The following is a 57,671-nucleotide window of genomic DNA, read 5'->3' as shown; positions in this document are numbered from 1 at the left end:
CCCTGTCGCCTGGCTCCCCGACGGAAACGCCTTCTACTACGTACGCTTCCGTCAGGTACGACGCCACCGCCTCAACGACGCCGGCGACACCACGATCCTCGAGGGCGAAGCGTCGTACGGGCTCGAAATCAGCGCCGACGGTCGTTGGCTCACCATCTCAGCGGCGCGTGGCACCACGAACGACCTCTGGCTCGCCGACCTCAGCACCAACGAACCTCCCAAACCCGTCGAGCAAGACGCGCTGACGGTGATGACAGTCGCACCTGATGGTCGCCTGTACGTCGTCACCACCAAGGACGCACCCACCGGCCGTCTCTGCATCGGTGACCCCACCAGCCCAAGCGTCTGGCACGACTTCGTCACCCCCACCAAACCCCTCACCGGATTCGCGATTCTGGACGACGCGATCCTGCTGGCGACGACCAGTGAGATCGCGATCCACGACCGCGAGACCGGCCGCCGCACGGGCGACGTACCGCTGCCAGGCCTCGGCTCCATCGGCACCATCACCACCCACGGAAGCCAAGCCTGGTTCACCTACACCGACAGCGTCACCCCATCGGCCGTCTACTGCTACGACGACACCACCGGCCGTACGACGCTCTGGTCGGAAGCGCCGGGCCCGAAAGCCGAAGCAGAAACGCACCAGCTCACTTGCAACCCCGAGCTCCACCTCACCGCGATCGCCAAACCAGGAACTGGACCACGCCCGACGATCCTCTACGGGTACGGCGGTTTCGGCCAGGATCTCACCCCGACATACTCGGCGTTCGCCCTCGCCTGGGTCGAAGCCGGCGGGGTGTTCGTCACCGCGCACCTGCCCCGGCGAGACCGGAAGCAGCAGGTCATCGACGACTTCATCGGCGCGGCCGAGCACCTCACCGCAGAGGGCTGGACCACCCCGGCTCAACTCGCGCTCTGCGGTGAGTCGAACGGCGGCCTGCTCGTCGCCGCGGCACTGACCCAGCGGCCGGAACTCTTCGCCGCCGCGGTCTGCTCGGCGCCGCTCACCGACATGACCCGCTACGAGCTGTCCGGCCTCGGCCCACGGTGGACCGAGGAGTTCGGCTCGGCCAAGAATGCAGATGATTTCGACCACCTCCTGTCCTACTCGCCGTACCACCGGGTGACCGAAGGCGTGAAGTACCCCGCCGTGCTGTTCACAGTCTTCGGCAACGACACCCGCGTGGACCCCTTGCACGCAAGGAAGATGTGCGCCGCCCTGCAGCACGCGACCGGTAGAGAGCGTCCCGTGCTCATCAGACTGGACCCGGACGCGGGTCACGCCGCCGGATCCGCCAGCCAGGGAATCGGTCTCGCCGCGGACATGCTCGCCTTCCTGGCCGAGCAGACAACATGATCACCTTCAAAACCGTGGTCAAGCGTGGACGCGCCTGGCTGCCGCTCATCGGCCTCAACTCGCTGATCGCCAGCGGCGTGACACTCGCCCTGCCGACGATCCTCGGCCGCTCGGTCGACTCCATCGTCGCTGACGACGGCTACACGAAATGGCTGATCGCCGCCGCGGCCCTGATCGCGCTTGGCGTCATGGCGAACCTCGTCGACGCCTTCGCGGGCGCCGCCTGCGTCGCCGACACCACAGCCTGGTTGCGGCATCGCCTGGTCAAGCAGGTTGTCCACAGCGGCCCTGAGGGCACGCGCGATTTCGAGACCGGCGACCTCGTCACCCGCGTCTCCGCCAACGCAACCGACGCCGCCCAAGCCGGTCCAGCTGCCGTCACCGCGATTGCCGCGATCGCGCCACCCATCGGAAGCCTGGTCCTGCTCGCGTTCATCGATCCCTGGCTCGCCGCGGCGTTCTTCGGCGGCGTGCTGCTCGTGATCGCCGTCCTGTGGACCTTCGCCCGCCGGACCGCCGACGTCAGCCTCGCGTACCAGGAGACCCAGGGCCGCATCGCTTCGCTGCTGTCCGAGTCACTCACCGGCATCCGGACCATCGCCGCCGCCGGTACGACGACCCGCGAGGAGCGCCGCATCCTCGGTCTCCTCCCCGAGCTGCACAAGCACGGCATGGTCACCTGGCGCATCCTGGCTCGCTCCGGAGCTCAGGCCGCGATCGTCGGTCCGCTCGTCCTGGTCGCCGTACTGGCTGTCGGAGGTCTCCAACTCGTCGACCACCGGATCACCGCGGGCGAGTGGTTCGCTGCTTCCCAGTACGCCGTCATCGGCGCCGGCCTGGGCAGTCTGACCGGTGTCATCGGCGGGCTCGCCCGCGCCAAGGCCGGTGTGCATCGGGCGGCCGAGGTGCTGAAGGTCCCGACAGTCGCGCACGGGACGCTGAGTCTTCCGACCGGTCCAGGGCGCCTGACCTTCGATAGCGTCAGTGTCGAGACCAACGGGAATGTCCTGCTGGACAACGTGAATCTCGACCTACCCGGCGGTGCGACCGTCGCGGTGGTCGGTCCGAGTGGTGCCGGGAAGTCGGTGCTCGCCGCCGTCGCAGCGAGGTTGCGTGACCCGTCGACCGGGCAGGTGACGCTGGACGGCGTACCGCTGCAGGCGATCAATCGTCATGCGCTCCGGAGCGCGGTCGGGTGCGCGTTCGAACGTCCGCAGCTGGTCGGCCGGACCATCGGCGACGCGATCGAGCCGGACGCCGTCAGCCCGATCCGCACCCTCGCGGCGGCGCGCGCGACCCACGCGCACGACTTCGTCAGCCGCCTGCCCGACGGGTACTTCACTTCCTTGCGCAAGGCACCAATGTCCGGTGGTGAACGGCAACGACTCGGCCTCGCCCGGGCCTGGTCGGCGAACCGCCTGCTGGTGCTGGACGACGCGACCTCGAGCCTCGACACCGCGACCGAGATGCAGATCAGCCGCACTCTCACCGAGGACCGGCACCGCCGGACCCGCCTGATCGTCACCCACCGCCCTGCCACCGCCGCCCGCGCCGATCTCGTCATCTGGCTCGACCGCGGCCGAGTCCGCGCCGTCGCCCCACATGCCGACCTCTGGCGCAACGACTCCTACCGCGAGATCTTCGGATGAAGCGAGAACTCGCGTACGGCGCCCAGGCGCTGAAGAAGCGTGCGTCGATCAAGCTGGTCGCGTGGTCGGTCCCGGAGATCCTGCCGACCGCGGTCTACGGCATCGCGGTCGCCCACGCGACCGACAACTTCCTCGCCGGACACGCCTGGCAAGGCATCGCCTGGCTCGGCGGTCTCGTGGCCACCGCCTGCCTCGGCGCCGCCGGCGCCCGCCAGGTCTACGGCCGCCTCGGCGAGCTCGTCGAGCCAGTTCGAGATGATCTCGTACGACGCGTGGTCGCCGGAGCCCTGCGCACCGGTGACGACAGCGCCGTCGCCCGGCTGAACCGGCAGGTGGAGATCGTGCGCGACACCTTCGCCGGCCTGGTCCTGGTGATCCGCAGTTTCGCCGTGACGTTGTTCGGCGTACTGGCTGGTCTGTTGTCGCTTGCGCCGTTGGTCGCGGCGTTCGTCGTACCGCCGTTCATCGTCGGGTTCGCGTTGTCCCTGGCGGTGTTGGGGATGGCGGCGGATCGGGTCCGGGCGTCGTTGCAGGCGGATGAGGAGCTCGCGGCGTCGGCCGGGATGGTGTTCGGTGGCGTGCGGGACATCACCGCGAGCGGAACCGAGGAGTTCGCCTCCCGGCTGGTCGGTGAGCCGATCGAGGCGCATGCGTCGGCGGAGCGCGCCTTGGCCAAGGTAGCCGCGCTGAGGACGTTGTGTTTCGCCGTCGGAGGATGGTTGCCGTTGCTGATCCTGCTCGCGACCGGACCGTGGCTGGTCGGGCGCGGCGTGAGCACAGGCACGCTGCTCGGCGGGCTCACGTACGTGCTGATCGGTCTGCAACCGGCGCTCAACACAGTGATGAGCGCCCTGGGCGACAGCGGTCTGCGGTATGTGATCACGCTCGGGCGAATCCTCGACACCTCAGCTCCGGTCGACCGGCCGCGACGGAGCGTCGCACAGGGGTACCAGGTCCGCATGCAGGGGCTGACCTTTTCGTACGGGCCTCACGCCGAACCAGTCCTGGACAACCTCGAACTGATGATCCCCGAAGGCGAACATCTGGCGATCGTCGGGCCGAGTGGGATCGGGAAGTCGACACTCGCCGGGCTGATCTGCGGCATGCTCAGCCCCACCCGGGGCCGGCTCCTATTAGGTGGGGCAAATCCGGCTGAGGTGCCGACGGAGACGCGGGTTCTGATTCCTCAGGAGGCGTATGTTTTCAGCGGGACAGTGCTCGACAACCTCACCTATTTGTTGCCCGAAGCGACCGATCCCACCGACGCGATCGAGGCTGTCGGCGCCGGTGCGCTGATCGCGCAGATCGGTGGGCTGGCGGCGATGGTCAAGCCGGGTGAGTTGTCGGCCGGCGAACGCCAGCTGATCGCGCTCGTACGCGCGTACATCTCGCCAGCGCCGCTCGTCGTACTCGACGAAGCGACCTGTTTCCTGGATCCGGAGGCCGAACGTCGAGCCGAAGAGGCGTTCGCCCGCCGGGGCGGGACGCTCATCGTCATCGCCCACCGCGTCAGCTCGGCGCGCCGGGCCAAACGCATCCTCGTCCTCGACGGCAACAAAGCGGCCCTCGGCGCGCACGCAACCTTGATGCGCACCTCCCGCCTGTATCGAGAACTCCAAGGCCACTGGACACCAGAGGTACGCCGTCAGATCCAGCCGGCGTCTTGAGCCTTTCGAATCGCCTCGATCCGGCTGCGCGCTCCTGTCTTGGCGAGCGCGCGGGAGAGATAGTTGCGGACCGTCCCAGTGCTCAAACTCAACGTGCGCGCGATCTCCTGCGCTGTCGCCCCCGTAGTGACATGACGAAGTACCTCGCACTCGCGATCCGTCAGCGGATTGTCGCCCGCCTTCAACGCAGCCACAGCAAGCCGTACGTCGACCACCGGCAAGCCCTTCGCCACGTCGCGGATCGCCTGCACCAGCTGGTCCGTCGTCGAATCCGTCGCGATCAGCCCGATCCGCGGCGCCTGCTTGACCAGCGACAGACTCGTCGCCGCGATCGCCTCATGGTCGATCATCACCAGCACGCCACGGCCGGTGAGCTTCCGGCACAACTCCTCGATCCGGATCCGGCCCGGTAGCTGGGCATCCAGCAGTACGACGTGCGGCCGCCGCCCTGCCACCTGCAGGACGTCCTCCGAGCGGTCCAGCTCGGCCACCACGTCAAGATCGTTCTCTCTTGCCAGCACCGCTGCCAGTGCACCACGCACCAACGTGCCGCGGTGGCCGAGAGCCACTCGGATCACGTCTTCGCCCCCAGTCGCCTTCCGTCGCCTCATCCCGGGCCCCCGCCCGCGACGAAAACCAGCTGCCGGACGGCGGTGCCCGTGCTTCGATCAACGAGTGAACTCCCCGGATGACACGCACGAATCCCGCCGCTGCCCCGGTTGCCACGCCGACCTGCCCCGCTCGGACTGGCCGGGCGAGACGAAATACAACGCGTCACCGGAGTGCCTCGAGGTCGCGGGACAGCTGCTCGGCTACGAGATCGAGCACGCCGTCGAGCTCGGCTATCTGCACCAGCTCCGCATCGACGCGTACGGCGCCCAGCACGTCAGCCCGCAGCAGCCACCGATCGGTCCGGTGTTCGCACTGAACGGCCTCTACATGTACCTCGAGCGCGGCTCCGGCAACCTCGACGTCCGCACCGCCCACAGCATCATGGCCAACTCGTACGACGACTGGCCGGTGCTGACGCCACCGTCGACCGTCGGCCGGTTGACGGCGTACGACGTACTGAACGCGGGCTCGGTGCAGGACGTCGAAGCCGCGCTCATCACCTGGGCCGATCAGGTCTGGCAGTCGTGGCCCGCGGCCGACCAGGAGCTGATCCGCAAACTCACCATCGCCCTCGTCCCACCCCGCCACTTCCGCCGCTGAAACCCATCGGTTTCCCCACCTTGAGAGCCCACCAACCACAAAACCGCTCCCGAAACGGCCGGTGGCTTCTCAAGGTCGGCCGAGGCGGGGACGGTGGCTCGGCTACTCCGGGGGGCGCGGGTGTGAACGAAGGCGTTTGAAACGCGTGTCACGGCGGGAAACCGTTCTGTTGTTGGGCTTTCGCTACGTCAAGGAGCCGAAAAAAACCGGGGCAGATTCGCGGATTGGCCTTGCGCTTCCCGCCAGGGTCGCCCAGGATGACTCAGGTCACGTCGTTACCGTGGCGTGACCATTCGGAAGCTGTCCTGTGACCTGCCCGGATGCCCCTCCCTGCACGGGGGGCCTGGTGAGTTTCACCATGCCCAAGCTCACAAGGAGTTGCACTACTGATGTCCAAAGCCCGACATGCGCGCCCCCGGCGAAGTACCCGCCGGGTGGTTCGGACCCTCTCCATTGCCGGCCTCGGGGCCGGTATCACCGCCGCCGGCGCCGGTGCGGCGTTCGCGACCGACTACACGGTCAAGGCCGGCGACACCCTCTCCGAAATCGCCCAGGCCAACGGTGCCGACTGGCATCACCTGGCGAAGATCAACAACCTGGACAACCCCGATCTGATCCTGATCGGGCAGACCCTGACGCTCGACGGTGTGGAGAAGGCCACCGCTCCGCGCCCGCGGACGACCTCGAAGAAGGTCGAGACGAAGAAGGTGCGGAAGACCGAGCGCAAGGTGCGGACCAGCCGGTCCGAGGACCGTCCCGCGACGAGCGTGAGCATGAGCGCCGCCTGGCGGAAGGTCGCCCAGTGCGAGTCCAGCGGGAACCCACGCGCGGTCAACCCGGCCGGGTACTACGGCCTGTTCCAGTTCGACCTGCAGACGTGGCGCAGCGTCGGCGGCAGCGGCAATCCGGCGAAGGCGTCGGCGGCCGAGCAGCTGATGCGCGCGAAGAAGCTGTACGCCCAGCGCGGCGCTTCGCCCTGGCCGGTCTGCGGCCGCTACCTCCGCTGACACCCTCTCCAACCGGTCGGGCGGGCGGCAGACCGTCCACCCGGCCGGCCCCTCATCGCTGCAGCTCCTCATCACTGCAGCCCCCGATTAGCTGACGTTTGGCGCCTCCCACCCCTCGTGGCGGGTTAGTGCGCTACTCATCCGTGATCGCGACGGGTGGGAGGCACCAGACGTCAGCTGCGGGTGAGCACCAGCATCTCGTTGGCGCCCGCCTGGAACTCGTACGGCACCTTGCGGACCTCCCAGGTGACGCCTTCCAGGGAGTCGAGCACGGACGGCAGGAAGGAGACCGGCTCGCCGGTTCCTTGCACCACCAGCGGGAAGATGCGGACTTCCGCGCTGCTGACCCGGATCAGCTCACGCAGCGCCGCGACATGCCAGGCCTCGTCGAACTGATCGGCCCAGGTGAACAGCAGGTGCGAGCACAGCACCAGCTCGAATCGCCTGTCCTCGAACGGCAGCTCCGGGAGCGCGCCCGCGACGTACCGCTCCGGCGCCGCGGCGATGTCCTGCAGGAACCGGTCCGCCGCCTCCACCCGCAGCTCGTCCCGGCGCTCCGGTGTCCCGTACCAGTGCCAGACGAAGCTCCCCTGATTCTGGTCGACGATCCCGCTCCCGGCCGGCAGACTCCGCCGTACGGTGTCGACGAGCTCGGACTGACCCAGCTCGTACGCCGGGTCGACGGCGACCGCGTCGACGCCACGCTCGGCGGCTTCGGCAGTGAAGCTCGAACCGCCCGCGGAGCAGTCGAGCACGGATTCGGGGAGTTGGGTCAGGTCGAACATCGCTTCGTACTCGACGTACGAGCGAGAGGTCACCAGCACGGTCTTACCCTTCGACGATTGTCTTCCGGTACAGGCGGTTGTCGAGGAAGGTAGCCCCGGCCGCCAGAGCCAGGAACAGTACCGCGACGAGCAGACAATTCAGCAACACCCTCGGATAGCCGTGCTCGGTGACGTCGACGAACGGATACGGATAGAAGCCGACGAACGCGCCGCGGATCAGCGTGAACACCAGCCACAACAGCGGGAACACGATCGACCACGCGACGATCCGCGGATTCGTCTGGCCCCGCGGCCCGAACAACAACCAGCCCAGTACGCCGGCCACCGGCGTGGCCGTGTGCAGCAGGAAGTTCGCCACCGCCGCCCAGCCGGACAGATCGTCCAGCGGCGCGAGCACCAGGTGATAGACGATCCCGGTCACCGCGATACAGAGCACGCCGTTCAGCCGCAAGGTCCGGAACAACGTGCTCTGCCGGCGCTCCGGCTGCAACGCCAGCAGCAACGTCGTCGCGCCGAGCAGCAGATTCGACTGAATCGTGAAGAACGCGAACACGTTCAGCACCCGCTCCGGGTTGTCCTTGAAGAACCCTTCGTTCCCGTTCGCCGTGACGAACAACTGCACCACGACGCCGACAGCCACCAGCAACGCGGTAGCTCCAGCCCACGACCGCCCCGTCATCGTCATGCCCGCAATGTACGACGCACACACCGCCGCGCCGGGGAACTCCCGACGACTTTGTGCACGGGATCCGTACGGCGCCGGCCAGAAAGTACGGATCCCGTGCACAAAGTGGGTCAGGCCGGGGCCTTCTCCTGGTCGTCGGACTTGGCGGTGAAGGAGACGATGGCGTCGATGCCGAGGACGAGGGTCCACGTGCCGGCCGGGCCGAGCAGAGCGTCGTACCCATGACCGGAGAGCAGGCCGAGGACGAGCATCAGACCAACGCCGATGACGTAGGCCAGCAGGTGGCGGTACCAGCCGGCGCGTTCGCGACTGGCGCTCTTCGGCGGCTTGACCGGGCGAGGTGCGCCGGCGAACCAATGCGCGGCCCAGTTGTCCGCCCACTTCAGGGTCTGGTGACCGAACGCGACGCTGACACCGACGAAGATCGCGGCCAGTGAGTGCTTGAACGACGGCTCGGCACCGCGGCGGATGTCGATCACGCTGGCGACCAGCAGCACGACGTCGACCAGCGGAAGGCTCGCGAGCAGAACCATGCCGACGCGCCGCAGCCGAAGCACGTAGCGCATCACCATCCCGGCGGCGAGCAGGACCCAGAAGCCGATCTCACACGCGGCGATCACAGCGAGCAGCACAGCGGTTCACCCTCCCCTTGGACTCCCCCGCCCCGAGCGGAGCAAGGGATGCTTTTATTAAGTACAACTGTGTTAGCAAAGATCTTAGCACGGCTGTGCTAAAAAGGTCCTGTGCCGAAGATCGTCGACCACGACACCCGCCGCGAGGAGATCGCCGAAGCGCTCTGGCGGGTCGTCCGCCGGGACGGGATCCGCGCCGCCTCGGTCCGGACCATCGCGGCGGAAGCCGGCTGGTCAGCCGGGGCCGTCCGCTACTACTTCCCCGATCAAGCCGGCTTGCTGAGCTTCGCGATGGACCTGGTCTCCCGCCGAGTCACCGAGCGCGTCAGTGCACTCCAGCCGAAGGGTGACCCGGCCAGCGTCGTACTGCGGTATCTGGAGCAGGTGATCCCGCTGGACGACGAGCGGCGGGCTGAGTTCGACGTCTGGCTGGCGTTCATGGCGCAGGCACAGGCCGAGACCGGCGCCGGCGAACTGCACGCGCACGTCGACAAGGTGCACGACGACCTGCGTCACCTGTGCGAGTCATTGCTGCAATCGCTGAAACTCCAGGACGACCTCGATCTCCGGCGCGAAAGCGAACGTTTGCATGCCTTGGTGGACGGGCTTTCCTTGCATGCCGCGATCCAGCCCGAACGGACGACGGCGACCCGGATCCGGCATATCCTGCGCCACCATCTCGAGGCTTTGCTGGCCTGAAACCCCTTACAAATGAGGGTTTTCGGATCGACATGCTGACGACCTGACCAAAGACTTGCTGCACGTGGCACGATCACAACCATGGAGTCGGAGGGGGTGATCGTCGTCAGTGGAATCATGGCGGCGGGGAAATCAACGGTGTCGCAGTTACTGGCCGAACGATTTCAGTACGGCGTCCATCTTCGGGGCGATGTTTTCCGGCGCATGATCGTCAGCGGCCAGGCCTCGATGGCGACCGACAGCGGCGAAGCGCAGCGCCAACTCCAGTTGCGTTACCGGCTCGCTTGTCAGGCCGCCGACGGATATGCGCAGGCCGGTTTCACCGTGGTTCTGCAGGATGTCGTGATCGGTGAGCTACTGCGCGAATTCCTGGACGGAATTCGGACCCGGCCGCGCTATCTCGTCGTACTGACGCCGCGACCCGAGGTGATCTCCAGCCGGCTCGGCGGTGCGCATCAGCTGGTGGACGAGCTCGACTACGAGTTGCACGCATTCAGTCCGCGCCGCGGTCTGTGGCTGGACAACTCGGATCTTTCCGCCGGCGAAACCGTCGACGCGATTCTCGGCCGACTCGACGAAGCACACTATGACTAGGAGCTACCCGGGGGTAGTTTGGCTTGATGGCGACCAGTGTGCGGCGGACCTCGTGCAATCTGTGTGAAGCGATCTGCGGTGTGCTCGTGACGGTCGAGGACGGCCGGGTCACGGACATCCGCGGCGACGAGTCGGATCCACTCTCTCGCGGTCACATCTGCCCGAAGGCAGTCGCGCTCCGCGACCTCCAGGACGACCCGGACCGGTTGACCACGCCAGTACGACGTACGCCGGACGGCTGGCAGGAGATCGGCTGGGACGGGGCGTACGACCTCGTGGTCGGCAAGCTGACCGAGGTCCAGCGGGAGCACGGCCGGAACTCCGTCGGCGTCTACCTCGGCAACCCGAACGTGCACAGCCTCGGCGCTCTCACGCACATGCCGACGATGGTGAAGCAGCTTCGTACCAGGAACCGCTTCAGTGCCACCTCGATCGACCAGCTTCCGCACATGCTCGCGTCGTACCTGCTCTACGGACACCAGCTGATGGTCGCGGTGCCCGACATCGACCGGACGTCGTACTTGCTGATGCTCGGTGCGAACCCGCTCGCCTCGAACGGGAGCATGATGACCGCGCCCGGTTTCGGCCGGCGCCTCAAGGAGCTGCAGAAGCGCGGCGGCCGAGTCGTCCTCATCGACCCGCGCCGGACCGAGACCGCGGCTGTCGCCGACGAGCACCACTTCGTCCGTCCCGGTACGGACGCGGCCTTCCTGCTCGCGCTGATCCACCAAGTGATTGCCGACGGCCATGCGTGCCCAGCGCCGTACGTCGATGGGCTGCCGGCAGTCGAGGCGGCGGTCGAGGATTGGACTCCGGAACGCGCGGCCGGCATCACTGGGATCGACGCGGCCGTCATCCGCCAGATCGCGCACGACTTCGCGACGGCCGATCGTGCGGCCTGTTACGGGCGGGTCGGCGTGTCGACGCAGCAGTTCGGCGCGGTGTGCCAGTGGGCGATCCAGGTGCTCAACATCATCACCGGCAATCTCGACCGGCCCGGCGGGACGATGTTCCCGCGGCCAGCCGTGAACGCACTGCTCGGCCTCGGGCGGGGGCACGTTGGTGTGTGGAAGAGCCGAGTCCGCGGGCTGCCGGAGTTCGGCGGTGAGCTGCCGGTGTCGACGATGGCCGAGGAGATCCTGACGCCCGGCGCGGACCGGATCCGCGCGATGGTGACGATCGCCGGCAACCCGGTGCTGTCGACGCCGAACGGCCGCAAGCTCGACGAAGCCCTGGACACGCTGGACTTCATGGTCGCCATCGACCCCTACATCAACGAGACCACCCGGCACGCGGACGTGATCCTGCCGCCCGCACCGCCGCTCGAGCGCGACCACTACGACGTGATCTTCCACCAGCTCGCCGTACGCAACACCTCTCGCTGGAATGACGCCGTACTGCCGAAACCCCCGCAGGCGCGGCATGACTGGGAGATCTTCCGCGATCTCGGCATCCGCTTGCTGCGCGGTACGCCGATGAGCCGCCGGAAGGCGATCGCCGCGGCCCGGCTGCGGATGTCGCCGCGCCGGATCGTCGACCTCGGCCTGCGGATCGGGCCGTACCGGCTGTCGCTGCGGAAGCTGCGCAAGTCGCCGGGCGGGATCGACCTCGGGCCGCTGCAGCCGGCGTTGCCGCAGGCTCTGCATCGCAAGAACAAGCGGATCGACCTTGCTCAGCGGATGATCCTGGACGACCTGCCCCGGCTGGAGTCGCTTGCCACCGGCAACGACGGCGAGCTGCTGCTGATCGGTCGACGGCACCTGCGCAACAACAACTCCTGGATGCACAACTCGGCCCGGTTGGTGAAGGGCAAGCCGCGGCACCAGCTGCTGATGAACCCGGACGACCTGGCCAAACGCGACCTCACCGACGGCCAGCTGGTCAACGTCAGCTCGGCCGCCGGCACGGTCGCGGTAGAGGTTGCCGCAAGCAACGACATGATGCCCGGCGTGGTCAGCCTTCCCCACGGCTTCGGTCACAACCGCCCCGGCGCCCAGCTGACCATCGCCAACCAGGTCGCCGGCCCAAGCGCCAACGACATCACAGATGCGGACCTCACCGACACCGTGGCCGGCACCGCCGCAGTCAACGGCGTACCGGTCACTGTCACCGCCGGCTGACCCCCCTCGGTCCATTTCAGGGGAGCAGCACCCACGGCGGGCCGGTTGGCTGGACGCGTTCGCGGGGTGCGGTGCATGGGTGGATGCGCTCCGCTGGTTCCAGCCGCGGCGGCGCCCCGCCTTGTGCACCGTTCGACCACGACACGCCGCCGCGCGACGGTTGAGGGGTGCACAAGGTCACCACCGGAAGGGGGTGAGTTGACGGGTTATCCGTTCAAATGGATGGGTGGTGGTGGGCCTGAGCTTTCGCGGATGATGAGGAGCGGGGTCGCACAACCTGAATGTCCAGGTTGAGCCGCCGGCTCGCCGCGGCGAACGCCTGGTCCCGGATCCACACCTGGCCGTGGTCCGGCGGTCCGGCCACGCGTGCGACGACGCGGTGGCCGAGCGACGCGACATGCTCGACCGCGGCGTTCATCGCCGACGTACCGTCGCTCCAGACGCACGCCGTGCCGTCGGCCAGCTGCCGGATCGCCGACCAGCACGGCCGGCAGACCCAGCTTGCGCAGCAACGGGATCCGCGGATCATCGACCCGCAGGTCGACCACGATCACGCCGTCGACCCGGCGCTCCGCGGCCCATTTCCGGTATGTCGACAGTTCCTCGGCGAGATCCGATACGACCTGCAGGGCCAGTGCGTACGACCTGCCTGCCAGCACGGACTCCACGCCACCGACAAAGCCCATGTAGAACGGTTCCTCGGTCAAGGTCTTCGCGGTCCTGGCGAGGACGAGCCCGAACGTCTCGCTGCGCGCGGCGGACAACGCGCGGGCGGCCCGGTTCGACACCCACTCGAGTTCCTCGGCGACTCTCAGGACCCGCGCGCGGGTGGCCTCGGAGACCCCCGGCTGGTTGTTCAGCGCGTACGACACCGCGCCTTTGGAGACGCCTGCCCGACGGGCGATCTCCTTGATGGTGACTCGGGGCACGACGGCCTCCTTCGGTTGCCGCGTCCGGGGCGAGCCGCACGCGACTAGGGCGGCCGGACCGCTGACGGTCGGTCCGGAATCCTTCAGTGTGCACCCGGGCTTCTACACCGTGTCATCACCCAAGCGCGGAGAGTGATCGTTTGATCAATCCACCTGCCCATGTGACCGCCCAGTGGTTGGGCGAAGGGTGGTGTGGGGAGGCGTCGGTGGGATACGGTTGCCGTCGTTACTTAACCGGTTCGGCAATCAGGTCGGTGCGGGTCCCAAGGGCAGCGGGCGAAGCGCCGCCGACGAGGAGAAACCATGGTCGCAGTGGACAACCTGTCCCTCCAGTTGTACACGGTCCGGTCCAAGCTCGAAGAGGACTTCGACGCCACCCTGGCACGTATCGCGGAGATCGGCTACACGAAGGTCGAGCCCTTCGGCGTCACCAACTTCGCGGACCAACTGGCCGAGGCGCTGCCCAAGTACGGACTGTCGGCACCCACCACCCACGCCGGCCTGCTCCGCGACGAGAGCGGCCCGATCTACGCCGCGGCGAAGCGGCTCGGCATCACGACCGTCATCGACCCGTACGTCGACCCCGCGCGGTGGAACGCGATCGACGACATCAAGGCCACCGCCGACGCGCTGAACAAGGCCGCGATCGAGGCCGCCGACCACGGCATCACGGTCGGCTACCACAACCACCACTTCGAGCTCGAGTCGAAGGTGGACGGCGTCCACGCGCTCGAGATCCTGGTCGACAACCTGTCCGACGAGGTGATCCTCGAGGTGGACACCTACTGGGCGGCCGTCGGCGGCGCCGACGTACCGGCCCTGCTGGGCAAGCTCGGCGACCGGGTGAAGGCGATCCACGTCAAGGACGGCGACGGCACGCTGGACAACAAGGCCCAGGTGGCGGTCGGCGACGGCAGCATCGCGGTCCGGGACATCCTGGCCGCGGTCCCGAACGCGCTGCGGGTGGTCGAGCTGGACGACTTCAGCGGCGAGATCTTCGACGCGGTCGAGGGCAGCTACAAGTTCCTGACCGGAGAGGGTGCGCCTGCATGAGCGCTGTCGGAGTTGGTGTCATCGGCGCCGGAGTGATCTCCGACGCGTACATCAAGAGCATGCAGAGCTTCCCGGATCTGAAGGTGGTTGCCATCGGCGACCTTCGGCCGGAAGCCGCCAAGGACAAGGCCGAGCAGTACGGCATCGAGACCCACGGCGGCCCCGAGGCGGTGCTGAACCACCCGGACGTGGAGATCGTGGTCAACCTGACCATCCCGATCGCGCACGTAGAGGTGGCTCTGGCCGCCATTGCCGCCGGCAAGCATGTGTGGAGCGAGAAGCCGTTCTCGCTCGACCAGGAGAGCGGCCTGAAGCTGCTGGCCACCGCGCAGGACGCCGGTCTGCGGCTGGGCTGTGCGCCGGACACCATCCTGGGTCCGGGTCTGCAGGAGTCGCGCCGGATCATCGAGCGGGGTGACATCGGGCAGCCGCTGACCGCGCTGACCCTGATGCAGTCCCCCGGCCCGGAGTCCTGGCACCCGAATCCGGCGTTCCTGTTCCAGGAGGGTGCGGGACCGCTGTGGGACATCGGCCCGTACTACCTGACTACGCTGGTCCAGCTGTTCGGGCCGGTCGCGGCGGTGGCCGGACTTGGCTCGAAGTCGCGGGAGAAGCGCACGATCGGATCCGGTCCGCTGGCGGGCACCGACTTCGATGTGACCGTGCCGACCCACGTCAGCGCGATCGCGCGGTTCGAGTCGGGGCAGTCGTCGCAGAGCATCTTCAGCTTCGACTCGCCGCTGCCGCGGGCCGGGTTCGTCGAGATCACCGGCTCCGAGGCGACGCTCGCCGTACCGGATCCGAACCGGTTCGACGGTGAGATCAAGATCCGCCGTCGCGACGGTGAGGACTGGGAGACGGTCGCGACCACCGAGGCGACGGCCGAGCGTGGCACCGGCGTGCTGGACATGGCGCGAGCGATCCGGGAGAACCGGCCGCACCGGGCCACCGGGGCGCTGGCGTTCCACATCGTCGACGTGATGGCGTCCATCACCGAGTCGATCGACACCGGCGCTTTCGTCGACGTCAACAGCACGGTCGAGGTCGCGGCGATCCTGCCGGACGACTGGGACGTCAACGCGGCCACGCTCTGACCTCTGTATTACCGGATCCCCGGCGGACCGTGTCCGCCGGGGAATTCCGTGGCTTTGGCTTGGTCGAACTTAACCGGTCTAGTTGAACTTGGAGTCGCTGTGAACACAGTCCCGCTGACCACTGAGGGCGGCGTCGCCTGGACCGTGCGCGCGATCGACGGCCCGGTGCCGGACGGCATCAGCACGCCCGTCGCGGCCACCGTGCCGGGTGAGGTGCACACCGATCTGCTCGCGGCCGGGGTGATCCCGGATCCGTTCGACGGCGACAACGAGTCGAAGCTGGCATGGATCGGCCGGACCAGCTGGAGCTACCGGACGTCGTTCGACTGGGTTGCGGACGGCAACGACATTCAGGAACTGGTTGCCGACGGCCTCGACACGGTCGCTACCGTGACGCTCAACGGCCGCGAGCTCGGCACGACGCAGAACCAGCACCGGTCGTACCGGTTCCTCATCGGCGACGTGCTGGTTGCCGGGCGCAACGAGCTGGTGATCGACTTCGCCGGGCCGGTCGCCTCGGCTGAGCAGATCGAGGCCGAGGCCGGTGGCTGGCCGCACACGAACCATCACCCGTACAACGCGCTGCGCAAGATGGCCAGCAACTTCGGCTGGGACTGGGGGCCGGACGTCGCCACGGTCGGCATCTGGCAGCCGATCCGGATCGAGTCGTGGTCCGGCGTGTGGATCTCCTCAGTTCGCCCGCTGGCCTCGGTCGAGGGGGACCGCGGCGTACTGAATACGCACGTCGACCTGGCCTGGGCCGGCGGATCCACCGAGGACGCGACGATCACGGTCGAGGTCGGTGGAACCACGACGGAACTGACCGTTGCCGCCGGCACCTCGACGGCGACCATCACTTCAGCAGTCGAAGGCGCTCAAGTTTGGTGGCCGCGCGGCCATGGTGAGCAGAACTTGTACGACGTCACCGTGTCGGTCGGCCAGGACACGTGGCACGGCCGGGTCGGATTCCGGAACGTCAGCCTGGACGTTGCCCCGGACAACCATGGTTCGCCGTTCGTGATCTCGGTGAACGGCAAGCCGATCTATGTGCGTGGCGCGAACTGGATCCCGGACGACGCCTTCGTCACGCGGTTGAGCAGGACGACGTACGAGACGAGCATCCAGGACGCGGTCGACGCGGGGATGAACCTGCTGCGCGTCTGGGGTGGCGGGATCTACGAGAGTGACGATTTCTACGACATCTGCGACGAGCAGGGGATCCTGGTGTGGCAGGACTTCCTGTTCGCGTGTGCGGCGTACTCGGAGGACGAGCCGCTGCGCGGTGAGGTCGAGGCCGAGGCGCGGCAGGCGATCACGCGGCTGAGCAAGCACGCGAGCCTCGCGCTGTGGAACGGCAACAACGAGAACATCTGGGGCTACGTCGAGTGGGGCTGGCGGGTGCCGCTGGCCGGTCGCGCGTGGGGTGAGGGCTACTACTTCGACCTGCTCCCGGCGCTCGTGGCCGAGCTCGACCCGCGAACGCCGTACTCGCCGGGAAGCCCTTACTCGTACGACCACTTCATTCACCCGAACGACGAGCGCACCGGCACCATGCACATCTGGGATGTGTGGAACCAGGTGGACTACACGACGTACCGGAAGTACAAGCCGCGGTTCGCGTCGGAGTTCGGGTTCCAGGGGCCGCCGGCCTGGTCGACGCTGACCTCGGTGGTGCACGACGAGCCGCTCGACCCGTACGGCGAGCAGATGCTCGTGCACCAGAAGGCGTTCGAGGGCAACCTCAAGCTCGAACGCGGTCTTGGTGAGCATCTGCCGAAGTGGAAGAACGACCGGGGCGGTGGGGCGGGGAACGCAGCAAACATGGCTGACTGGCACTGGACGACTCAGCTGAACCAGGCTCGCGCGATCGTCTTTGGCATCGAGCACTTCCGGAGCCTGTTCCCGTTGAACACGGGTGCGATCGTCTGGCAGCTGAACGACAACTGGCCGGTCGTCTCCTGGGCCGCGGTCGACGGTCACGGGATTCGCAAGCCGCTGTGGTACGCGTTGAAGCGCGTGTACGCCGAACGCCTGCTCACCGTGCAGCCACGAGAGGACGAGCTGGTCGTTGCTACCCACAACGACACGGACGTCCTCTGGTCGACCGAGGTCACGGTGAAGCGGCGGTCGACGCGCGCTGGTGGTGACGTCATCGCCCAGGAGACCTTCGCGCTGGAAGTCGCGCCGCGATCGGCCGTCCTCAGCTCACTCCCCGGGTCAGTCGCCAAGCCGACCGACCCGACCCGTGAGTACCTCGAGGTGCGCGGCGCCGACGGCAGCTCGACGTACTGGTACTTTGCCGAGGACACGGAGCTACACCTGGAGGGCAACGCCTACGCCGCGTCGGTCACCAAGACGGACGACGGGTACGACGTCACGGTCACAGCGTCAGCACTGGCGAAGGATCTGGCGCTCTTCCCGGACCGCCTGGATCCCGCTGCCCGAGTCGACTCCGGCCTGGTCACGTTGTCCGCCGGCGAGTCCCACACCTTCCACGTCACCGGCGGCACCGCGCCGACAAGCGTCGGCATTCCAGTCCTACGTTCGGCCAACGACCTGGTGAACTGATCAGATCCGGATCGCGAGCCAGATAGCGGCGATCAACGATGAGAGCGTGGCGGCCAAGCACATCAGTGCTACCACGAGGCTGTGAAGCAATCTGAGACATGACTGATCCATCGCTTCGGTGTTGCGGTTGCGGTTGTAGATCCTGATCGTGAGCAGACCGACGAGGACCTGGGACAGCAGCCCGATCGCGAGAACGACCAACCGCGCTGCCCATCGGCTACCGCCGTCCAGCAGGCCGTTCAGTGCGACGAACTCCCCCAGCACACCGAGCCCGATGGAGAGGATGTGGAAGAGCCGGACCCACTCCCCGGCGATGTCATAAGACCGAGGAGAGTCGTCCCTTTCGCCGAACGACTGATCCCAGACCGCGATGGCGAGCAGGAGGGCGGGGATGATCTGGGCGGTGGTGGCCCAGAAGTCGGTGGTGATGGTCACGGGAATCGATCCTGGCCGGGGTGAGGGTCAGATGATCCGTTGGCGGGGCATACTGGGCGATTGTGCGTCTTCGACGTGGGAAGTGCGCGGCGGTGGCCGTGGTGGTGCTGCTCAGTGGGTGTGCTGACACAGAGTCTTCGACCGGAGTGGTGAGCGCCAGTACGCCGCCAACCGTGAGCGCCAGTACGCCGCCCAGCGCGAGTGCGGATACGCCGACTACCGGCAGCGCCAGTACGCCGGCCACCGCGACCCCCAGAGCTCAGCTCATGCCGTTGGTGCAGCACGGGCCTCGGGACAAGCCGCGGGTGGCGTTGACTTTTGATGCTGACCTGACGGCGCTGATGCGGAAGCGGTTGGTGAGTGGGAAGGTCAAGTCCTACTACAACGAGAAGCTGATCGACGAGCTGCGGGCGATGCACGTTCCGGCGACCCTGTTCCTGACCGGGATGTGGATGGAGCAGTACCCGGACGTCACGCGTCAGCTGGCCGCGGATCCGCTGTTCGAGCTTGGCACGCATACCTACGACCACCGTGGTTTCACCAAGCACTGCTACACCCTCGGCACTGTTCCGCGCGCCGACATGCTGTCCGACGTACGGCGTGCCGTCGTACTGCTGGATCGGCTCGATCCGCACCCCACTCGCTGGTTCCGGTTCCCAGGCGGCTGTTACGACGGGACCGCGCTGCACGAGCTGGCGCCGGCCGGAGTGACCGCTGTGGGCCTGGATGTGCCCGGGGCCGACGGCTTCGCGAAGGGACCGGAACCGATCGTCAAGCAGGTGCTGTCGAACGTGCGGAACGGGTCGATCGTGGTTCTGCACATGCATGGCGGCGACAACGCGCCGTACACGGCCGAGGCGATCGGGCCGATCGTGAAGACGCTGCGGGCGCGCGGGTATCAGCTCGTCACCATCACCGAGCTGATGAGGGGTTGAATTGGCGCGAGAGGGCAAGATGAGCGATCTTGGAAGAGTGAGAAGGACGCTCGCGGGGTTGGTGACTTTGCTGATTCTCAGCGGGTGCAGCCAGCTCAACGCCAACACTCCCAGCGAGTCGCCGGCTCCGGTCTCGACCACCCCACCGAGCGACGGCGCCGTCTCGATGGCCGGCCGTGCGCCGCTGACCGGCGTACCGGTCAAAGAGGTGCCGACGCGGCCCGCGCTGGCGGTCAAGATCTCCAATACGACCGACGCCCACCCGCAGCGAGGTCTCGGCGACGCGGATCTCGTCTTCGTCGAGCCGATCACCGGATCGACCACGCGACTCGCGGCCATCTTCCAATCGAAGCTGCCGGCTCAGATCGGCCCGGTCCGGTCGCTGCGCCCGACGGACGCCGCCCTGCTCGGTCCCACCCGCGGCATCGTCGCCGACACCATGGCCGACCGCTGGGTACTCACGTACTTCGAAAAGGTCACCGATGTCGACGACCGCGGCACCTTGGTCGTCCCACCCGACACCTACCGGATCGACTCACGCCGCCGCGCGCCGAACCACGTCTTCGCCCAACCCGCGAAACTGCTCACGCTGACCAAGCGGACCGCGCCGGCGCCGTACTTCAGTTACGCCCCCGGCATCGCCGAGTCGAGCGCCCGTCTCGGCACCCCGGCGACCTCGGTGCGGATCGGGTACGGCGGTTCGTCGACGGCGACCTGGACGTATCAGGCGAAGACCAAACGCTGGACCCGCGCCGAGCAGTGGGCGCCACACATGATCGAGGGCGGTGGCCAGGTCGCGGCCGACAACGTGCTCGTCCTGCGCGCGGCGCCGGACCACAGCTTCCCGCAGGCCAAGAAGTCCATGTCGATCCTGGACTTCACCGACACCTCCGGACAGCTTCAGCTGTTCACCGGCGGCAAGGTCGTCACCGGCCGCTGGACCAAGGCAGGCGTGAACGATCCCTTCGCCTTCACCGGTCCGGACGGCAAGCGGTTGCTCCTCACACCGGGGACGACCTGGGTCGAGTGCGCCCTGACCACCATGGCCGTCCAGGTCGGTCGAGGATGACTGGCTTGGCCGTGCGGATCAGTCGAGGTTGACCGCTACGTACTTGATCTCGAGATACTCGTCGATGCCGGCGGAGCCGCCTTCGCGGCCGAGGCCGGACTGCTTGACGCCGCCGAAGGGAGCTGCCGGGTTGGAGACGATGCCCTGGTTGAGGCCGATCATGCCGGTCTCCAGGCGTTCGGAGACGCGCAGGGCCCGGGCGAGGTCGTTGGTGAACAGGTAGGAGACCAGACCGAACTCGGTGTCGTTCGCCATCCGGACCGCTTCGTCCTCGGTCTCGAAGGCGGTCAGCGGCGCGACCGGGCCGAAGATCTCCTCCTTCTGCAACCGGGCACTCGTCGGTACGTCGGCCAGCACGGTCGGCTGGTAGAAGTACCCGTTGCCTGCGGCAACCGATGCGCCGGTGAGCACCCGCGCGCCCTGGGCGACCGCGTCGTCGACGAGGTCCTTCACCTTGTCCCGCTGCTTGGCGTCGATCAGCGGGCCGACGTCGATGCCGTCCTCGGTGCCGCGCCCGACTTTCAGTGCCGACATCCGCTCGGTCAGCCGGGTCGCGAACTCGTCCATCACCGACGACTGCACGTAGATCCGGTTGGCCGCCGTACAGGCCTCGCCGCCGTTGCGCATCTTGGCCAGCATCGCGCCGTCGACCGCCTTGTCCAGGTCGGCGTCCTCGAACACCAGCAGCGGCGCGTTGCCGCCGAGCTCCATGCTGGTCCGCAGCACCTGCTCGGCGGCCTGCTCGATCAGCTTCCGGCCGACCTGCGTCGAGCCGGTGAAGGACAGCTTGCGGGCCCGCCCGTCGCGGATCAGCGGCTCCATCACGCCGCCGGCGTCGCTGGTCGTGATCACGTTGAGTACGCCGGCCGGCAGCCCGGCCTCGGTCATCAGCTCGGCCAGCTTCAGCATCGACAGCGGCGTTTGCGAGGCCGGCTTCATCACCATGGTGCAGCCGGCGGCGACGGCCGGGCCGATCTTGCGGGCGCCCATCGCGGCCGGGAAGTTCCACGGCGTCACCAGCAGGCAGGGCCCGACCGGCTGCCGCATCACGAGGAAGCGGCCCTTGCCGTTCGGCGCGACCTGGTAGCCGCCGTCGATCCGGACCGCCTCCTCGGCGAACCAGCGGAAGAACTCGGCGGCGTAGGCGATCTCGGCCTTCGACTCGGCGACCGGCTTGCCCATCTCCAGCGTCATCAGCAACGCCAGCTCGTCGGCCCGCTCGGTCATCAACTCATAGGTACGGCGGAGGACCTCACCGCGCTCTCGGGGCGCGACCGCCGCCCAGTCCTCCTGCGCGGCCACGGCCGCATCCAGTGCAGCCACCCCGTCCGCCGGACTCGCGTCAGCTACTTCGCAGAGCGCCGTACCGGTGGCAGGGTCCTCGACGTCCAGCGTCTTCCCGCTTGCGGAGGCTTGCCACTTACCGCCGATGAACAGCTCGGTCGGACACGCCTCGATGACTTCCCGCTCGCTCGTCATGTACCCACCATAGGTACGTCGCTCAGGCTGTGGCGATGAGTGGTGGAGCGTGGCGCGGGACGGTACGGACTGTGCGGGTCAGGCCGGCTGCGATCGTACGCAGGATGGCTGACCGGACCAGGCCGTCGAAGGCCAGCGGGATCAGCATGATCTCGTCCGCTCCGGTTTCGGCCACCAGCGTGCCGAGGCCGGAGACCACTGTGGCGCGAGAGCCGACAATGTGTCCGGGATCGTCCAGCAACCGCTCGGCCTTGCCACGCTCCCGACCGGTCAATGGCGGCTCCAGGAGCTCCATCAGCTCCCCCGGGGTCGCTCTGGGCGAGGCGGCGGCCAGACGCGACTTCACCCGGACGTATTCGGCGAACCGGATGATCGCCTCCTCCTCCGAGTCCGCGGCCACCACACCAACCGTCACCGCGAGGTACGGCTTCACCGAAGGCCCGGTCGCCTCGAAGTGATCCCGGTACGCCGCCACAGCCGTAGCCGTCGTCGCCGCAGCACAGTGATGTGCAAGAAAGACAGGCAACCCTCGTACGGCGGCAATCGCGGCAGCGCCCGGGTGATCAGCCAGCACGAAGACTGGTGGCGGCAGACCAGCCAGCGACAGCCGTACGTCGCCGACCGGCGCACGCCCAGGCAGTCCGTCACGCAGGAACCCGCAGAGCTCGTCCAGCCGCTGCGGGAACGTGTCACGGCCCGCAGCGCCGAGTGCGGCCGCCGTACTGGCAACCAGGCCGAACTGCTGGCCGACACCGAGATCGATCCGACTTGGGTACGCCGCCGCCAACGCGGCGAACTGCTCTGCGACCACCAGTGGCTGGTGGTTCGTCAGCAGCACCCCGCCCGCACCCAGCCGGATCCGATCCGTCCGTGCTGCCAGAACCGCCGCCAGCACAGCCGGTGCCGCACTACCGACCCCCCGGACGCCGTGTTGCTCCCCCACCCAGAACCGGCGGTACCCGAGGTCGTCGGCAGCCTGTGCCACCTCCGCCGTCTCCCGGAGCGCGGCCGCAGCCGACTGACCGGCCAGCTGCGGTACGACGTCGAGCACCGAGTGAGCTGAGACGGGCAATCCGGGAGTGACGGGGGAAAGCACTCGCCAACCGTGGCAGCGTCCGCGCCTTCGCACATGGGTGTACGGCCCCCATGTTCCAGTCCGTTTGCACCCATCTGTCTGCGGTACTCGCCGGCCTCGAAATTGGGGGTGCGGAGCCCTTGCCGAACCCCTGATCGGTCAGGCATCGTTCCGGCCGTTCCTTCCAGATTTCGCGGACAGAGGAGGCCGAAGACGAGTGCAGACAAAGAGCTGGGAGCCGTAGCGCTCCCATCCTGAGCCGCGCCTGCTTTCCACCAAAGGCCGGCCGGCAAGGGCACTGCTGCCGCGGGGTGGTCAACCCCCAGTCGTCACCCCGCGGCAGGTGCACGCCTGCCCACACAGCACGCTGAGCGACAAATATGGGGGCTCGCTACCCATGTCTGGGGTGGGGGGCCGGTGGCAGCCTGTGCGAGTGCTCAACTCAGCGACCGCCCGGCCAGGCCGGACCGACCAGCGCAAAGCCTGGTGGTCCGCCGGTATGCGTCCGCACGAGGTGAGCCGCACCGTCCCGCCCTGGGCGGAGTACGTGGAGCGCAGTACCTCCACCATCCAGACCGCGTCTGCCGCCGGTCGCAGCCCTGCAGGGACCGTAGCTACCGCCAACCACACATCAGGTGGGGCTGACGGAGCATCGGGTGGGCACAGCGACTGGCGGCAGGCGCTTATGCGGTGCCTCGAGCCGCTGCTCGCCTCAGCTCGCCGCGACCTGGCTGCTGCCGGGCACCCCGGCGTACTGGCTGAGCAGTTCCTGCACAGGTTGGGGCTGCGGCTGGTGAAGCTGGCGTCGCGCACGCTGGTGCTGGAGCTCGCCCGTGCCCGCGACCGTGGCGCGCTGGCCGGTGACACCCCGGCCGAACGTTTTCTGGACTTCACCCACCGGCTCGTTGGAGGGAGCGAGCTGGCGGAGTTCCTGGCCGCATACCCGGTGCTGGCCCGGGTCCTGGGCGAGTCGTGCCGGCAAGGCGTCGAGGGTCACCTCGAACTGCTGGCACGACTCGCCGAGGACCGTGAGTCGCTCGTCGCCGGACTGCTCGGCGGCCGTGATCCTGGCGCATTGACCGCGATCGACCCCGGGGGCGATCCCCACCGGGGCGGGCGGTCCACGGCAACCCTCACCTTCGCCGACGGGCGGCGGCTGGTCTACAAGCCCCGGCCGCTCGACCTGCACCAGCACTTCAACGAGCTGGTCGACTGGCTCAACACCAAGACCGGCTTGGACATCAGCACGGTCGACCTGCTCCCCCGGCCTGGCTACGGCTGGCTGGAGTACGTCGTACATCGGCCGTGCAACGACCTGAGCGACGTACGCCGGTTCTACCACCGGCAAGGCGCTTTGCTGGCACTGCTGTACGTGCTGGACGGCACGGACATGCACTACGAGAACCTGATCGCGGTCGGAGACCAGCCGGTCCTCGTGGACATCGAGACGCTGTTCCACCCGAGCCACAACCTCGTAGGAACGCTCAGCCGTGATCCGGCGTACCGCTCTCTTCTCAGCTCGGTCTACCGCACCGCACTCCTGCCACTGCTTGTGAGTGGTGAACACGGCGTGGTCGACCTCTCCGGGCTAGGTGGCGACGCCGACGCGACAGCACCATCCAGCGTGGTCGACTGGGCCGACGCGGGCCTGGACTCCATGCACCTAGTACGACGTCCGGGCAAGACGAAAGGCGCCGGCAACCGGCCACTGCTCGACGGCGTGTACATGGAACCGCGAGACCACGAAATCGCTGTGCTCACAGGGTTCCGGGCCGCGTATGAGGCGATTGTCTGGCACCGGGACGAGCTCATCGGTCTGCTGCGGTGCTGCGCGCAGGACGAGATCCGCTTCGTCCCCCGCAGTACGAACCTCTACACAACGCTCTTGGACGAGGCGACGCACCCGGACGCACTCCGGGACGCAGCCGGTCGCAGCCAGCTTCTCGACCTGTTGTGGGACGCAGACGAGTCACTGCACGCCATCGTGCCGTATGAGCTCGCTGACCTGTGGGCAGGCGACGTACCGCTCTTCACCACTCGGCCGGACAGCCGGGACGTGTGGGCATCCGACGGCACTCGCATCCCCAACGTGCTCACCACCGAAGGCCTCACGACTGTCGAAGCCAAGGTCCAACAGCTCAGCGACATCGACGAGCACCGGCAGAAGTGGCTGATCTCAGCGTCACTCGCCACCCGGCCGGAGCCAGTAGTGCACGCCGCCACTGCGAGCCGGCCGGACGTCGGTGCCACCGAGGCGGACCCGGAGCAGCTACTGGCCGCTGCCACGGACATCGCCGACGAGATCATGGCGCAGGTGCTCAGCGAGCACGGCGGCCCGGCGAACTGGCTCGGACTGGAGCTACTCGACGACCACCATTGGGCCGTAAGGCCAATGGGTGCAGGGCTTTCCCACGGCTACACCGGTACGGCGCTCTTCCTCGCACAGGTCGGTGTCCTGACCGGAGCGCACAAGTACTGCGAGCTGGCACGTGACGCGATCCGCCCGATCCCCACTCTGTTGGAGAACCTGGCTGCAGACCTGGAGTCCGCGCAACTGGTCGGCCCTGGCCTGCACGGACTGGGCGGCATCAGCTACGGCCTCAACCGTCTCTGCTCACTACTCGGCGACGCAGAACTCACCAACTGGCTCGCGGCAGCGCTCGAACTCACTGAGCAGCTCAAGCCCGAGCCCACCGAGTTCCCGACGTACGCCGAGGGAGCCGCCGGCGGACTCACCGCCATGCAATCGATCCACGGGCTGCCGTCGGCCACTCGGCTAGCAAAGCGCTACGCCGACGAGTTGGTCAACACCGTGGAACTCGGCGTACGCCGGGGCCGAGTAGCAGCGGCCTCCGGCTTCGCCCGAGGTTACCAAGGGATCGCCTGGGCCCTCGGCCAGTACGGCGTACCTGGTGACAAGTACGCGGACGCCGCGAGAACGGCGGCCGATCTGGATCGACGTGTCCGCCCTGGTGGACACGGTTGGTGCTCTGGTGATGCCGGGACCGCTCTGGCCCGGCTGAGCGCCGGAGTACCCGCGGACCTCGACGCCTACCTGAGGGCCGCAACCGAACGACCGGTGCTTGCCGACTTGAGTCTGTGTCATGGCGAGCTCGGCGCGGTGGAGCCAATCGTGTGGCTCGCCGCACGCGATCACGCAGCCGTGGAGGGGGTCCGGAGACGCCGGGCCGGGCTGGTGCTCGCAGCAGTACAGCAGTACGGACCACAGTGCGGTACACCGCGGGCGGTTCCGTCTCCAGGCTTGCTGACCGGCCTGGCGGGAATCGGCTACGGCCTGCTCCGGCTGGCGTTCTCCGAACGCGTTCCGTCCGTCCTGCTGCTCGAACCAACCAGCGGGCCGAAGAGGTCGGCCCACACGACACAGGGGAGACAGCAATGACCGCCCAGCACCACACTGCGCAGGACCAGGATGGCAAGTACGACGCCGAGCCGCAGACCGACGGCATCGACCCGATCGGCCCGATCACGCTGCCGAAGCGCAACAAGGTCGGCGCCCGGGCGATGGCCCTGGTCGGCACCGTCGGGATGAGCGCGTTCGCCATCGCGGTCGCAGCCACCGATTACAGCAGCACCTGGCCGACGATCGAGTCCTGACCGGCCCGGCAAACGTTTGATCGGCGGGGTCGTCCGGTCCACTGGGGGGTGGCCGGGAGGCCCCGCCGATTCGCTGCGGTATAAGCCAGACGTCGTTAAAGTTGGCAAGCATGCAGACCCGTGCGCCCAGAGTGGTCGGCAGAGACCGGGAGATCGATCATCTCCACCGCCTGCTGGCCTCGGCCGCAGGCGGTCACGGAGGTGCGGTCTTCCTGGTCGGCGAGCCCGGAATCGGTAAGAGCCGGCTGGCCGGCGTCGCCACCACCCGGGCGATCGACAGCGGCATGGCGACCCTGCGCGGCCGGGTCGGAGCCATCGGCACCATGGTCGCGTTCCGCCCGTTCACCGAGGCTCTGCTGTCGCTGATCCGCCGGGGCGAGATGCCCGCCGCCGACGGCCTCGGTCCTTACCGGCAGGTGCTCGGGCGCCTGGTCCCCGACTGGGACGACGGTACGGCGCATGACACGGCGACGTCGGCCGTCGTACTGGGTGAGGCCGTACTGCGGTTGCTGGCACTGGTCGGCAAGGACCGTGGATGCCTGCTGGTGCTGGAGGATCTGCACGGGTCCGACCCCGAGACGCTGGCCGTCATCGAGTACCTGCTCGACAACCTGGACGAGCAGCCGATCACGCTGGTCGCGACGCTGCGGTCGGAGACGTGTGCGGCGCTTGAACTCGCCAGACTGTCCGCACAGCGTGGCTCGGCTGCGCTGATCGAGCTGCAGCCGCTGGACCGGGCCGAGGTTGGTGAGCTCGCTTCCGGCTGTCTCGAAGTCCCGGTGAGCGGCGTACCCGACCATCTGGTCGACAGGCTGTGGCAGGACAGCGCCGGAGTCCCTTTTATTGTTGAGGAATTGCTGCAAGAGGCCACGCGGTCAGGGCAGCTGCTGTCCAAGCCTGACGGCAGTGTTCAGGTCGTCGACGGTCTGCAGACCGGTGTGCCCGCAGCCGTCGTACGCAGCATCAGTAGCCGGACTGACCAGCTGGGGCCACAGTCACGTGACCTGCTCGTGTTGGCGGCTGTGATCGGGCACCGGTTCCCGCTGAGCGTCGTACGGAAGGCGACTGGGACTGACGAACGGTTGCTGCTGGCCACACTGCGGGCCGGGCTTGCTGCGCAGCTGGTGGGGCCCGACGAGCCGGTGCCGGACTGGTACGCGTTCCGGCATCCGCTGACCGCTGACGCGTTGCTTGCCGGGCTGACGCCGACCGAGCGGGCCACACTCGCGAGACGCTGTGCGGACGCGATCGAGGAGCTGCACCCCGGGCTGCCGGGTGAGTGGTGCCCGATGGTGGCCGAGCTCGCCGAGACCGGTGGGGACAAGGGCCGGGCCGGCCGGCTCTTCGCGACGGCCGGGCGACGGTCCTTCGACGAGGGGGCGATGGGATCGGCGGTCAAGCTGCTGGAGCGCGCCAACGCCTTGCTGGCCGGGGAAGCCGACAGCACGCATCGAGCTGAGGTGCTGGGGTCGTTGCTGATAGCACTGAGCGAGACCGGCCAGTTCGAGAACAGCGCCGAGCACGCGGCGACGATCGAAGACATGGCCAACCGCAACCTGGACAGCCGCAAGGTCGCCGCATTGCACGTCCAGCTGGCCAACCTCGAACACATGGCCGGCCGCTGGTCGGCAGCCCTGACGCAGGTCGCAACGGCGCGGACGCTGCTCGGTGTCGACGCCGGCGACGCGGACCTGGCGCCGGTGGACGCTATCGCCGCACACCTCGAGCTGGCCCGCACAAGTCCCGGCCGGCTCAAGGCCGCCACCGAGCTCGCCACCCGGGCCGCCGAGGCCGCCGAACGGGCCAAGCTGCCCGCGGTCGCCTGTGACGCGCTGCAACTGCTCGGCATCCTGTCCCGCGAGCACGACCTCGATCGGTCGATCGACTACTTCCACCGCGCCCGGCTGGTGGCCGAAGAGCACAACATGACCTTCCAGCGGGTGTGCTCGCACATCTTCCAGGCCGGCACGATCTGCCTGGCAGGAGGAAGCATCGTCGAGTTGGAGCGGGCCCGGCAGCAGGCGCTGCGGATCGGTGCCATCCCCCTGGCCTACGAGGTCGACGGGATCCTCGGCCAGCAGGCGATCCTGCGGTCCGAGTACGACAAGGCGAGGGTTCTCATCGACGAGTGCCTGGAGGTGACCCGGCGCCTCCGGCTCGGCCGCTCGGCGACGTACTTCCTCTCCACGAAGGCGATCCTCGAAGCACACCAAGGCCGTCGTACGGCGATGGAGGCGACGCTGGCGGAGGCGGCCAACTGGGGTGGCGAGCGAGCGTCGTACGAGCTCCCGTACTCCTACGGGCTGGCCCGGACGTTCTGTGCGCTGCTGGAGGAGAACCGCGAACTGGCCGACTCCGAGATGGCGCAAGCCCTCGCGTACGACGCTCAGAACCCGACGACACTGCACACGTCGGGTAAGTACGGGCTGGGCCTCCTGCTCGGAGTGCTGTCCGGTCGCAACGGCTGGGCACACTTCGAGGCGATCACCGCGGCCGCGGCCAGTGGGATGCGGTGGAACAAGCAGTTCGTGCAGCTGGCACACGCCGTACTGCTCGGACGGGACGGTCAGGTGGAGGCAGCCAACGCCAAAATGCTGGAGGCGCTGGAGACGGCGTCGCTCTACCCGATGGCCCGCCACTTGGGGCTGCGGATGGTGGCGGAGCCTGCGCACGCCGACGGGTGGGGTGAGCCGGTCGCCTGGCTGCGGCAGGCGGAGGACTACTTCCACAACGCGGAGATCCCGGCTGTAGCGAGTGCGTGCCGGAGCCTGCTGCGTCAGCTCGGTGCGACGGTGCAGCAGCGGCGGATCGGCAGCGAGCAGGTGCCCGCGCATCTGCGCCAGCTCGGGATCACCACCCGCGAGTACGAGGTCTGCCGGCTGCTGGTGGACCGGATCGGCAACAAGTCGATCGCGTCCCGGCTGCACATCTCCCCGCGGACCGTGGAGAAGCATGTGGCCAGCCTGATGACCAAGACCCAGCAACCGGATCGGGAGGCCTTGAGCAGTTTCGCCCGGACCGTTCTGGCGGACTGACCGCTGGTCCGATTCCGGACCTGATGCGTGTGCTGGGACGTGCGATGACCGGAGGGTGATAGTTGTCGACTCACGCTGTCGGTAACCGCCCGCCGGTGCGCCAGGCAAATGTAAGTTATGAACGCTCGCTTTCTATTAGGATAGGCGAGTGGCAGGCAAGGGGTCGGACATGAGCAAGGGAACGGTCGGCGGCGGCACGACGATGCTGCGCCGGATCAACGTCGCCGCGGTCCTGGACGCGGTACGCCGCTCCGCGCCCGCACCACTGCGCGTCGCCGAACTGGTCGAGCGGACCGGCCTGGCCAGACCGACCGTGGCGCAAGCCGTCGACGAGCTGCTGGACGCCGGCTGGCTCCAGCAGCACGGCCCGGACTCCGCGGACCGCTCGCTCGGCCGCCCGGCCATCCGCGTCTCCCTCCGGGGCCGCGCCGCGCCGGTGCTCGGCCTGGACGTCGGCCCGCACCGGGTGACCGTCGGCGTCTCCGACCTGGCCGGCCGCAAGCTCGCCCTGGTACGACGCTCTGGGCCGGGCTGGAGCGCGCAGGAGTTGCTGGGAGTCATCAGTGAGGTGATCACCGAGGCTCTGGCGGAGGCCGACGTACGGGCTGAGGACATCGCGGCAGCGGTCGCCGCCAGCCCTGGCATCGTGGACGAGCACACCGGCCGGGTCCAGCTGGTCCCGAGCGTTCCGGGCTGGTCTGCAATCGACCTGACCAAGCATGTCCGCAGTCTGCTCGACTGCCCGGTCATGCTCGACAACGACGCCAACCTGGCCGCGCTGGCCATCGCTGCCGCCCGCGGTGGCACCGGCACGCTGCTGGCGGTCCAGTGGGGTGAGCGGCTGGGTGCCGGCATCGTGATCGACGGACGGCTGCACCGGGGCACCGGCGCGGCTGGTGAGATCGGCTTCATCGCGACCGCGCCCGACGACGTGATCAACCCCGAGGACAGCCGGGGGCCTCTGGAGCGTGCAGTCGGCTCGGAGGCCATTGCGGCGCTCGGCCGCCAGGCTGCACTCGACAGCCCCGACTCCCGCCTGGCCGAGCTGGGTGGCGAGCAATTGGACACGGCGGATGTGTTCGCCGCCGCGGCAGAGCGTGACCCGGTGGCTCAGGCCGTCGTACAGCAGGTGGCGCGCGACTTCGCCCGGGCTCTGGCTCCCGCCGTACTGGTGCTGGACCCGACGGCGGTCGTGATCGGTGGCGGCGTGGCCCGTGCGGGCGCCGTACTGCTGGATGCCATCTCGGACCAACTGCGGATGCTCACGCTGAACCAGCCGAAGCTGGAGCTGTCCGCTCTGGCTGAGGACGCGGTGGTCACGGGAGCCATGCGCATGGCACTCGACGAGGTCTGGCAGCGCAAGCTCCCGACCCCAGCGCTGACCAGCACTGCCTAGCCGCGGACGGCGGTGGCGATTGCGTCTGGGCGATCCAGGTGCATGAGGTGGGCTGAGTCGGGGAGGACCTCGACCGTGCCGTGGAGGGCGTCAGCCAGGCGTTGCTGACAGGCGAGCCAGCGGTTGGCGGTGAAGCGGGAGCTGCCGCCGGTCGCCACCAGCAGGGTCGTGGGCGAGACCAGTTCGGTGACCAGCTTGCCGACCTCGGCGGCCAGCTCCCAGCTGTTCGCCAGCTCGTCCCAGAACAGCAGCCACGACAGCGCGGCGCCGTACCGCTCCTTCGCGGTTGCCTTGGACAACAGGTCGTGGTTCGACCTGCTGCCGATGCGGACGAACAGGCGTCGTAGCGCGGTGCCCAGCAACTGCGGCAGGCCGATCCGGCCCAGGAAGCGCAGGAATGCCCGGATCGCCCGGTCAGCGCGCGTGCCCGGATACAGCCATCGGAAGCCCGTCTCCGAGGTCAGGCTCGTGTCGACGAGCACGAGCCGGGTCACTTCCAGCGGCCGGGTCAGCGCCCATCGCAGGGCCGCGAGGCCGCCGATGGAGTGGCCGATCAGCCCGATCTCCGCCTCGGGCGCGACTCCGGCCGCCGTACGCAACTCGTCGACCGTTGACGTGATCGGCGTACGCCACGGATCGATCACCCGCAGATCGAGCCCCGGCAGCAGCTCGACGACCCGGCCGAACTCCTCCGGAGTCTCAGCCAGCCCAGGCAACACGATCCAGGTAGTTGTCATCGAAGGAAAGCTTGCCTGAGGCCGGGTAGGGCTGTCGCCAACATTAGGCATGTCAGCAGGACTGAAACGCGCTGGAGGATGCCTGGCGGGTGCAAGTCGCCGGTGAACACTTCGAGACCGGTCTCGATCCCGAGCCACGCCTGGGTCACCGCGACACCGGCCGCGGATGCCGCGAGCACGCGGCTCCATGGGCCGCCCCAGCCCAGGCGGCCGAGGACCAGGAGCGCGAAGATGCCCATGACGACGCTGCCAACGCCGGCGATGGTCGACGTGATCTCGTGGAGCAGCGCGGCGGTGCCGGAGTCGTGGCAGGACGGGTTGGCCGACGGCGCGCAGTCCATCGGGGAGAACGAGTCGAACAGCGTTCCGGCGCCGAAAACCGCCGCACTGATCAGTAATCCGGCGACCTCCCGGTTCATCCGAGCGGCCGGCCGGCCAAGGATCGCGGCCAGCAGCAGGAGCACGCTCGCACCCAGGTCCATCGCCCGCGCGTACGGCGAAGTCGGCTGGTCGCGGGCACCGAGTTCGCTGAGGAACGAGTAGTGCACGTTGAGCGGGAATCCGGCCGCGATCTCCAGGAGCAGACTGCAGTACAGCACCCCCGCGGCGATCATCACGTTACGCATCAGGCGATACGGGACGGCGACCATGCCCGTCAGCCTCGCACAGAGGCCAAGCATTTGACTGTCGCTTCAGGTACACCGTCTCGGTAGTGCTAGGTCCACCGGAACCTCCGAGGACAAGTGGGATGATCGCTTGGTGCGGTCCGAACAGCAGGAGTCGATTCCCGAGTGGCAGCAGCGTGCTGCTGTCTGGGTCGGACGTGTCGTGGTGGCGGCCTCGGTCTGGTCGTTCCTCGCGATCCCGCTGCATCTGTTCGCGCCGGCGTACGTACGACGGGTCGATCAGGCCTTCGACTTCGTCGGCATCCCGGCCGGGCACACCTTCTTCTCCGCCGTCTACCTGGCCGTCGTCGGCAGCGCGCTGCTGCGCGGCAAGCGAGCCGCGCTGCTCTGGGTGCTGTGGGTCTTCGAGGCGCTCTGGCTGGTCGCGCAGATTGCCAATGTCGCCTTCACCAGCGTGCGGCTGAGCAACCCGGAGGATGCCGAACTGCTGCGCGAGTTCGGCCGCGCGAGTGTGGTGGACCTCGAGTGGGCCATCGCGCAGGTCGTCGTGGTCGCTGCGATCATCGTGCTGCTGTGGAAGATCCGCGCGGCGTTCCCGGCCCGGCTGGCGCCTGGGACGAGGCGGCTGGCGGTCGGCTCGCTCGTCCTCGGGCTGATGATCTCGGCCGCGGTCAGCATCACCCTGACCCAGATCTTCCCCAGGACGCTGTCCGGTCAACGGGAGAAGGTCGGCTGGGCGATCATCGCCGCACTCGGGCAATCACGCAGCAAGATGGGCGGCCACGAGGGGCACGGCTGGATCGGTCTGTCGGTCGGCGCGATCTCGGCCGCGTCGCTGGTGATCGCCTTCGCCATCTTCCTGCGGTCCGTCCGCCGGGTCCGCTACCTCACCCAGACCGAGGAACTCGAAACCCGCCGCCTGCTCCTCCTGTACGGGGAACGCGACTCGCTCGGGTACTTCGCCACCCGCCGGGACAAGGCGGTCATCTTCTCCCCCGGCAACGACGCCGCGATCGCCTATCGCGTGGTCAACGGGGTCAGTCTCGCCAGTGGCGATCCACTCGGCGATCCAGCCGCCTGGCCGGCCGCGATCCAGCGCTGGCTCGCCGAAGCTCGCACCTACGGCTGGTCCCCGGCCGTGCTGTCCGCGAGCGAGGAGGCCGCGCACGCGTACGTCGACGCCGGGCTGCGGGCGCTGGCGATGGGCGACGAGGCGATCATCGACGTCGCCGACTTCACCCTGGAAGGCCGGACGATGCGACCGGTCCGGCAGGCGGTGACGCGGGTCCAGCGGGCCGGCTACCACGCCGAGGTGGTTCGGCAGGGCGACCTGTCGCCTGAGGTGCTGGCTGAGTACGTCCAACTGGCCGAGCGGTGGCGCGGCGGGCAGACCGAGCGTGGCTTCTCGATGGCGCTCGGGCGGTTGGGTGATCAGGCGGACGCGCGCTGCGTGATGGTGATCGCTCGCGACGCGGATGGCGCCGTACGTGGTCTGCTGTCGTTTGTGCCGTGGGGTGTTCGCGGGGTTTCGCTGGATCTGATGCGGCGTGATTCCGAGTCGGTGAACGGCCTGATGGAATTCATGGTCACGTCGCTGGTCGACGCGTGCGGGGATCTGGGTGTCCACCGGATCTCGCTGAATTTCGCGATGTTCCGGGAGATCTTCAGCGATGCGGAGCGGGTCGGCGCCGGGCCGGTGCTGCGGCTGACCAACGCGCTGCTCACGACGGCGTCGCGCTTCTGGCAACTGGAGAGTCTCTACCTGTCGAACGCGAAGTACCTGCCGCGGTGGTCGCCAAGGCTCATCTGCTACTCGCGTGGTGCGTCGCTCGCCCAGGTGCTGCTCGCGGCCGGGACCGCCGAGGGCTTCCTGCCCGCGCCGCGGCCGTGGACCCGCGTGGACAGTGTCGAAACGGCCGAGCGGCACGCGATCCGTGCGGCGGACGGAGGCGGGTTCGCGAGCGCCGTACGTGCGCAGGAGCAGGAGCTGCTGCGGCCTGCATTGCCGGATCGGAAGCTGACCGAGCAGGAGCAGATCCGCCGGGCCAAGCTGGCGGCACTTGTTGCTGCTGGCATCGATCCGTACCCGGTCAGCGTGCCACGGACGGAGACGCTCGAGCGGATCCGGGAGCTGCACCCGAACCTGCCGCCCGACCACCACACCGGCCAGACGGTTTCCGTCACCGGTCGCGTGATGCGGATGCGGGACCACGGCGGCCTGGCGTTCACGCAACTGCAGGACGGGCTGTCGCAACTGCAGGTGATGCTGACGGCCGAGACCTGCGGCGATACGGCGCTCGACCAGTGGCGGCGATTTGTCGACATTGGTGACCACGTCAGCATCACCGGCGAGGTGGTCACCACGCGTCGCGGCGAGCTGTCCATCGCGGCGACGGACTGGCTGATGGCGGCCAAGTGCCTGCATCCCTTGCCTGACAAGCGCAAGGGGTTCACCGATCCGGAGGCGCGGGTCCGGCAGCGTCACCTCGACCTGGTGATGAATCCGGAGACGCTCCGGATGATGCAGCACCGCAGTACGGCGGTGCGGGCCCTGCGCAACGGTTTCGAGTCGCGCGGGTTCATCGAGGTGGAGACGCCGATGCTGCAGGCGGTCCACGGCGGGGCGAACGCGCGGCCGTTCGTGACCCACATCAACGCCTACGACACCGACCTGTTTCTGCGGATCGCACCCGAGCTGTTTCTCAAGCGGCTCAGTGTCGGCGGGCTCGGCAAGGTGTTCGAGCTGAACCGCAACTTCCGCAACGAGGGCGCCGACGCGACGCACAACCCGGAGTTCACCTCGGTCGAGGCCTACCAGCCGTACGCCGACTATCACGTGATGCGCGAACTCACCCGCGAACTGCTGATCGAGACGGCGACCGCGGTGTTCGGCAAGCCGGTGGTGCAGCGCCCGGACGGCGAGATCGACATCTCGGGCGACTGGCCGGTCATCACCGTGCACGACGCCGTCGGCCAGGCCACCGGTACGACGATCGACGCCGACACCCCGGCCGAGCGACTCCGCGAGCTGTGCGCGGAGCACGGCGTACACACGACCTTCGAGCTGACCGCCGGCGAGCTGGTGCTCGAGTTGTACGACGAACTCGTCGAACCGACGACGACGGTGCCGACCTTCTACACCGACTTCCCGCTGGAAACGTCGCCGCTGACGCGGACGCACCGCACTGAGCCACGTCTGGCCGAACGCTGGGACCTGGTCGCCTTCGGCGCCGAAATCGGTACGGCGTACTCCGAACTCGTCGACCCGATCGAACAACGCCGCCGCCTCACCGAGCAGTCCCTGAAGGCAGCCGCCGGCGACCCCGAAGCCATGTCCCTGGACGAAGACTTCCTGTCAGCTCTGGAATACGCCATGCCACCCACCGGCGGCCTCGGCATCGGCGTCGACCGCGTCATGATGATGCTCACCGGCCAAAACATCCGCGCAACCCTGGCCTTCCCCTTCGTCCGCCCAGCCCCGCGCGACTAGACCTCCAGCCGGGCGGCGATGTCGGCGCGTAGCGCTGCCTTGTCGATTTTGCCTACCTTTGTGGTGGGGAGTTCGTTGGTGAGGACCAGGCGCTCGGGGAGTTTATACGCCGCGACGCCGAGTTGTTCCATCGAGTGGCGGACGTCCTCGAGCGTGATGGCGGTGCCTTCGCGGGGGACGACGTACACGCAGACGCGTTCGCCGAGGCGGGGGTCGGGCATGGCGACGGCGGCGACCTGCTGGACGCCGGCGAGGGTGTAGGTGAGGTTCTCGACCTCCTCGGCGGAGATCTTCTCGCCGCCGCGGTTGATCATGTCCTTGTCCCTGCCCTCGACGATGAGGTTGCCACCGGCAACTACGCGGCAGATGTCGCCGCTGCGGTACCAGCCGTCGGGGGTGAAGGCGCGCGCGTTCTGCTGCTCGGCCTTGTAGTAGCCGCGGGGTGTGTAGGGACCGCGGGTGAGCAGCGAGCCGGGTTCGCCGGGCGGGACCGAACGGTCCAGTGGGTCGACCACCTGGACCTCGTCGTCCGGGCACATCGGACGGCCTTGCGTCGTACAGATGATGTCTTCCGGGTCGTCCAGCCGGGTGTAGTTGAGGAGGCCTTCCGCCATCCCGAAGACCTGCTGCAGCGTGCAGCCGAGGACCGGCTTGATCTTGCGCGCCACCTCGTCGGCCAGCCGCGCACCACCCACCTGCAGGACTCGCAGCGACGACAGGTCGTCCGAGCCCGAGGAGTACTCATCCAGCCAGCGCTGAGCGACCGCAGGCACGACCGCAGTGTGGGTAACACCTTCTGCAGCGATGGTTTTGAAGGCTCGTGAAGGCTCCGGACTTGGCAGCATGACTACAGTCCCGCCGACAAGCAGAGTGCCGAGCAGCCCCGGGCAGGCGAGTGGGAAGTTGTGTCCAGCAGGCAATGACACCAGGTAGACAGTGGAGGCGTCCATGCCGGACACCTCACCGCTGCGCTTGGCGTTGTACGTGTAGTCGTCGTGCGTACGAGCGATCAGCTTCGGCAGCCCCGTCGTACCTCCTGACAACAGGAAGACCGCGACACTCCGGCTGTCAGGCTCAGCCCCGTCCCAGACCCCAGCGCCTGAGCACAGCGAGCGCAGGTCCACGCTGCCGTCGTACAGGTCGTCACCAGCGACCAGCACGTGCTGCAACGAGTCCACCTCGTCGACGAGCCGATGAGCCAGCTCCTGATGGTCGAAGTCCCGCAGTACATCCGGTACGGCGATAGCCGCGGCCTCAGCATGCGCGGCCAAGTACGACAGCTCGTGATACCGATGCCCCGGCAAAGCCATCACCGGTACGACGCCTGCCCGCAGACACGCGAGAGTCAGTACGACGAACTCCCACCCGTTCGGCAGTTGTACGACGATCCGGTCGTCGGCACGAAGCCCCAACCCAGTCAGCTTGGTAGCTGCCGCGTCGGCGCGGGCGATCAGTTCGGCGTACGTCAGCCGGAGGCCACCGTCCACCAGTGCGACCTTGTCCGGCGTACGCTCCGCCTGCGCCCAGATGTGGAACGGCAGACTGCGGCCCTCCCAGTAGCCGGCCGCGACATAGCGGGCAGCATCCTCAGCGGGCCACGGCACGACGCCAGCGGCGATCGGACTGACCATCACTTCTCCTTGCCGGTGATCACGGCATCCAGCGCGATCAGGCCGTCGCGTGTGAGCCGCAGGGGATTGATCTCGATCTCGTCGACGTGTGGCGCGTCCAGCAACACCTGTCCGAGCGCCCGTACCACCTCGGCCAGCTCCGACCGGTCCAGCACCGGCCCACCACGCCAGCCATCCAGCAGCGCACGGCCGAGCAGTTCGTCGGGCATAGACGACGCTTCTGCCACAGACAAAGGCGCTGCACGTACGGCGACGTCCGCCAGCGCCTCGGCCGTCGTACCACCGAGGCCGACCAGCACCACTGGCCCGAAGACGGGGTCACGCCGGGCACCGACGATCAGGTCGACTCCGGAGGGAGCCATGGCCTCAACGAGCACGCGTCGGTCGCCAAGCTTCGCCAGGGCATCTGCCAAGTCTCCGTGGCCGCGGATGCCAAGGTGGACACCACCGATCTCGGTCTTGTGCAGCACGGCGGCGTCGAGGATCTTCACGGCGACCGGACCACCAAGGCGATCCAGGGCCGCATGCGCCTCCCCCGCGGTGTCACAGGCGACGCGCACGGGCGTACGGATACCCAGTGCGTCCAGCACGGACTTCGCCTGGTCCTCGTCCCACCTGCCCGCCGCCACCTCAACAAACGGCGCAGCCGAGCCGGCCGCGTCACGCCTGTGAGCAAGCCGCGCGTCCTCGACCAGAGCCCGGACAGCATGAGCCAGTGCGGCCGGACTGGTACCGACCGCGAACCCCCGCTCATGGAGGCCGGACCGGACGACGCCAACGTCCACACTGGAACCGCCCACGCCGACCACAGTAGGGCCGACCGACTCCAGCTGGGAGAGCTCGGACACCAGGTCGAGGCTGTCCGGCTCGGTCAACGCGTAGACCGCCACCAGATCGACATCAGAGTCCCCACCGACTGCCTTCACCACCGAGCCGAACCCAGGCCCGGGCCGACCGGTGTCCACTGGGTTGGCCTGGTACGTCATCGGTGGCAGCAGCTCAGCCACCCGCTGTTGCGTCGCATCGCTCAGCGTCGGCACCCGGATCTCGGAACCGCGCAGCCGATCCAGCAACAGCAATCCAGGGCCGGCCTGAGCAGTCACGACACCTACACCTGGGTCTGCAGCCGGAGCCAGCCGCGTCATGGACAGCGCGCCCACTGCGTCAACCAACTGGCGCTCGCCGTCGACGAGCACAGCACCTGCTTGCCGAAGTACGCCCCGTGTCGTACGCCAGGAGGTGGCCAGCGCGCCGGTGTGCGACTGGGCGAACTCACCGACATCGTTGCGGCCGACAACCAACGCGACAACCGGCTTGGCAGCGGACACCCGCGCAACAGCGGCAGCCAGCCGTGAGCCGTCGGCAACCGATTCGATGTGCAGGGCAACGGCCGTCGTAGCCGGGTCGTCGAGCAGATAGTCGAGTACGTCGGTCGCGTCGACGTCTGCGGCGTTACCCAGGCCGACCGCGACACTGACGCCGTACCCGGCCTCGGCAAGCAGGAACGACACCGCGTGGTTCACACCGCCGCTGGCTGCGACCACGGCTACTCCACCGGCCGGAACGTCGGCCGCGCTAGGCACGAAGCTGGCGGTCAGCTTGCGCGACGGCACCAGGAAGCCGGACGTGTTGGGACCGAGCAGGCGGATGCCGTAGCGCTCGACGACGTCCGCCAACGCTTGCTGGTGTTCTGGGTGACCGGCCTCAGCGAAGCCGCCAGCGCAGACGAGTGCTGCGGTCGCTCCAGCCTTGGCTGCTTCGGCTACGGCGTCAGCAGAGGCCGGAGCGGGTACGCAGACCACCGCGAGGTCGATCGGTGCGCCCAGCACGTCCACGGCTTCCTCGACAGAGCCGTGGAGCTCAGGGTCGCGTGAGTTCACCAGCGCGAGTGGTCCGTCGTACGTGGAGAGGGAGCGCGCCATCACTGCGCCGAGCTTGGCCGGGTTGCGCGAGGCGCCGATCACTGCGACCCCGCGAGGGGTGAACAACCCGTCCAGCCCGCTCACGCGCTTCCTCCCACGTTCCGGCTGACCTCGACCGGGACTGCGCCGCTGGTCCGGCCCACCAGGTCGGCACGCCCGGAGAGGAGGAGGGTCTCCGCGTCGTCCGAGGTCAGCTCGTCATCAACCACCATCGCGGGGGTCCCGGCCGCCAGCCGCGACTCCTCCGCCAGCAGGGTCCGCGTCAACCGCGAACCCCCGTGCACAGCCACCAGCGCCGGTCCAGCCAGTACGCCGGAGTGCAGCGACGCCAACGCCGCAGGCAACTCCTGCTCATCTGCCGGCGCCTCGAGCAACAATCCCCAGTCCCGCACACGGTCCGGCGGCTCGGAGAACAGCGGAAGGGCGGACCGCCCCCACTCACCAACGACGGCGTCGGCTGTGCCGGCTCGCGCACCTGAGCGTGGCGGCCCGGCTTCTGCGGCAGTTGGTGAGTGCTGCAAGTCCACCTCCACCTGACGACCGGGCACCGCGAAGCTGCCGGACCGGAACGGTGTCTCCAGCGGCGCGGGCCCGTTCTGCGCGTGCCACGCCGTACGGGTCGCAGCCACGAAGGCGGGATCGCGGCGGGCCAGCTTCCCACCGCTGATGCTGCGGGTGAGGAAGTGGAACGCGAACTGCCACGGCTCGAGTGTGTCGTGGTAGCGCCCGAAGTGCTCCCACCAGGACAGACTCGGCCGCGCCGATCCCTGGATCTTCTCCACCGACGGCCGCGCCGATTCCTCGTACGCCGCCAGCGCAGCCCCCAGATCGTCATGCGCAGAGAGCGCCGCCGCGAGCGCGACCGCGTCCTCCATCGCCATCTTGGTGCCCGAGCCGACCGAGAAGTGCGCGGTGTGGGCGGCGTCGCCGAGCAGCACGACGTTGCCGTGCGCCCAGCGACCCGTGCGCCGGGTCCGGAAGCTGCCCCAGCGCGAGTTGTTCACCAGCAGCGGGTGACCGTCGATCTGGTCGGCGAACAGCTTCTCCAGATAGACCTTCGTCTTCAGATCGCTCGGCCCGGGCGGCTGGGACACGTCGAACTCGTCCAGCCCGGCCCGCAGCCACGACTCCCGGTCCGTCTCGACGATGAACGTACTCACATCCGGACTGATCGGATAACCGTGTACGGCGAACACGCCGTCGTCACCGCGTTCGTGCACGAAGGTGAGTCCGCTGAACGAGTACGTCGTACCGAACCAGATGAACTTCGCAGCCGCCGTCTCGACCATCGGTTCGAGGGCGCCCGCCAGGCGCTCCCGGATCCGCGAGTTGGCGCCGTCGGCGGCGACCACGAGGTCGTAGTCGCTGAGGTCGTCGAGGTCCACCTCGGTCTCGAACCGCAGCGTGACGCCGATGTCCCGGGCCCGCTGCTGCAGTACGGCGAGCAGCGTCTTGCGGGCGATCGCGGCCATACCCATACCGCCGCAGGTGAAGCGCTCACCCTTGAGCCGGACCTCGATCGCGTCCCAGTGCACGCCGTACTGCGTGAGTGCGTCGCGGACCACCGGGTCGGCGGCGTGAATGGCGGCCAGCGTGGCGTCGGAGAACACCACCCCGAAGCCGAAGGTGTCGTCGGCGCGGTTGCGCTCGAACACGGTCACCTCGACCGACGGGTCGTTCGCCTTCACCAGGGTGGCGAGGAAGAGCCCGCCGGGGCCACCGCCGACACATGCGATCCGCATCGTCACTCCTTCTTCTCAGGCCTGAGTCGTCTGCGGGCTGGTGCCAAGAGCCGGCTCGGGCCGCCGTTCCCGGCCGGTCCGCGGTACGGCGGCGATCACCAGTGCACCGAGGACAGCGGGGACTGCGAAGCCGTAGAAGTTCCAGTCGAGGCTAAGCCCGGAGTCGAGCACCCAGCCACCGAACAGCGGGCCGACGATCGCGCCCAGCCGGCCGACACCGAGGGACCAGCCGAGGGCGGTCGCACGACTTCCGGCCGGGTAGTGCGTTGCGACGTACCCGTTGACCAGGATCTGCGTACCGACCGTGCCCAGGCCGGCGATCGCGATCAGCAGGTAGAGGGCGAACGCGGCCGGGTCGGTGCTGAGTGCGTAGATCGAGCCGGCGGCGAGAGCGAAGGCGACCGTCGTGACCACCTTCGAGCCGAGCCGGTCGGCGAGCGTCGACGCCAACAGAGCACCGACGATCGCACCGAGGTTCATCACCAGGAGGAACCTCAGCGAGGAGCCGAGGGGGTAGCCGGCCTGCCGCATGATCTGCGGGAGCCAGGTGTTGAGGCCGTAGACGAGCAGGAGCCCGAAGAAGCTCGCGAGGCCGAACAGGATCGTGGCGGCGAGGTGCTTGCGACCGAACAACACCGCGAGAGCGCTCCACTTGCTCGGGGTCCCGGCCGCGACCGGCTCCGGCTGTACGCCGTACTTCGTCGCGAGAGCAGCCGCTTCGTCGTGCCGGCCGCGGGCCTGCAGGAAGCTGACCGACTCAGGGAGGAACCGCCAGGCCAGCGGGAGGACCAGGACAAGCGGCGCCATGCCGATCCAGAACATGATCCGGAAACCCTGGGTGGGCACGAGGTTGATCGCGAGTACGGCGGCCAGCACGCCACCGAGGGAGAAGCCGGAGAACATCAGCGCGTTGTTGAAGTTCCGGCGGTGCGGCGGCGCGTACTCAACAGTCAGCGCGATCGCGGTCGGCACCACGCCGCCGAGGCCGAGGCCGGTGACGAAACGCAGGATGCCGAACGCCTCGGCGCTGGGCGCCAGCGCGGTCGCTCCCATCGCGAGCGAGAACCAGGTGATGCTCGCGAACATGATCCGGCGGCGCCCGACGATGTCGGTGAGCGCACCGACGCAGAGCGTGCCGATCACCATGCCGGTCAGCGCGTAACTCCCGATCGCGCCGGCCTGACCCGGGGTCAGGTGCCAGTCGGGATTCTTCAGCAGGGACGGTACGACGGCGCCGTACACGATCAGGTCGTAACCGTCGAAGACGATCGTGACGAAGCAGATGGCGACCACCCAGAGGCCGGCGCTGGACCTTGAGGTGGTGGCGGAAGGACTGGACATGTGGCCTCGATTCCTGGCCGGGGCAGTGGGGATATTTGGAAAGTATGCCGATTACACGACGACCGTCAAGACTTTGACACTCTTCAGATGGCACCATGAGAAGATGAGCGCAGCGAACCACTGGGACCGGCTCCGAGGAGACGCCATGAAGCCACGGTCGATCGTCTTCGACCTCTTCGGCGACTACATCCGCTACCACGGCGGCGAGGTGCGGCTGCGCACGCTGACAGCACTACTGGAGTGCTTCGACGTCGGCGAGAGCACCGTGCGGGTGGTGATGGCGCGGCTGCGGCGGGAGGGCTGGTTCGACACCCGCAGGGACGGCCGCGAGACGGTCTACGCGCTGAACGACAAGAGCTGGCGACTGATGGACGAGGGGCGGACACGGATCTTCGAACGCTCCCGCGAGCCGTGGGACCGGCAGTGGTCGATGGTGATCTACTCCGTGCCGGAGAGTGAGCGCGGAGTGCGGGAAGAGCTCCGGAAAGAGCTTGCCTGGCTCGGTTTCGGGCCGCTGGCATCGTCGACCTGGGTCAGTCCGCACAACCGGCTGACCGAAGTCCAGGAACACTTCGCGGACCAGGAATCGGTGCGGCTCGATCTCCTGCGGTGCACGTCGTCGGGGTTGTCCCGCGATCGTGAAATGGCCGCCCGATGCTGGGATCTGGCTTCCCTCGACGCCGATTACGCCGAACTGCTGCGCACGTACCGGCCCCGGATGAAGGCCTATCGCGCCGGCACCGTGTCACCGAAGCAGGCGCTCGTCGAGCGGATGGAACTCATCCACGACTACCGCCTGTTCCCCTTCCGTGATCCCGACCTGCCCGAAGAGCTCCTGCCCGCGGGCTGGCACGGCCGGGAGGCCCACGATCTCTTCCTGCAGGCTCACGAAGCGTTGCAGGAACCCGCCGACCGCTTCTTCACCGAGCTCTCCGCGACCGACCGAGTCGCCTGACCCGTCAGCTTTTTCGGACCGCACAACGTTGTCATGTGTCAGATTCTTGACGAACGGCGTTGATATGTATTTCAATCCAGAGGCTCAAGCGGATCGCCGGCCCCGGTCCACCGTCCCCATCTTGTGTGCTCTGGAGGCACAGCCGATGAGACCGATCCATTCGACCCTTGCCGTTCTTGCGGCCGGCGGGCTACTCGCCTGGTGGGCGTACCCCTCCGCCGCCCAGCAGACGACCGCGACAGCTGCAGCAGTGGCCCCGGGTCCCGCCGTACTGAATGCTCCGCCGCCGGCAGCGCCACAGCTGGAGAACACCGGCATCTGGCAGGCGAAGCCCACGCAGATCTGCCACACCAGCGCGTACCGCGCCGGTGAATTCCTCAACCAGGGCTGCGTGTACGACGACCAGGGCGCCCAGCTGGTGCCGACCAACTGGCCGGAACACTCGCTGACCTTCGCCTACACATACCCGACCGATCCGGCGTACCGCGGCAACGCGGCCGACCTGGTCGAGGTCCGGATGAAGCCGCTCGCCGACTCGACCGCGTTCCGGGTCACGTTCAACACGATGACCGATCCCGAGCTCGTCGGTACGACGATTGCCCTCGGCACCTCGCTGCTTCCGCACGAGGCGCCGTACGGCTCGAACACGCGGATGCCCGCGGAGAAATTCGTCACTGTGCACGGCCGTACCGGTGACATCATCGACGCGGCCACCGGGCAGAAGTCCGCGGTCACCGTGTCGGTCGACGTCGAGCGCCGGCAGGTCGAGGTGCGTGTCCCGCACACCGCCTACGACCCCGGCACGCGCAAGATCCGGGTCGCCGCGGCGGCCGGGCTGTGGGATCGCGCGGCGGGGAAGTTCTTGGTGCCGCAGGCTGTTGCCGACGCCACCCACCCGGGCGGTGCGATCACGAGCGGGCTGCTGAAACCGTCGGCGTACTTCGATGTCGCCTTCCGGAAGGAGGCCTTCGACTCGCCGTGGCTCAACGACGCGCAGAAGACGGCACTCGCGAGTGGTGACATCAGCAAGTTCTTCGCGACCGTTGACTTCGGCAAGCTGCAGCAGCATGTGACCGACGACAGCGCTGTGCCGACCTCCGGTTATATCGAGCGGATCTACGCGACGAACAGCGAAGTACGTCAGGGCCGTCGGCTGCCGAGTGACCCGGGGCAACCGCCGCTGGGGTCGTTCACCCAGCAGAACGGCGCGACTGTCGGCGGTTCCGGTACGAGTGTGCAGTTCGGCTGGATCTGCCGGGACGACTGTGTGTCCGACCTGCCGGGCAGGCTGCAGCGCTATGTTGCTTACGTCCCCGATCTGCCGAAGCCGGCAGATGGGTACGCGAGCATGGTCTGGACGCCCGGCTACGCCCAGAGCGCGAACGACCAAGTCAGCGATCCCGGCATGGCCGAACTCCTCCCCGCCGGTGACCGGGACCTCTTCCACCAGGTCGCGAACCGCCCGTCGGCGCCGACCGTGGTGATCTCCGTCGACGGCCGCGGCAACGACAACTGGTCCTATGGCCGGTCCGGTACGTCGGTGTTCGAAGCGCTCGCCGATGCGCGGCGGGCGTTCGGGCTCGACCCCACCCGGACCGTCATGAGCGGCTTCTCGAGTGGCGCGTACAGCGCGAACAAGCTGTCGCTGCAGTTCCCGGACGTCTTCAGCAAGGCCTTCATCTGCGACGGTCTGAACATGGCACCGTCGTTCCCCGGCATCAACGGCATCGCCGACACGCTGCCGGTCGACACCGTGACGCAGCACGAGCCGGGCTCGACACTGACGCCGTTGCTGCCATCACGCCGCAACCAGCCGGTGCTCGAGTGGGCCGGTCTGCCGGACAACTACATCCCGTACAACATCCCGCGCGAACGGGCCAACGCCTACATCGCCGGCTCGCAGTACGACTTCAAGTTCGACAGCTGGCTCGGCGCCTCGTCCGACCACGTGGTGATGTGCGCGAACGCGACCTGGGGCGTACTGACCGACTGGCTCGGCGACATGCGCGGCGTCAAGGATCCGTTCCATGTCACGTACGTACGCAACCCGGCGATGGACGACCCGGAGTCCGGCCTGGTCGGTGACCACGCGTACTGGCTCAGCAACATCCAGAGCCGGTCGGGCGAACTCGGCACCATCGACGTCAAGTCCCAGGGCTTCGGCCTCACTGAAGCCCCCGCGGCCCCAGTCGTCACCGGCGCCGGCGTCGAAACCGGCTCAACCGTCCCGGTCAACGCCTACACCACCGAACACCGCACCAAGCCCGCCCCGGTCACCGCACCGGTCGCCAACCGCCTCGACATCACCGCAACCAACATCAGCACAGTCACCATCGACCCCCAGCAAGCCAAAATCACCTGCACCGCCACCCTCAACGTAACCACCGACGGCCCCCTAACCGTCAAAATGCTCGGCTGCCCCGACCGCACCTTCAACTAACCCTCCCCCACAGAACCCCTGTGCCGAAACCCCTCCCGGCACAGGGGTTCTGCGCACCTAGGGCACGTCCACCGACCCGGTCGCGGGCTTCGTGGCGCACCGCCGGACCAGTGGTCCAGGCCCGTCGACCGGGGAGGGTCGCGCCCACTTTGTGCACGGTTCGACCACGACACGCCGCCACACGATGGTCGAGCGGTGCACAAGGTCACCACCAGCCGTGAGCGCGCGCAGATTCCGGGGGCCCGGGGCGGCCGACGGGAGGTTACTGGTGTGGCTTCGCCACGGGCTCGAAGGTGGGCCAGTCGAGAGGATCGTCCCAGGACCGGTTCGTCAATGCGGCCAAGTGGATTCCCTCGCGGATGACCTCGGCGGATGAGATTCCGCGCCGGTCGGCGGCCTGCCTGATCAGCGTCAGGTCGGCCTCATCGATGTACACCGTGCGACGCTTCAGGGGCATCCCTCGACGGTACTGCACGTCAAATGCTCCAGCGGCCGCCGGGATGGCTACAGGCCTCCTAGCTTGTCGAAGAGGTGGCCGAGGAAACCGCCGAGACCGCCTGGTGGGTCTGGTTGTTCGGGGTCATCAGGGGTTGTGGGTGGGGAGGTGGGTTGAGTGGAGGTGGGTGGTTGGGGCGTGGTCGGGTTGGAGGTGGCGGTGGTGGTTGAGGTTGGGTGGGTGGAGGTGTTGGGGGCGGGTGGGGTGTGGGTGGCTGGTGGGAAGGTTGTGGTGGTTTCGCCGGCCAGTTCGGGGGTGGGGGTGTTGGCGGCGGGCGGGTAAGTGGCGGGGCCATCGGTGGTGCCAGTTGTTGCTGAGGGCAACGGTGTGGGTGTGGCGGTGGCTGGTGGTGCGGGGGTTTCGGAGTCGCGGGGGACGGTGGGGCCGTCGGTCGTGGATTGGGTCGGCTGGAGGCCGGCGACCGGGTTGGCTGGGTCTGGGCCGCCGCCGGGGAGGGGGAGGAAGGGGGCGCCGATCCTGGGGCCGCCGAGGAGGGCGATCAGGACCAGGACGGCGTAGAGCGCCAGCAGGGCACCGAGTACGACGGCGGGTTGGCGAAGCCGGTGCGGGTTCAGCCAAGGGGGACGGGTTGCCGTGGCGGCGAACGGCTTCACAAGTCCCGGAGAGTATCGCCTTCAAACGTTTCCTGGAAGAAATTCCACACTAGATCGCAAAGATCTGACAGTTGAATACCGGTACGTATCAGTAGCAGTGCAATGAGTCACCGAACAGGCGCGCCAAGCAACCAGGCGTCAACCAAGATCCTGTGCCAGCCTGGCTCTCATGTCGACTTTGGTGCTGCTGCACGGGCTCGGAGCCAACGGACGTGTGTGGGACGGCTGGCCGCAACCGCGCCTCGCCCCGGACCTCGCCGGACATGGCTCAGCTCCCGCGCTCCCGTCGTACACCTTCAGCTCGATGGCTGCCGCCGTCGCCGAGACCATGACCGTACGGCGTGAGGTCGCGCTCGTCGGTCATTCGCTCGGCGGCGTGGTCGCACTCGAGCTGGCCAGCGGCAAGTACGGCGTACAGGTCGAAAGCGTCATCGCGCTCGGGGTGAAGTGCACCTGGTCCGAGGACGATCTGGGCCGGGCGAACGCGTTGGCCCAGAAGCCAGTCGCGTGGTTCGACACCAAGCAGGATGCGGCCGCGCGGTTCCTCAAGGTCTCCGGCCTGCAAGGACTCGTCGACCCCAGCGATCGGGCAGTCGAGCACGGCCTCAACGAACTCGACGGCCGTTGGCGGTTGGCCATGGACCCCGGCACTTTCGGCATTGGCGCACCCGATATGCCGGCCCTGATCGCGGCGGCACAAGCGGACGTCGTCCTGGCGCGCGGCGAGCACGACCCGATGAACACCACCGAGGAACTCCAAGAACTCCACGATCAGGTCGTCACGATCAACGGCCTCGGCCACAACGCCCACGTCGAGGATCCGGAACGCGTCCTCAGCATTCGATGACGTTGACGGCGAGGCCGCCGCGCGACGTCTCCTTGTACTTGATCTTCATGTCCGCGCCGGTTTCGCGCATCGTCTTGATCACCTTGTCGAGGGTGACCACGTGGACGCCGTCGCCGTGCATCGCCATCCGGGCCGCGTTGATCGCCTTCACCGACGCCATCGCGTTGCGTTCGATACAGGGGATCTGGACCAGCCCGCCGACCGGGTCGCAGGTCAGGCCGAGGTTGTGTTCCATCGCGATCTCGGCCGCGTTCTCGACCTGGAGCGGCGTACCGCCGAGGACCTCGCACAACCCGGCCGCGGCCATCGAGCAGGCCGACCCGACCTCGCCCTGGCAGCCGACCTCGGCACCGGAGATCGACGCGTTCTCCTTGTACAGTACGCCGATCGCGCCGGCGGTCAGCAGGAAGCGAACCGCTCCGTCATCCGTTGCCCCCGGCACGAATCGCCGGTAGTAGTGCAGTACGGCGGGAATGATGCCAGCAGCACCGTTCGTCGGCGCGGTGACGATCCGCCCACCGGACGCGTTCTGCTCATTCACGGCCAAGGCGAACAGGTTCACCCAGTCCATCACCTTGAGCGGATCCACCGACCACGGATCCTGCGACAGCCGCTTGTGCAGCGCGGCGGCCCGCCGCGGCACCTTCAGACCACCCGGGAGGATCCCCTCGGTCTCGCAACCCTCCTGCACGCAGTCCTGCATCACCTGCCAGATCCGCAGCAACCCGTCGTGGATCTCCTCCTCGGTCCGCCAGGCGAGTTCGTTCGCGAGCATGACCTCGCTGATCGACAGCTGCGACTCACGGCACCGATCGAGCAACTCGGCACCCGTGGTGAACGGATACTTCAGCGGTGTCGTGTCCGGCACGATCCGATCCCCGGCCGCCGCGTGCTCGTCGACGACGAACCCGCCGCCGACCGAGTAGTACGTGCGTTCCCGCAGTACGGCGCCATCCGCCGTACGAGCGACGAAGGTCATCCCGTTCGGGTGGTACGGCAACGTCTTGCGCCGGTGCATGACGAGGTCGGTGTTCTCGTCGAAGGCGATTTCATGCGAGCCGGCAAGCCGCAGCCGGCCGTTCTCCCGGATCGTCTCGACTCGCGCGTCGACGGAATGCGTGACGACGGTCTCCGGGTCGTCGCCTTCGAGGCCGAGGAGGACCGCCTTGTTGCTGCCGTGGCCGTGCCCGGTCGCGCCGAGTGAGCCGAACAACTGGGCTTCGACGGTCGCGGTGTCCGTCAGCAGACCGTCGGCGGCGAGGCCGAATGCGAAGGTGCGGGCGGCTCGCATCGGTCCCACCGTGTGGGAACTCGACGGGCCGATCCCGATACTGAACAGGTCGAAGACGCTGATCGCCATGCTGTGGAGGTTCCTTCCGGTCGCCGTTGACCGTTTGGTGTCCTCCCCGCTCTGTCAGGAAATGGGCCCTTCCAGAGGTGCCTCGCCCGTACGGTGAAGGTGCCTGAGAGATTCTTGGGGAGAGTTGCTCCTACGGCGCCCGAGTCAGGCCCGGGTCTCTCCCGCACGGGTTCATGCGGCTGTTGAGTTAGCTTCCGCCCGCGACGGTACGGCGGCGGATCGGCCGACGTCAATCCGGCCGGTGCGCTCTGCGCAGATCTCGAACAGCCAGGTGAACAGCGGAGGAATGCTGGCTGCCAGCGCGACCAATGTGAGCGGCCACGACCAGCGCAGCGGACCGCGCACCACCAGCACGGTGATCACGTAGGCGATGAACAGACCGCCGTGGATCGGGCCGAAGATCTTGACCCCGAGCTCGTTGTCGGACAGCACGTACTTGAACAACATGCCGATCAGCAACCCGGTCCAGGACACCGCCTCCGCGATCGCCACCCACCGGAACCACACCGCGTGCTTTGTACTCATCAGCGACCGACCCTAACAAGTCCCCCAAACCCACCCGGGGGTCCGCCCGGGGCTCGTCCCGGATGTGGCCGAGCAAGCGGTTGCCAATGATCAAGGAATGAATTTCAGACAACGCGCCATCGCCTGTGCAGCGGCGCTGGGTATCGCGGTGGCCGGACTCACGACATTGCCGGCCGAAGCTCAGGTGCAATGGTCCGACTGCAAACCGGAAGGCAAGGACGACCCGAACGTCGTCAAGGGTTCGCAGTGCGCGACGCTGCAGGTGCCGGTCGACTGGCGCGATCCGGACGGACCTACCTTCGGTCTCGCGATTGCCCGTCGTACGGCGAAAGGGGACCGACTCGGCGTATTGATGTGGGGACCCGGTGGTCCTGGTGACTCGGGGGTGGACCGGATCAAGACGGGGATGAGCCGGTTCAGCCAGACGTTGCAGGACCGGTTCGACATCGTCAGCTTCGATCCGCGCGGTGTCGCCCGCAGCAACCCGGTGAAGTGTTCGGCCGAACTGCTGGCCAAGCAACCGTCCCCGATCCTGAAGAGCCAGGCCGACTTCGACGCGACCATCCGGTACAACCGCGAGCTCGCGACCGACTGCCGGAAGAACACCGGCGCGGTGTACGACCACATCGACAGCTGGCAGACCGTGCGCGATGTGGACGCGATCCGCGCGGCGCTCGGCGAGTCGAAGATCTCGTTCCACGGCAGCTCGTACGGCACACTGCTCGGCGGCCAGTACGCCGAGACGTATCCGAGCCGGGTCCGGGCGATGGTGCTGGAGAGCGTGAGCGACCACAGCAGCGCGCCGACGAAGAAGTTCCTCGACGCCCAGGGAACTGCCAATCAGGACTCGTTCAGCGAGTTCGTGAAATGGTGCGACGCGGCAACGACCTGCTCGCTGCACGGCCGGGACATCCATGCCCTCTGGGCGGATCTACTGACCCGCGCCGACCGCGGTGAGGTGCCGGATCCACAGAAGCCGACGCTGCCGATCAGTCAGTTCAACCTGAGCTTCACGGTCTTCCGGCTGCTGTACGGGCCGCAGTGGGTCAGGCTGGCCGACACCTTGAAGACGCTGGACACCAGCGCGCCACCGACTGGTCAGCCGCCGGTTCCGACCGGACTGGCGCCGTACCCGCTCGCGGTGTTCTGCCAGGACTGGAACCTGCCGGTCCGGGACTTCAAGGAGTACGCCGGTAACCTCAACCGGCTGGCACGGAAGTACCCGGACATGAAGTACCCGGGTCAGCTGATGGCTGTCTCGATCTGCCTTGGCTCGCCGCCGGCGAACAACCCCCAGCACCGGCTGAGCGTTCGCGGTCTGACGACCCCGGTCCTGCTAGCCAACGCGATCCACGATCCGGCGACTGGTTACGGCTGGGCGCGGAGCGTGGAGCGCCAACTGGGCAAGGAAGGCGTCCTGCTGACGTACGAAGGCTGGGGCCACGGCAGCTACAACTCGACCCCCTGCATGCAGACCAAGGTCGACGCGTACCTCGTGTCGCTGCAGGTCCCGCGCCGCGGCACGACGTGCGCCGCCGTACAACCGACGGGCTGACGGCTCAGACCGTCACCAGTCGGGCTTCCTGGACGCGGATCAGGGAGGTCGCGTCGGCGGCCAGTGACCGGAGTTGCCCGCAGGCGATCTCCAGGGCGTCCCGTTGCGATCGGCAATTGTCGACGTACCAGAAAGGGTCGTCAGGTTGCGGATCGTCGGCGTCGTCGATGTCGGCGTACCAGCGATGGTTGCCGCAGTGCACCACACGCACTCGCAGATTCATGACTACAACTCCCCGTGCCCCAGGATCCCTGGGTCCCCCCGGGCCCCAGCCGGGGCCGACTCGGCCTGGCACGTGGTACGCGGCCCCCCACTGCCACGTGCCCGGCCGAGTTCGACCCTCCCCCGCTCCATACATCGTTGCGACCGGCCCCGGTGTTACTGCACGTGACCGATAATTTTGTGTAGCCGGTCGACTACCTGGAATTGAGATGCGATTGGGTCCACTGCTCGAGGCCGTCGGTGGTGATCGGCAGGTCCTGAGTCAGGATCTCCAGCCGGTCGGCGTGCACCACCACGTTGTCCTCGATCCGGATGCCGATGCCGCGCAACTCCGGCGGTACGGTCTCGTCGTTCGGGTGGAAGTACAGCCCCGGCTCGACCGCCAGTGCCATCCCCGCCTCGATGTCGCCGGCGAAGTACGCCTCCGGCCGGGACGCGTCGCAGTCGTGCACGTCGAGCCCGATGTAGTGGCCGGTCCCGCAGACGATGTAGCGCCGGTGCTGCTGCCCGTCCGGGCCGAGCAGCTCGTCGAGCGACACGTCGAGCAGGCCCCAGTCGCGCAGCCCCTCGGCCAGCACGCGCAGCGCCTCGTACTGGAAGGATCGGTACGGCGCTCCCACCTTGACTGCATCGAGTGACGCCAACTGCGCCTTGTGCACCAAGTCGTGAACCTGCCGCTGCGCCGCGGTGAACTCGCCGGTCGCCGGGAACGTCCGGGTGACATCGGCCGTGTAGAGCGTCCGGGTCTCGACACCCGCGTCGAGCAGGATGACGTCGCCCTCGTTCACCGGCCCGTCGTTGCGGACCCAGTGGAGCACCGGAGCATGCTTGCCAGCAGCAACGATGGAGGCGTACCCGACGCCGTTGCCCAGGGTCCGGGCCCGGCGGTCGAAGGTGCCCTGCAGCCACCGCTCACCGCCGCCACGGATGGCCTCCGGCAGCTCACTGGCGACGTCGCCGAACGCCGTCACGCTGGCCGCGACCGCCTCGCGCAACTGGTCCAGCTCCCAGTCGTCCTTGATCCGGCGCAGCTCGGCCAGCGTCTGCCGCAGCGAGTTCCCGTCCGCCTGCGAGGTCCGGACCAGGGCGTCCAGCATCGGCTCGACACCCGGCGTCGACAGCATGAACGGTACGGCGCCGCGCACGGCCGCCGGCAGCTCCTCGATCGGGCGGCAGGCGATCTGCAGCGCGTCCGACCAGTCCTTCAGCCCCGGCACCGGACCGATCCACAACTCGCCGTCACGCGCGTTCGCGAAGAAGTCGGCCTCGTCCGGCCCGGCGGTCTCCCGCAGGTACAGCGTCGCATCCCCATCCGCCGACAGCACCAGTACGGCGCCCTCGGCCTGGCAGCCGGTGAGCCAGACGAAGTCGCTGTCAGCGCGGAACTGGTAGTCGGTATCGTTCGACCGGACCGGAGCCCGGCCCGCAGCGAGCGCGATCCGCCGACCCGGCAGCGCCGCGGACAACTTCCGTCGATGCTCCGCCGCGGCCTCGGCCAGCCCCTCAGGCACCGTCACCGATCGGTCCACCGGACCCCAGCCGCGGGATATGAACTCCCGGAATCCCTTGGCATCGATCGGCCGGTGAGATTTCGGCTGCTGTGGCTCGGTCCGGTCGTCCTCGGTCATGCGCATGCTCCCCTTTGCGGCTGTCGGTTACAGCCATCAAAGAAGGTGAGAGGACCGCGACGCAAGGGCTTATCCAAACTGGTGGATCAGCGCGAGCGGAACGCGTCCAGCAGACCTCGCTCGGAGTCCAGCAGGTACTGATTCAGGTCCGCTGCGGCCTGGTCGTACTTGCGGGCCTCGAGCAGCTCGAAGAGCCCTCGGTTCCGCCCGATGTACGGCTCGTGCAGCTCCCGCGGCGTCGCGATCACATGGAAAAGGAGCCGCAACTCGGCCAGCAGCCGGCCGGTCATCGCATCCATCCGGGCGCTGTCGGCGAGACCGATGAGGTGCTGGTGGAAGCGCATGTTCGCCGTACCGACAGCGGCCCACCGATCCGCGAGCGCGGCCGCCTCGGCAGCCTCGACGTCGTCCTGCAGCGGCTCGAGCCGGTCGGCCGGAAGCTCTGGATCACGCTCAGCCAGACCTCGTACGACGTCCACCTCGAGCACCCGGCGGAGTCGGTACAGGTCGACCACATCGTGCTCGTCCAGCTCGGGCACGAACACCCCGCGGTGCAACTTGTAGACGAGCAGCCCTTCATGCGTGAGCAGCCGGAACGCCTCGCGCAGCGTGTTCCGGCTGACCTCGAGGACCTCGGTCAGCTCGACCTCGGAGAGCTGGGCGCCCGGCGGCAGCGCACCCTCGGTGATGCTGCGGCGGAGGATGTCGGCGGCGCGCTCGGCGGAGCTGCTGCGATCCAGCCGCGCGACATCGGCGGCGACAGTGCGCAGCCACGCCTGCCGGCCCTCGTCGACCTCACCCGTGCTCATGCCCGCATCATCGCTCACCGGAGGCGTTCCGGGAAAGTTTAGTAGAACAAGACTCTTGCAGGATTGTTGAACAATCTCTACGCTCGTGTCATCCCCAGCTCACTCACAGCCATGGAGACCATCCCGACAGCACCCTGCGATCCAGGAGCCACCGCCATGTCGACTCGCACCTCACGACCGCGTAGACCACCCACGAGCAAACCCGTCCGCCGGACGAACCCCTATGCCCGCCGGCTCAGTCCCGCCGCCGGTCACAAGACGCCCGACAGCGCGATGAAGACCGGGACCCGGTCGACGCTGATCGGCGCCACCTTCCTGACGGCGACCTCGGCGATAGGCCCTGGATTCATCTCCCAGACCACGTCATTCACGGTCTCGCTCGGTGCGGCGTTCGCGTTCGCGATCCTGGCCTCGGTCGTCGTCGACGTCGCCGTACAGCTGAACGTCTGGCGGGTAATCGGGGTATCCGGCCGCCGGGCGCAGGAACTGGGCAACCTCGTCGCACCGAGACTCGGGACGGCAATGGCCGCGCTGCTGTTTGCCGGTGGGCTGGTGTTCACCGTCGGCAATGTGTCCGGCACCGGCTTGGGGATGGATGCTCTGTTCGGTCTCGATCCCAGGATCGGCGCGGCGCTCTCCGCAGTGGTTGCCATCGGCATCTTCTTGGCCAGGCGGGCCGGGGTTGCTCTCGACCGGGCAGTGCTGGTGCTCGGCCTGGTGATGATCGCTGTCACCGGCTGGCTCGCGGTCGCGTCCGATCCACCGATGGGCAAGGCGCTGCGGAACGTCGTATTGCCGGAGCATGCCGACTTCCTTGTCGTCACCACGCTGATCGGCAGCACGATCGGCGGTTACGTCATGTACGCCGGAGCACACCGGCTGCTCGATTCCGGCGTATCCGGGCCGCAGTACGTCCGGTCGATCAGCCGGGCGTCGGTCGCCGGCATCGTGATCGCTGGGGTGCTGCGCGCCGTACTGTTCCTCGCTGTTCTCGGTGTCACCGTGGCCGAACCGGCTGCGGGTTTCGGGCTGCGGGCCGTGGGGATCTTGTTGTGGGCGACGGCGATCGCGTGTGTGATCGGAGCGGCGTACACAACCGTCAGCTTCGTCACCTCGCGGACGAAGACCACGGAGGGGACCAGGACCGTCCTGGTGGTGTTGTTCATCGCCGTCAGCACAGTCATTTATCTGTCCGTCGGTACGGCGCCCGCGCAACTGCTGGTGTTCGCCGGGGCGTTCAACGGCTTGCTGTTGCCGATCGGAGTCGGCGTGCTGCTCTGGGTGGCCTGGCAGCGTCCCGACCTGCTCCGTGGGTACCGGTACCCACGGTGGCTGCTGACCGTGGGCGGCGCGGCCTGGCTACTGACCATCTATCTGGCGATCCGGTCGGTGAAGCCAGTGTTCGAGTTGTTCTAGGTTGTAGGAGTGTTCATGGACCTCAACGCGGATCTCGGTGAGGGTTTCGGATCCTGGCCGATGGGTGACGACAGCGCGCTGCTGGACGTCGTCACCAGTGCCAACGTGGCCTGCGGTTTCCACGCCGGCGACCCGTCGATCATGCGCCGGGTGACCGGCCAGGCGGTCGAGCGCGGGGTGGCGATCGGGGCCCACGTCGGGTACGCCGACAAGGCCGGCTTCGGCCGCAGGTTCGTCGACATCGAGCCGGCCGCGCTTCGCGATGAGGTCGTCTATCAGATCGGTGCTCTCGATGCGTTCGCGCGGATCGCGGGTGACCGGGTGCGGTACGTGAAGCCGCATGGTGCGCTCTACAACACGATCGGGCACCACGAGGAGCAGGCGGCCGCGGTCGTTGGAGCGGTTGCGGATTACGACCGCTCGCTCCCGGTGCTCGGTCTGCAGGGGTCCGCCTGGCTGCGACTCGCTGCGGATGCCGGTCTGACCGTCGTTCACGAAGCCTTTGCAGACCGTGCGTACACGCCTGCTGGGACGCTGGTGTCGCGTCGTCAGGCTGGATCGGTACTGCACGATGCGGACGAGATCGCTGCGCGGTGTACGGCGATGGCGACCGGTCAGCCGATCCTGGACAGCGAGGGCGGGGCGCTGAAGGTCGAGCCGGCGTCGATCTGCGTGCACGGTGACACTCCTGGTGCCGTGGACATCGCGCGACGGGTCCGGTCCGCACTGGAGGGGGCGGGCGTGACGTTGAGCCCGTTCAGCCGGTGATGCGGATCCTGCCGTCCGGCGATCATGCGCTGCTGGTCGAGCTTGACGATCTCGACCAGGTCCTCGGCTACTACACCGCTCTGACCGCGGATCCGCCGGCTGATGTCGTGGACATCGTCCCTGCCGCCCGTACGGTGATGGTCAGCACCGACGGTCCATTGGACGCGTTGGCCCGAGCGTTGCGGGCGGTCGAGCCGCAGGCCGGGGGGCGGGCGGCGAGCGAATTGCTCGAGATCCCGGTCGTGTATGACGGCGAGGATCTCCAGGATGTCGCCGACCTGCTCGGCTGCAGCCCGGCTGAGGTGGTCTCGCGGCACACTCGTGATGACTGGACCGTCGCCTTCTGCGGTTTCGCGCCGGGCTTCGGCTATTTGACCGGCCTCGGGGATTGGGACATTCCCCGCCGGAAGTCGCCGCGGACCAAGGTGCCTGCCGGCGCCGTGGCGCTGGCCGGGGAGTTCAGCGGGGTGTATCCGCGGGAGTCGCCCGGCGGGTGGCAGTTGATCGGGCGTACCCACGTGAAGATCTTCGACCAGGAGCGCGAACCTGCGGCTCTGTTCCACCCGGGCCGGCGGGTCCGTTTCGTCGACGCAGGTCGTGAATGAGCACCCTGACCGTTCTCGAATCAGGGCCTCTGGCAACAATCCAGGACAACGGCAGGATCGGCCAGGCGGCCCTCGGCGTGCCGGCCTCCGGCGCCTGCGACCGCACGTCGTACGCGCTGGCCAACCGGCTGGTCGGCAACCACGCTGGCGCCGCGGCGATCGAGGTCACCTTCGGCGGGCTCGTCCTGCATGCCGACAACGACCTCGTCGTCGCGATCACCGGCGCGCCGTGCCCTGGCGTTCCCCTCAACGCGCCCGCGATCGTGAAGGCCGGTGAGGTGCTGAGGTTCGGTCCGCCGCGGACCGGCCTGCGCACGTACGTCGCCGTCCGCGGCGGGCTGGATATCCCTGCCGTCCTGGGCTCGCGCTCTACCGATCTTCTGAGCGGTCTGGGCCCCGCACCGCTGAGCTCCGGCCAGACGTTGCCCGTTGGCTGCTCGTACGGGCCGATGCCAGGTGTCGACCTCGCTCCCGTCGCCGATCCACCCGGCGGCGAGGTCGTCGTACGGGTAACTCCTGGACCGCGGCGGGACTGGTTCACCAACGCGGGGTGGTCGTCGTTCACCACTCAGTCGTACGTCGTCAGCAGCAACAGCAACCGCGTCGGCGTCCGCCTGGAAGGCGACCCCCTGGACCGCGCCCGAGAAGGCGAACTAGCCAGCGAAGGCATGGCACTAGGCGCCATCCAAATCCCGCCCTCCGGCCTCCCCGTGATCTTCCTGGCCGACCACCCAGTCACCGGCGGGTATCCCGTGATCGCGTACGTCGCCGGTGCGGACCTCGACGCGTGCGCTCAACTCCGACCGGGCCAATCTCTGCGGTTGATCGGCTAGCCTGCCGATATGACCG

Annotated in this window: 48 protein-coding genes and 1 riboswitch (2 of these 49 only partly in view); of the genes, 27 read left to right on the top strand and 21 right to left on the bottom strand. The window is 68.0% G+C overall.

Going from position 1 to position 57,671, the window contains the following annotated elements; translation table 11 throughout:
- The 3 genes in view from EV646_RS09940 to EV646_RS09930 are tightly spaced (each overlapping or abutting the next) and all read left to right on the top strand, a layout consistent with a single transcriptional unit that may run on beyond the window.
- Window positions 1–1,360, top strand: partial view of a prolyl oligopeptidase family serine peptidase gene (locus EV646_RS09940; protein ID WP_132146485.1) — the 3' portion only. 482 nt of this gene lie to the left of the window's left edge; the window shows 1,360 of its 1,842 coding nt (coding positions 483–1,842); the start codon falls outside the window, past its left edge; the stop codon is at window positions 1,358–1,360.
- Entirely contained in the window at window positions 1,357–3,009 is a 1,653-nt protein-coding gene (locus EV646_RS09935; protein ID WP_132146482.1) for an ABC transporter ATP-binding protein, read from the top strand. The genes EV646_RS09940 and EV646_RS09935 overlap by 4 nt, the downstream gene beginning before the upstream one ends.
- Window positions 3,006–4,676 carry an ABC transporter ATP-binding protein gene (locus EV646_RS09930; protein ID WP_132146479.1) on the top strand — a complete coding sequence of 557 codons (1,671 nt, stop codon included), beginning with the start codon at window positions 3,006–3,008 and terminating at the stop codon, window positions 4,674–4,676. Before EV646_RS09935 ends, EV646_RS09930 begins: the two co-directional genes overlap by 4 nt.
- Here EV646_RS09930 and EV646_RS09925 read toward each other — a convergent pair.
- Window positions 4,655–5,287: a response regulator transcription factor gene (locus tag EV646_RS09925; protein ID WP_132146476.1), complete on the bottom strand. Its 633-nt coding sequence runs from the start codon at window positions 5,285–5,287 to the stop codon at window positions 4,655–4,657. The genes EV646_RS09930 and EV646_RS09925 overlap by 22 nt on opposite strands.
- 64 nt (window positions 5,288–5,351) lie before the next feature.
- Between EV646_RS09925 and EV646_RS09920 the strand changes: the two genes are divergently transcribed.
- Together EV646_RS09920 and EV646_RS09915 are read left to right on the top strand one after the other, a co-directional pair.
- The gene (locus EV646_RS09920) at window positions 5,352–5,888 is read left to right on the top strand and encodes a DUF5946 family protein (RefSeq protein ID WP_132146473.1); all 537 of its coding nucleotides are present in this window, start codon (window positions 5,352–5,354) and stop codon (window positions 5,886–5,888) included.
- A 389-nt stretch (window positions 5,889–6,277) separates the two neighbouring features.
- A complete protein-coding gene (locus tag EV646_RS09915) occupies window positions 6,278–6,895 on the top strand; it encodes a transglycosylase family protein (RefSeq protein WP_132146470.1) in 618 nt (205 codons plus the stop codon).
- 173 nt (window positions 6,896–7,068) lie between these two features.
- On the opposite strand, the gene EV646_RS09910 is transcribed toward EV646_RS09915, so the two are convergent.
- The 3 genes from EV646_RS09910 to EV646_RS09900 all read right to left on the bottom strand — a co-directional run bounded on the left by EV646_RS09910 (window position 7,069) and on the right by EV646_RS09900 (window position 8,997).
- On the bottom strand, window positions 7,069–7,719 hold the full coding sequence (locus tag EV646_RS09910) for a class I SAM-dependent methyltransferase (protein ID WP_132146467.1): 651 nt from the start codon (window positions 7,717–7,719) through the stop codon (window positions 7,069–7,071).
- Between the two features lie 4 nt (window positions 7,720–7,723).
- Window positions 7,724–8,365: a Pr6Pr family membrane protein gene (locus tag EV646_RS09905; RefSeq protein WP_132146464.1), complete on the bottom strand. Its 642-nt coding sequence runs from the start codon at window positions 8,363–8,365 to the stop codon at window positions 7,724–7,726.
- A gap of 110 nt (window positions 8,366–8,475) precedes the next feature.
- Window positions 8,476–8,997 carry a 2TM domain-containing protein gene (locus tag EV646_RS09900; protein WP_132146461.1) on the bottom strand — a complete coding sequence of 174 codons (522 nt, stop codon included), beginning with the start codon at window positions 8,995–8,997 and terminating at the stop codon, window positions 8,476–8,478.
- A 111-nt stretch (window positions 8,998–9,108) separates the two neighbouring features.
- Between EV646_RS09900 and EV646_RS09895 the strand changes: the two genes are divergently transcribed.
- From EV646_RS09895 to EV646_RS09885, 3 genes are all read left to right on the top strand, one after another.
- Window positions 9,109–9,696, top strand: a complete 588-nt coding sequence (locus tag EV646_RS09895; RefSeq protein WP_132146458.1) for a TetR/AcrR family transcriptional regulator — start codon at window positions 9,109–9,111, stop codon at window positions 9,694–9,696.
- Window positions 9,697–9,777: 81 nt separating this feature from the next.
- Window positions 9,778–10,290, top strand: a complete 513-nt coding sequence (locus tag EV646_RS09890) for an AAA family ATPase (RefSeq protein WP_132146455.1) — start codon at window positions 9,778–9,780, stop codon at window positions 10,288–10,290.
- A 26-nt stretch (window positions 10,291–10,316) separates the two neighbouring features.
- A complete protein-coding gene (locus EV646_RS09885; RefSeq protein WP_132146452.1) occupies window positions 10,317–12,410 on the top strand; it encodes a molybdopterin-dependent oxidoreductase in 2,094 nt (697 codons plus the stop codon).
- A 206-nt stretch (window positions 12,411–12,616) separates the two neighbouring features.
- On the opposite strand, the gene EV646_RS09880 is transcribed toward EV646_RS09885, so the two are convergent.
- The gene (locus EV646_RS09880) at window positions 12,617–13,339 is read right to left on the bottom strand and encodes a LacI family DNA-binding transcriptional regulator (RefSeq protein ID WP_241995709.1); all 723 of its coding nucleotides are present in this window, start codon (window positions 13,337–13,339) and stop codon (window positions 12,617–12,619) included.
- 303 nt (window positions 13,340–13,642) lie between these two features.
- Here EV646_RS09880 and EV646_RS09875 point away from each other — a divergent pair, with 303 nt between their 5' ends.
- From EV646_RS09875 to EV646_RS09865, 3 genes are all read left to right on the top strand, one after another.
- Window positions 13,643–14,392 (top strand): sugar phosphate isomerase/epimerase family protein, encoded by a 750-nt coding sequence (locus tag EV646_RS09875; RefSeq protein WP_132146449.1) that lies wholly within the window; start codon window positions 13,643–13,645, stop codon window positions 14,390–14,392.
- Entirely contained in the window at window positions 14,389–15,486 is a 1,098-nt protein-coding gene (locus tag EV646_RS09870) for a Gfo/Idh/MocA family protein (protein ID WP_132146446.1), read from the top strand. Before EV646_RS09875 ends, EV646_RS09870 begins: the two co-directional genes overlap by 4 nt.
- A 99-nt stretch (window positions 15,487–15,585) precedes the next feature.
- The gene (locus EV646_RS09865; protein WP_241995708.1) at window positions 15,586–18,054 is read left to right on the top strand and encodes a glycoside hydrolase family 2 protein; all 2,469 of its coding nucleotides are present in this window, start codon (window positions 15,586–15,588) and stop codon (window positions 18,052–18,054) included.
- On the opposite strand, the gene EV646_RS09860 is transcribed toward EV646_RS09865, so the two are convergent.
- On the bottom strand, window positions 18,055–18,489 hold the full coding sequence (locus EV646_RS09860) for a hypothetical protein (RefSeq protein ID WP_132146443.1): 435 nt from the start codon (window positions 18,487–18,489) through the stop codon (window positions 18,055–18,057).
- Between the two features lie 62 nt (window positions 18,490–18,551).
- Here EV646_RS09860 and EV646_RS09855 point away from each other — a divergent pair, with 62 nt between their 5' ends.
- Both EV646_RS09855 and EV646_RS09850 read left to right on the top strand, forming a co-directional pair.
- Window positions 18,552–19,424 (top strand): polysaccharide deacetylase family protein, encoded by an 873-nt coding sequence (locus EV646_RS09855; protein WP_241995706.1) that lies wholly within the window; start codon window positions 18,552–18,554, stop codon window positions 19,422–19,424.
- Between the two features lie 61 nt (window positions 19,425–19,485).
- The gene (locus EV646_RS09850; protein WP_158290938.1) at window positions 19,486–20,493 is read left to right on the top strand and encodes a DUF3048 domain-containing protein; all 1,008 of its coding nucleotides are present in this window, start codon (window positions 19,486–19,488) and stop codon (window positions 20,491–20,493) included.
- An 18-nt stretch (window positions 20,494–20,511) separates the two neighbouring features.
- Here EV646_RS09850 and EV646_RS09845 read toward each other — a convergent pair whose 3' ends face one another.
- Window positions 20,512–21,972, bottom strand: a complete 1,461-nt coding sequence (locus EV646_RS09845; protein ID WP_132146437.1) for an NAD-dependent succinate-semialdehyde dehydrogenase — start codon at window positions 21,970–21,972, stop codon at window positions 20,512–20,514.
- Between the two features lie 22 nt (window positions 21,973–21,994).
- Window positions 21,995–23,068, bottom strand: a complete 1,074-nt coding sequence (locus tag EV646_RS09840) for an MsnO8 family LLM class oxidoreductase (protein WP_132146434.1) — start codon at window positions 23,066–23,068, stop codon at window positions 21,995–21,997.
- 664 nt (window positions 23,069–23,732) lie between these two features.
- Here EV646_RS09840 and EV646_RS09835 point away from each other — a divergent pair.
- The 4 genes from EV646_RS09835 to EV646_RS09820 all read left to right on the top strand — a co-directional run bounded on the left by EV646_RS09835 (window position 23,733) and on the right by EV646_RS09820 (window position 31,093).
- Window positions 23,733–26,447 carry a type 2 lanthipeptide synthetase LanM family protein gene (locus tag EV646_RS09835; RefSeq protein WP_241995695.1) on the top strand — a complete coding sequence of 905 codons (2,715 nt, stop codon included), beginning with the start codon at window positions 23,733–23,735 and terminating at the stop codon, window positions 26,445–26,447.
- A complete protein-coding gene (locus tag EV646_RS09830; protein ID WP_132146428.1) occupies window positions 26,444–26,662 on the top strand; it encodes a hypothetical protein in 219 nt (72 codons plus the stop codon). The genes EV646_RS09835 and EV646_RS09830 overlap by 4 nt, the downstream gene beginning before the upstream one ends.
- Before the next feature lie 110 nt (window positions 26,663–26,772).
- Entirely contained in the window at window positions 26,773–29,697 is a 2,925-nt protein-coding gene (locus EV646_RS09825) for an ATP-binding protein (RefSeq protein ID WP_132146425.1), read from the top strand.
- A gap of 169 nt (window positions 29,698–29,866) precedes the next feature.
- Window positions 29,867–31,093: an ROK family transcriptional regulator gene (locus tag EV646_RS09820; protein ID WP_241995693.1), complete on the top strand. Its 1,227-nt coding sequence runs from the start codon at window positions 29,867–29,869 to the stop codon at window positions 31,091–31,093.
- On the opposite strand, the gene EV646_RS09815 is transcribed toward EV646_RS09820, so the two are convergent.
- Both EV646_RS09815 and EV646_RS09810 read right to left on the bottom strand, forming a co-directional pair.
- Window positions 31,090–31,830: an alpha/beta fold hydrolase gene (locus tag EV646_RS09815; RefSeq protein ID WP_158290937.1), complete on the bottom strand. Its 741-nt coding sequence runs from the start codon at window positions 31,828–31,830 to the stop codon at window positions 31,090–31,092. The genes EV646_RS09820 and EV646_RS09815 overlap by 4 nt on opposite strands.
- On the bottom strand, window positions 31,827–32,480 hold the full coding sequence (locus EV646_RS09810) for a DUF998 domain-containing protein (protein ID WP_158290936.1): 654 nt from the start codon (window positions 32,478–32,480) through the stop codon (window positions 31,827–31,829). The genes EV646_RS09815 and EV646_RS09810 overlap by 4 nt, the downstream gene beginning before the upstream one ends.
- A 109-nt stretch (window positions 32,481–32,589) precedes the next feature.
- On the opposite strand from EV646_RS09810, the gene lysX reads away from it, so the two are divergent.
- Window positions 32,590–35,946, top strand: a complete 3,357-nt coding sequence (lysX, locus tag EV646_RS09805) for a bifunctional lysylphosphatidylglycerol synthetase/lysine--tRNA ligase LysX (protein ID WP_132146413.1) — start codon at window positions 32,590–32,592, stop codon at window positions 35,944–35,946.
- On the opposite strand, the gene EV646_RS09800 is transcribed toward lysX, so the two are convergent.
- The 4 genes from EV646_RS09800 to EV646_RS09785 are packed head-to-tail and all read right to left on the bottom strand — an operon-like array spanning window position 35,943 to window position 42,582.
- The gene (locus EV646_RS09800; RefSeq protein ID WP_132146410.1) at window positions 35,943–37,577 is read right to left on the bottom strand and encodes a (2,3-dihydroxybenzoyl)adenylate synthase; all 1,635 of its coding nucleotides are present in this window, start codon (window positions 37,575–37,577) and stop codon (window positions 35,943–35,945) included. The genes lysX and EV646_RS09800 overlap by 4 nt on opposite strands.
- Window positions 37,577–39,583, bottom strand: a complete 2,007-nt coding sequence (locus tag EV646_RS09795; RefSeq protein WP_132146407.1) for an acetate--CoA ligase family protein — start codon at window positions 39,581–39,583, stop codon at window positions 37,577–37,579. Before EV646_RS09795 ends, EV646_RS09800 begins: the two co-directional genes overlap by 1 nt.
- Window positions 39,580–41,241, bottom strand: coding sequence for an FAD-dependent monooxygenase (locus tag EV646_RS09790; RefSeq protein ID WP_132146404.1), 1,662 nt, complete (start codon window positions 41,239–41,241; stop codon window positions 39,580–39,582). Before EV646_RS09790 ends, EV646_RS09795 begins: the two co-directional genes overlap by 4 nt.
- A 15-nt stretch (window positions 41,242–41,256) precedes the next feature.
- Window positions 41,257–42,582 carry an MFS transporter gene (locus EV646_RS09785; protein WP_132146401.1) on the bottom strand — a complete coding sequence of 442 codons (1,326 nt, stop codon included), beginning with the start codon at window positions 42,580–42,582 and terminating at the stop codon, window positions 41,257–41,259.
- Window positions 42,583–42,727: 145 nt separating this feature from the next.
- On the opposite strand from EV646_RS09785, the gene EV646_RS09780 reads away from it, so the two are divergent.
- On the top strand, window positions 42,728–43,537 hold the full coding sequence (locus tag EV646_RS09780) for a PaaX family transcriptional regulator (protein WP_132146398.1): 810 nt from the start codon (window positions 42,728–42,730) through the stop codon (window positions 43,535–43,537).
- Window positions 43,538–43,682: 145 nt separating this feature from the next.
- A complete protein-coding gene (locus tag EV646_RS09775; protein ID WP_132146395.1) occupies window positions 43,683–45,977 on the top strand; it encodes a hypothetical protein in 2,295 nt (764 codons plus the stop codon).
- Between the two features lie 262 nt (window positions 45,978–46,239).
- Here the strand turns inward: EV646_RS09775 and EV646_RS09770 are convergent, their stop codons facing one another.
- Together EV646_RS09770 and EV646_RS38825 are read right to left on the bottom strand one after the other, a co-directional pair.
- Complete coding sequence (locus EV646_RS09770) at window positions 46,240–46,434, bottom strand: ribbon-helix-helix domain-containing protein (RefSeq protein ID WP_132146392.1); 195 nt, start codon at window positions 46,432–46,434, stop codon at window positions 46,240–46,242.
- Between the two features lie 47 nt (window positions 46,435–46,481).
- Entirely contained in the window at window positions 46,482–47,087 is a 606-nt protein-coding gene (locus EV646_RS38825) for a hypothetical protein (protein WP_158290935.1), read from the bottom strand.
- A gap of 169 nt (window positions 47,088–47,256) precedes the next feature.
- Between EV646_RS38825 and EV646_RS09760 the strand changes: the two genes are divergently transcribed.
- On the top strand, window positions 47,257–47,934 hold the full coding sequence (locus tag EV646_RS09760) for an alpha/beta fold hydrolase (protein ID WP_132146389.1): 678 nt from the start codon (window positions 47,257–47,259) through the stop codon (window positions 47,932–47,934).
- On the opposite strand, the gene EV646_RS09755 is transcribed toward EV646_RS09760, so the two are convergent.
- Together EV646_RS09755 and EV646_RS09750 are read right to left on the bottom strand one after the other, a co-directional pair.
- Entirely contained in the window at window positions 47,921–49,294 is a 1,374-nt protein-coding gene (locus EV646_RS09755; RefSeq protein WP_132146386.1) for an L-serine ammonia-lyase, read from the bottom strand. The two genes, EV646_RS09760 and EV646_RS09755, sit on opposite strands and share 14 nt — an antisense overlap.
- 81 nt (window positions 49,295–49,375) lie before the next feature.
- Window positions 49,376–49,468, bottom strand: a riboswitch (glycine riboswitch).
- Window positions 49,466–49,819: a DUF3817 domain-containing protein gene (locus EV646_RS09750; protein WP_132146383.1), complete on the bottom strand. Its 354-nt coding sequence runs from the start codon at window positions 49,817–49,819 to the stop codon at window positions 49,466–49,468. Its footprint overlaps the riboswitch before it by 3 nt.
- Window positions 49,820–49,916: 97 nt before the next feature.
- Between EV646_RS09750 and EV646_RS09745 the strand changes: the two genes are divergently transcribed.
- Window positions 49,917–51,374: an alpha/beta hydrolase gene (locus tag EV646_RS09745; protein ID WP_132146380.1), complete on the top strand. Its 1,458-nt coding sequence runs from the start codon at window positions 49,917–49,919 to the stop codon at window positions 51,372–51,374.
- A gap of 4 nt (window positions 51,375–51,378) precedes the next feature.
- Here EV646_RS09745 and EV646_RS09740 read toward each other — a convergent pair whose 3' ends face one another.
- The 3 genes from EV646_RS09740 to EV646_RS09730 form a co-directional block, all read right to left on the bottom strand.
- Complete coding sequence (locus tag EV646_RS09740; RefSeq protein ID WP_132146377.1) at window positions 51,379–51,597, bottom strand: hypothetical protein; 219 nt, start codon at window positions 51,595–51,597, stop codon at window positions 51,379–51,381.
- Between the two features lie 193 nt (window positions 51,598–51,790).
- On the bottom strand, window positions 51,791–53,224 hold the full coding sequence (locus tag EV646_RS09735) for an aminopeptidase P family protein (protein ID WP_132146374.1): 1,434 nt from the start codon (window positions 53,222–53,224) through the stop codon (window positions 51,791–51,793).
- A gap of 86 nt (window positions 53,225–53,310) precedes the next feature.
- Entirely contained in the window at window positions 53,311–54,033 is a 723-nt protein-coding gene (locus EV646_RS09730) for a GntR family transcriptional regulator (RefSeq protein WP_132146371.1), read from the bottom strand.
- A 156-nt stretch (window positions 54,034–54,189) separates the two neighbouring features.
- Here EV646_RS09730 and EV646_RS09725 point away from each other — a divergent pair, with 156 nt between their 5' ends.
- The 5 genes in view from EV646_RS09725 to EV646_RS09705 are tightly spaced (at most 15 nt apart) and all read left to right on the top strand, a layout consistent with a single transcriptional unit that may run on beyond the window.
- Window positions 54,190–55,449: an NRAMP family divalent metal transporter gene (locus tag EV646_RS09725; RefSeq protein WP_132146368.1), complete on the top strand. Its 1,260-nt coding sequence runs from the start codon at window positions 54,190–54,192 to the stop codon at window positions 55,447–55,449.
- A gap of 15 nt (window positions 55,450–55,464) precedes the next feature.
- On the top strand, window positions 55,465–56,217 hold the full coding sequence (locus EV646_RS09720) for a LamB/YcsF family protein (RefSeq protein WP_199236913.1): 753 nt from the start codon (window positions 55,465–55,467) through the stop codon (window positions 56,215–56,217).
- Window positions 56,217–56,822 carry a 5-oxoprolinase subunit B family protein gene (locus EV646_RS09715; protein ID WP_132146363.1) on the top strand — a complete coding sequence of 202 codons (606 nt, stop codon included), beginning with the start codon at window positions 56,217–56,219 and terminating at the stop codon, window positions 56,820–56,822. The genes EV646_RS09720 and EV646_RS09715 overlap by 1 nt, the downstream gene beginning before the upstream one ends.
- Window positions 56,819–57,655: a 5-oxoprolinase subunit C family protein gene (locus EV646_RS09710; RefSeq protein ID WP_132146360.1), complete on the top strand. Its 837-nt coding sequence runs from the start codon at window positions 56,819–56,821 to the stop codon at window positions 57,653–57,655. Before EV646_RS09715 ends, EV646_RS09710 begins: the two co-directional genes overlap by 4 nt.
- 9 nt (window positions 57,656–57,664) lie before the next feature.
- Window positions 57,665–57,671 carry the start of a UBP-type zinc finger domain-containing protein gene (locus tag EV646_RS09705; RefSeq protein ID WP_132146357.1) on the top strand. It continues 341 nt past the right edge of the window, so the window shows 7 of its 348 coding nt (coding positions 1–7); the start codon lies at window positions 57,665–57,667; the stop codon falls past the right edge of the window.

This window comes from Kribbella antiqua, assembly GCF_004345665.1.
GTDB lineage: Bacteria > Actinomycetota > Actinomycetes > Propionibacteriales > Kribbellaceae > Kribbella > Kribbella antiqua.
Note: the sequence above shows the minus strand (reverse complement) of the source record. Positions and strands in the feature narration are given on the sequence as shown.

What these genes read in the sequence shown, in the direction of transcription:
- EV646_RS09935 (WP_132146482.1), top strand. Translation starts at nt 1,357, where the DNA reads ATGATCACCTTCAAAACCGTGGTCAAGCGTGGACGCGCCTGGCTGCCG.
- EV646_RS09930 (WP_132146479.1), top strand. Translation starts at nt 3,006, where the DNA reads ATGAAGCGAGAACTCGCGTACGGCGCCCAGGCGCTGAAGAAGCGTGCG.
- EV646_RS09925 (WP_132146476.1), bottom strand. Translation starts at nt 5,287, where the DNA reads ATGAGGCGACGGAAGGCGACTGGGGGCGAAGACGTGATCCGAGTGGCT.
- EV646_RS09915 (WP_132146470.1), top strand. Translation starts at nt 6,278, where the DNA reads ATGTCCAAAGCCCGACATGCGCGCCCCCGGCGAAGTACCCGCCGGGTG.
- EV646_RS09905 (WP_132146464.1), bottom strand. Translation starts at nt 8,365, where the DNA reads ATGACGATGACGGGGCGGTCGTGGGCTGGAGCTACCGCGTTGCTGGTG.
- EV646_RS09890 (WP_132146455.1), top strand. Translation starts at nt 9,778, where the DNA reads ATGGAGTCGGAGGGGGTGATCGTCGTCAGTGGAATCATGGCGGCGGGG.
- EV646_RS09885 (WP_132146452.1), top strand. Translation starts at nt 10,317, where the DNA reads ATGGCGACCAGTGTGCGGCGGACCTCGTGCAATCTGTGTGAAGCGATC.
- EV646_RS09875 (WP_132146449.1), top strand. Translation starts at nt 13,643, where the DNA reads ATGGTCGCAGTGGACAACCTGTCCCTCCAGTTGTACACGGTCCGGTCC.
- EV646_RS09870 (WP_132146446.1), top strand. Translation starts at nt 14,389, where the DNA reads ATGAGCGCTGTCGGAGTTGGTGTCATCGGCGCCGGAGTGATCTCCGAC.
- EV646_RS09845 (WP_132146437.1), bottom strand. Translation starts at nt 21,972, where the DNA reads ATGACGAGCGAGCGGGAAGTCATCGAGGCGTGTCCGACCGAGCTGTTC.
- EV646_RS09835 (WP_241995695.1), top strand. Translation starts at nt 23,733, where the DNA reads ATGCGGTGCCTCGAGCCGCTGCTCGCCTCAGCTCGCCGCGACCTGGCT.
- EV646_RS09830 (WP_132146428.1), top strand. Translation starts at nt 26,444, where the DNA reads ATGACCGCCCAGCACCACACTGCGCAGGACCAGGATGGCAAGTACGAC.
- EV646_RS09825 (WP_132146425.1), top strand. Translation starts at nt 26,773, where the DNA reads ATGCAGACCCGTGCGCCCAGAGTGGTCGGCAGAGACCGGGAGATCGAT.
- EV646_RS09820 (WP_241995693.1), top strand. Translation starts at nt 29,867, where the DNA reads ATGAGCAAGGGAACGGTCGGCGGCGGCACGACGATGCTGCGCCGGATC.
- EV646_RS09815 (WP_158290937.1), bottom strand. Translation starts at nt 31,830, where the DNA reads ATGACAACTACCTGGATCGTGTTGCCTGGGCTGGCTGAGACTCCGGAG.
- EV646_RS09810 (WP_158290936.1), bottom strand. Translation starts at nt 32,480, where the DNA reads ATGGTCGCCGTCCCGTATCGCCTGATGCGTAACGTGATGATCGCCGCG.
- EV646_RS09800 (WP_132146410.1), bottom strand. Translation starts at nt 37,577, where the DNA reads ATGGTCAGTCCGATCGCCGCTGGCGTCGTGCCGTGGCCCGCTGAGGAT.
- EV646_RS09790 (WP_132146404.1), bottom strand. Translation starts at nt 41,241, where the DNA reads ATGCGGATCGCATGTGTCGGCGGTGGCCCCGGCGGGCTCTTCCTCGCC.
- EV646_RS09785 (WP_132146401.1), bottom strand. Translation starts at nt 42,582, where the DNA reads ATGTCCAGTCCTTCCGCCACCACCTCAAGGTCCAGCGCCGGCCTCTGG.
- EV646_RS09780 (WP_132146398.1), top strand. Translation starts at nt 42,728, where the DNA reads ATGAAGCCACGGTCGATCGTCTTCGACCTCTTCGGCGACTACATCCGC.
- EV646_RS09775 (WP_132146395.1), top strand. Translation starts at nt 43,683, where the DNA reads ATGAGACCGATCCATTCGACCCTTGCCGTTCTTGCGGCCGGCGGGCTA.
- EV646_RS09770 (WP_132146392.1), bottom strand. Translation starts at nt 46,434, where the DNA reads ATGCCCCTGAAGCGTCGCACGGTGTACATCGATGAGGCCGACCTGACG.
- EV646_RS09760 (WP_132146389.1), top strand. Translation starts at nt 47,257, where the DNA reads ATGTCGACTTTGGTGCTGCTGCACGGGCTCGGAGCCAACGGACGTGTG.
- EV646_RS09755 (WP_132146386.1), bottom strand. Translation starts at nt 49,294, where the DNA reads ATGGCGATCAGCGTCTTCGACCTGTTCAGTATCGGGATCGGCCCGTCG.
- EV646_RS09750 (WP_132146383.1), bottom strand. Translation starts at nt 49,819, where the DNA reads ATGAGTACAAAGCACGCGGTGTGGTTCCGGTGGGTGGCGATCGCGGAG.
- EV646_RS09745 (WP_132146380.1), top strand. Translation starts at nt 49,917, where the DNA reads ATGAATTTCAGACAACGCGCCATCGCCTGTGCAGCGGCGCTGGGTATC.
- EV646_RS09740 (WP_132146377.1), bottom strand. Translation starts at nt 51,597, where the DNA reads ATGAATCTGCGAGTGCGTGTGGTGCACTGCGGCAACCATCGCTGGTAC.
- EV646_RS09735 (WP_132146374.1), bottom strand. Translation starts at nt 53,224, where the DNA reads ATGACCGAGGACGACCGGACCGAGCCACAGCAGCCGAAATCTCACCGG.
- EV646_RS09730 (WP_132146371.1), bottom strand. Translation starts at nt 54,033, where the DNA reads ATGAGCACGGGTGAGGTCGACGAGGGCCGGCAGGCGTGGCTGCGCACT.
- EV646_RS09725 (WP_132146368.1), top strand. Translation starts at nt 54,190, where the DNA reads ATGTCGACTCGCACCTCACGACCGCGTAGACCACCCACGAGCAAACCC.
- EV646_RS09720 (WP_199236913.1), top strand. Translation starts at nt 55,465, where the DNA reads ATGGACCTCAACGCGGATCTCGGTGAGGGTTTCGGATCCTGGCCGATG.
- EV646_RS09715 (WP_132146363.1), top strand. Translation starts at nt 56,217, where the DNA reads ATGCGGATCCTGCCGTCCGGCGATCATGCGCTGCTGGTCGAGCTTGAC.
- EV646_RS09710 (WP_132146360.1), top strand. Translation starts at nt 56,819, where the DNA reads ATGAGCACCCTGACCGTTCTCGAATCAGGGCCTCTGGCAACAATCCAG.